Annotated in this window: 54 protein-coding genes (1 of these 54 cut by a window edge); 41 read left to right on the plus strand and 13 right to left on the minus strand. The window is 68.1% G+C overall.

Going from position 1 to position 57297, the window contains the following annotated elements; translation table 11 throughout:
* The first annotated feature begins 209 nt into the window (after positions 1-209).
* Both F8O03_RS16340 and F8O03_RS16345 read left to right on the plus strand, forming a co-directional pair.
* Positions 210-1139, plus strand: coding sequence for an AEC family transporter (locus F8O03_RS16340; protein ID WP_104253042.1), 930 nt, complete (start codon positions 210-212; stop codon positions 1137-1139).
* A 53-nt stretch (positions 1140-1192) separates the two neighbouring features.
* Positions 1193-1699: an HtaA domain-containing protein gene (locus F8O03_RS16345; protein ID WP_151424796.1), complete on the plus strand. Its 507-nt coding sequence runs from the start codon at positions 1193-1195 to the stop codon at positions 1697-1699.
* Here F8O03_RS16345 and F8O03_RS16350 read toward each other — a convergent pair.
* Both F8O03_RS16350 and F8O03_RS16355 read right to left on the minus strand, forming a co-directional pair.
* A complete protein-coding gene (locus F8O03_RS16350; protein ID WP_244296342.1) occupies positions 1696-2871 on the minus strand; it encodes an App1 family protein in 1176 nt (391 codons plus the stop codon). The two genes, F8O03_RS16345 and F8O03_RS16350, sit on opposite strands and share 4 nt — an antisense overlap.
* A gap of 4 nt (positions 2872-2875) precedes the next feature.
* Positions 2876-3607 carry a DedA family protein gene (locus F8O03_RS16355; RefSeq protein WP_151424797.1) on the minus strand — a complete coding sequence of 244 codons (732 nt, stop codon included), beginning with the start codon at positions 3605-3607 and terminating at the stop codon, positions 2876-2878.
* A gap of 248 nt (positions 3608-3855) precedes the next feature.
* On the opposite strand from F8O03_RS16355, the gene F8O03_RS16360 reads away from it, so the two are divergent.
* The 8 genes from F8O03_RS16360 (at position 3856) to holA (ending at position 16894) form a co-directional block, all read left to right on the plus strand.
* The gene (locus tag F8O03_RS16360; protein ID WP_104253039.1) at positions 3856-5283 is read left to right on the plus strand and encodes a cytochrome ubiquinol oxidase subunit I; all 1428 of its coding nucleotides are present in this window, start codon (positions 3856-3858) and stop codon (positions 5281-5283) included.
* A complete protein-coding gene (gene cydB, locus F8O03_RS16365; protein ID WP_151424798.1) occupies positions 5283-6311 on the plus strand; it encodes a cytochrome d ubiquinol oxidase subunit II in 1029 nt (342 codons plus the stop codon). Before F8O03_RS16360 ends, cydB begins: the two co-directional genes overlap by 1 nt.
* A 3-nt stretch (positions 6312-6314) precedes the next feature.
* On the plus strand, positions 6315-7985 hold the full coding sequence (gene cydD, locus F8O03_RS16370) for a thiol reductant ABC exporter subunit CydD (protein WP_151424799.1): 1671 nt from the start codon (positions 6315-6317) through the stop codon (positions 7983-7985).
* A complete protein-coding gene (gene cydC, locus F8O03_RS16375) occupies positions 7982-9661 on the plus strand; it encodes a thiol reductant ABC exporter subunit CydC (protein ID WP_151424800.1) in 1680 nt (559 codons plus the stop codon). Before cydD ends, cydC begins: the two co-directional genes overlap by 4 nt.
* A gap of 150 nt (positions 9662-9811) precedes the next feature.
* On the plus strand, positions 9812-12361 hold the full coding sequence (leuS, locus tag F8O03_RS16380; RefSeq protein WP_151424801.1) for a leucine--tRNA ligase: 2550 nt from the start codon (positions 9812-9814) through the stop codon (positions 12359-12361).
* Positions 12362-12641: 280 nt separating this feature from the next.
* Positions 12642-13316, plus strand: coding sequence for a ComEA family DNA-binding protein (locus tag F8O03_RS16385; RefSeq protein ID WP_244296343.1), 675 nt, complete (start codon positions 12642-12644; stop codon positions 13314-13316).
* Positions 13313-15877, plus strand: a complete 2565-nt coding sequence (locus F8O03_RS16390) for a ComEC/Rec2 family competence protein (RefSeq protein ID WP_151424802.1) — start codon at positions 13313-13315, stop codon at positions 15875-15877. Before F8O03_RS16385 ends, F8O03_RS16390 begins: the two co-directional genes overlap by 4 nt.
* 3 nt (positions 15878-15880) lie before the next feature.
* Positions 15881-16894, plus strand: a complete 1014-nt coding sequence (gene holA / locus F8O03_RS16395; protein ID WP_151424803.1) for a DNA polymerase III subunit delta — start codon at positions 15881-15883, stop codon at positions 16892-16894.
* A 105-nt stretch (positions 16895-16999) separates the two neighbouring features.
* Here holA and F8O03_RS16400 read toward each other — a convergent pair whose 3' ends face one another.
* From F8O03_RS16400 to F8O03_RS16410, 3 genes are all read right to left on the minus strand, one after another.
* A complete protein-coding gene (locus F8O03_RS16400; protein WP_151424804.1) occupies positions 17000-17638 on the minus strand; it encodes a DUF1697 domain-containing protein in 639 nt (212 codons plus the stop codon).
* 10 nt (positions 17639-17648) lie between these two features.
* Positions 17649-17909, minus strand: coding sequence for a 30S ribosomal protein S20 (rpsT, locus tag F8O03_RS16405; protein ID WP_068493103.1), 261 nt, complete (start codon positions 17907-17909; stop codon positions 17649-17651).
* Positions 17910-18051: 142 nt separating this feature from the next.
* Positions 18052-19653 carry an ABC-F family ATP-binding cassette domain-containing protein gene (locus tag F8O03_RS16410; RefSeq protein WP_151424805.1) on the minus strand — a complete coding sequence of 534 codons (1602 nt, stop codon included), beginning with the start codon at positions 19651-19653 and terminating at the stop codon, positions 18052-18054.
* Between the two features lie 109 nt (positions 19654-19762).
* Between F8O03_RS16410 and lepA the strand changes: the two genes are divergently transcribed.
* The 10 genes from lepA to F8O03_RS16460 all read left to right on the plus strand — a co-directional run bounded on the left by lepA (position 19763) and on the right by F8O03_RS16460 (position 31468).
* Positions 19763-21607 (plus strand): translation elongation factor 4, encoded by a 1845-nt coding sequence (gene lepA, locus F8O03_RS16415; RefSeq protein ID WP_104253030.1) that lies wholly within the window; start codon positions 19763-19765, stop codon positions 21605-21607.
* Between the two features lie 39 nt (positions 21608-21646).
* Complete coding sequence (dapA, locus tag F8O03_RS16420; RefSeq protein WP_151424866.1) at positions 21647-22621, plus strand: 4-hydroxy-tetrahydrodipicolinate synthase; 975 nt, start codon at positions 21647-21649, stop codon at positions 22619-22621.
* Between the two features lie 45 nt (positions 22622-22666).
* A complete protein-coding gene (locus tag F8O03_RS16425; RefSeq protein ID WP_151424806.1) occupies positions 22667-24340 on the plus strand; it encodes a ribonuclease J in 1674 nt (557 codons plus the stop codon).
* 85 nt (positions 24341-24425) lie between these two features.
* Entirely contained in the window at positions 24426-27281 is a 2856-nt protein-coding gene (locus tag F8O03_RS16430) for an FtsK/SpoIIIE family DNA translocase (protein WP_151424807.1), read from the plus strand.
* A gap of 14 nt (positions 27282-27295) precedes the next feature.
* On the plus strand, positions 27296-27925 hold the full coding sequence (pgsA, locus tag F8O03_RS16435; protein WP_151424808.1) for a CDP-diacylglycerol--glycerol-3-phosphate 3-phosphatidyltransferase: 630 nt from the start codon (positions 27296-27298) through the stop codon (positions 27923-27925).
* On the plus strand, positions 27922-28461 hold the full coding sequence (locus tag F8O03_RS16440; protein WP_151424809.1) for a CinA family protein: 540 nt from the start codon (positions 27922-27924) through the stop codon (positions 28459-28461). The genes pgsA and F8O03_RS16440 overlap by 4 nt, the downstream gene beginning before the upstream one ends.
* A gap of 170 nt (positions 28462-28631) precedes the next feature.
* Positions 28632-28943, plus strand: coding sequence for a helix-turn-helix domain-containing protein (locus tag F8O03_RS16445; protein ID WP_104253024.1), 312 nt, complete (start codon positions 28632-28634; stop codon positions 28941-28943).
* Between the two features lie 93 nt (positions 28944-29036).
* Positions 29037-29267 carry a DUF3046 domain-containing protein gene (locus tag F8O03_RS16450; RefSeq protein ID WP_151424810.1) on the plus strand — a complete coding sequence of 77 codons (231 nt, stop codon included), beginning with the start codon at positions 29037-29039 and terminating at the stop codon, positions 29265-29267.
* 258 nt (positions 29268-29525) lie between these two features.
* Positions 29526-30608 (plus strand): recombinase RecA, encoded by a 1083-nt coding sequence (gene recA / locus F8O03_RS16455; protein WP_151424811.1) that lies wholly within the window; start codon positions 29526-29528, stop codon positions 30606-30608.
* The gene (locus tag F8O03_RS16460) at positions 30605-31468 is read left to right on the plus strand and encodes a regulatory protein RecX (RefSeq protein ID WP_151424812.1); all 864 of its coding nucleotides are present in this window, start codon (positions 30605-30607) and stop codon (positions 31466-31468) included. The genes recA and F8O03_RS16460 overlap by 4 nt, the downstream gene beginning before the upstream one ends.
* Here F8O03_RS16460 and F8O03_RS16465 read toward each other — a convergent pair.
* On the minus strand, positions 31430-32371 hold the full coding sequence (locus F8O03_RS16465; protein ID WP_151424813.1) for a hypothetical protein: 942 nt from the start codon (positions 32369-32371) through the stop codon (positions 31430-31432). The genes F8O03_RS16460 and F8O03_RS16465 overlap by 39 nt on opposite strands.
* 67 nt (positions 32372-32438) lie before the next feature.
* Between F8O03_RS16465 and miaB the strand changes: the two genes are divergently transcribed.
* From miaB to dapF, 3 genes are read left to right on the plus strand one after another with little or no spacing between them, the layout of a single operon-like run.
* Positions 32439-33962, plus strand: coding sequence for a tRNA (N6-isopentenyl adenosine(37)-C2)-methylthiotransferase MiaB (gene miaB / locus F8O03_RS16470; protein ID WP_151424814.1), 1524 nt, complete (start codon positions 32439-32441; stop codon positions 33960-33962).
* Complete coding sequence (gene miaA / locus F8O03_RS16475) at positions 33959-34876, plus strand: tRNA (adenosine(37)-N6)-dimethylallyltransferase MiaA (RefSeq protein ID WP_151424815.1); 918 nt, start codon at positions 33959-33961, stop codon at positions 34874-34876. Before miaB ends, miaA begins: the two co-directional genes overlap by 4 nt.
* A gap of 51 nt (positions 34877-34927) precedes the next feature.
* Positions 34928-35839, plus strand: a complete 912-nt coding sequence (gene dapF, locus F8O03_RS16480) for a diaminopimelate epimerase (RefSeq protein ID WP_151424816.1) — start codon at positions 34928-34930, stop codon at positions 35837-35839.
* Here the strand turns inward: dapF and F8O03_RS16485 are convergent.
* Positions 35808-36419, minus strand: a complete 612-nt coding sequence (locus F8O03_RS16485) for a class I SAM-dependent methyltransferase (protein WP_151424817.1) — start codon at positions 36417-36419, stop codon at positions 35808-35810. The genes dapF and F8O03_RS16485 overlap by 32 nt on opposite strands.
* Before the next feature lie 36 nt (positions 36420-36455).
* Between F8O03_RS16485 and hflX the strand changes: the two genes are divergently transcribed.
* Entirely contained in the window at positions 36456-37979 is a 1524-nt protein-coding gene (gene hflX, locus F8O03_RS16490) for a GTPase HflX (RefSeq protein ID WP_151424818.1), read from the plus strand.
* Between the two features lie 95 nt (positions 37980-38074).
* On the opposite strand, the gene lexA is transcribed toward hflX, so the two are convergent.
* Entirely contained in the window at positions 38075-38728 is a 654-nt protein-coding gene (gene lexA, locus F8O03_RS16495) for a transcriptional repressor LexA (RefSeq protein ID WP_104253014.1), read from the minus strand.
* A gap of 225 nt (positions 38729-38953) precedes the next feature.
* On the opposite strand from lexA, the gene F8O03_RS16500 reads away from it, so the two are divergent.
* The 12 genes from F8O03_RS16500 (at position 38954) to F8O03_RS16555 (ending at position 50234) form a co-directional block, all read left to right on the plus strand.
* Positions 38954-39268, plus strand: coding sequence for a LysM peptidoglycan-binding domain-containing protein (locus tag F8O03_RS16500; protein WP_151424819.1), 315 nt, complete (start codon positions 38954-38956; stop codon positions 39266-39268).
* A gap of 67 nt (positions 39269-39335) precedes the next feature.
* Positions 39336-40424, plus strand: a complete 1089-nt coding sequence (locus F8O03_RS16505; RefSeq protein ID WP_151424820.1) for a histidinol-phosphate transaminase — start codon at positions 39336-39338, stop codon at positions 40422-40424.
* 9 nt (positions 40425-40433) lie between these two features.
* A complete protein-coding gene (gene hisB / locus F8O03_RS16510; protein ID WP_151424821.1) occupies positions 40434-41042 on the plus strand; it encodes an imidazoleglycerol-phosphate dehydratase HisB in 609 nt (202 codons plus the stop codon).
* Positions 41039-41692, plus strand: a complete 654-nt coding sequence (gene hisH / locus F8O03_RS16515; protein ID WP_151424822.1) for an imidazole glycerol phosphate synthase subunit HisH — start codon at positions 41039-41041, stop codon at positions 41690-41692. The genes hisB and hisH overlap by 4 nt, the downstream gene beginning before the upstream one ends.
* 121 nt (positions 41693-41813) lie before the next feature.
* Positions 41814-42557, plus strand: a complete 744-nt coding sequence (gene priA / locus F8O03_RS16520) for a bifunctional 1-(5-phosphoribosyl)-5-((5-phosphoribosylamino)methylideneamino)imidazole-4-carboxamide isomerase/phosphoribosylanthranilate isomerase PriA (RefSeq protein WP_104286150.1) — start codon at positions 41814-41816, stop codon at positions 42555-42557.
* 18 nt (positions 42558-42575) lie between these two features.
* Positions 42576-43433: an SseB family protein gene (locus F8O03_RS16525; protein ID WP_151424823.1), complete on the plus strand. Its 858-nt coding sequence runs from the start codon at positions 42576-42578 to the stop codon at positions 43431-43433.
* A 99-nt stretch (positions 43434-43532) separates the two neighbouring features.
* Positions 43533-44654, plus strand: coding sequence for a polyprenyl synthetase family protein (locus F8O03_RS16530; protein ID WP_167516619.1), 1122 nt, complete (start codon positions 43533-43535; stop codon positions 44652-44654).
* On the plus strand, positions 44651-45520 hold the full coding sequence (locus F8O03_RS16535) for a phytoene/squalene synthase family protein (RefSeq protein WP_151424825.1): 870 nt from the start codon (positions 44651-44653) through the stop codon (positions 45518-45520). The genes F8O03_RS16530 and F8O03_RS16535 overlap by 4 nt, the downstream gene beginning before the upstream one ends.
* Positions 45517-47085: a phytoene desaturase family protein gene (gene crtI / locus F8O03_RS16540; protein ID WP_151424826.1), complete on the plus strand. Its 1569-nt coding sequence runs from the start codon at positions 45517-45519 to the stop codon at positions 47083-47085. The genes F8O03_RS16535 and crtI overlap by 4 nt, the downstream gene beginning before the upstream one ends.
* Positions 47082-47774, plus strand: coding sequence for a monooxygenase (locus F8O03_RS16545; protein ID WP_151424827.1), 693 nt, complete (start codon positions 47082-47084; stop codon positions 47772-47774). The genes crtI and F8O03_RS16545 overlap by 4 nt, the downstream gene beginning before the upstream one ends.
* An 82-nt stretch (positions 47775-47856) precedes the next feature.
* Entirely contained in the window at positions 47857-48696 is an 840-nt protein-coding gene (locus F8O03_RS16550) for a carotenoid biosynthesis protein (protein ID WP_208851889.1), read from the plus strand.
* Positions 48693-50234: a phytoene desaturase family protein gene (locus tag F8O03_RS16555; protein ID WP_151424828.1), complete on the plus strand. Its 1542-nt coding sequence runs from the start codon at positions 48693-48695 to the stop codon at positions 50232-50234. The genes F8O03_RS16550 and F8O03_RS16555 overlap by 4 nt, the downstream gene beginning before the upstream one ends.
* Before the next feature lie 53 nt (positions 50235-50287).
* Here the strand turns inward: F8O03_RS16555 and F8O03_RS16560 are convergent, their stop codons facing one another.
* Positions 50288-50662, minus strand: a complete 375-nt coding sequence (locus F8O03_RS16560; RefSeq protein WP_151424829.1) for a DUF1844 domain-containing protein — start codon at positions 50660-50662, stop codon at positions 50288-50290.
* Between the two features lie 292 nt (positions 50663-50954).
* Between F8O03_RS16560 and infC the strand changes: the two genes are divergently transcribed.
* From infC to F8O03_RS16580, 4 genes are all read left to right on the plus strand, one after another.
* On the plus strand, positions 50955-51626 hold the full coding sequence (gene infC, locus F8O03_RS16565; RefSeq protein ID WP_104253000.1) for a translation initiation factor IF-3: 672 nt from the start codon (positions 50955-50957) through the stop codon (positions 51624-51626).
* A complete protein-coding gene (gene rpmI, locus F8O03_RS16570) occupies positions 51626-51820 on the plus strand; it encodes a 50S ribosomal protein L35 (RefSeq protein WP_068481113.1) in 195 nt (64 codons plus the stop codon). The genes infC and rpmI overlap by 1 nt, the downstream gene beginning before the upstream one ends.
* A gap of 40 nt (positions 51821-51860) precedes the next feature.
* A complete protein-coding gene (gene rplT / locus F8O03_RS16575) occupies positions 51861-52247 on the plus strand; it encodes a 50S ribosomal protein L20 (RefSeq protein WP_104252999.1) in 387 nt (128 codons plus the stop codon).
* A gap of 199 nt (positions 52248-52446) precedes the next feature.
* Positions 52447-53247, plus strand: coding sequence for a TrmH family RNA methyltransferase (locus tag F8O03_RS16580; protein ID WP_151424830.1), 801 nt, complete (start codon positions 52447-52449; stop codon positions 53245-53247).
* 92 nt (positions 53248-53339) lie between these two features.
* Here F8O03_RS16580 and F8O03_RS16585 read toward each other — a convergent pair whose 3' ends face one another.
* The 4 genes from F8O03_RS16585 to F8O03_RS16600 all read right to left on the minus strand — a co-directional run bounded on the left by F8O03_RS16585 (position 53340) and on the right by F8O03_RS16600 (position 56808).
* On the minus strand, positions 53340-54341 hold the full coding sequence (locus tag F8O03_RS16585) for an amino acid ABC transporter permease (RefSeq protein WP_151424831.1): 1002 nt from the start codon (positions 54339-54341) through the stop codon (positions 53340-53342).
* Entirely contained in the window at positions 54338-54991 is a 654-nt protein-coding gene (locus F8O03_RS16590; RefSeq protein ID WP_151424832.1) for an amino acid ABC transporter permease, read from the minus strand. The genes F8O03_RS16585 and F8O03_RS16590 overlap by 4 nt, the downstream gene beginning before the upstream one ends.
* Before the next feature lie 91 nt (positions 54992-55082).
* A complete protein-coding gene (locus F8O03_RS16595) occupies positions 55083-55991 on the minus strand; it encodes a glutamate ABC transporter substrate-binding protein (RefSeq protein ID WP_151424833.1) in 909 nt (302 codons plus the stop codon).
* 67 nt (positions 55992-56058) lie between these two features.
* Positions 56059-56808, minus strand: a complete 750-nt coding sequence (locus F8O03_RS16600; protein ID WP_104252994.1) for an amino acid ABC transporter ATP-binding protein — start codon at positions 56806-56808, stop codon at positions 56059-56061.
* Between the two features lie 274 nt (positions 56809-57082).
* On the opposite strand from F8O03_RS16600, the gene pheS reads away from it, so the two are divergent.
* Positions 57083-57297: the 5' end (the start) of a phenylalanine--tRNA ligase subunit alpha gene (pheS, locus tag F8O03_RS16605; RefSeq protein WP_151424834.1), read on the plus strand. It continues 832 nt past the right edge of the window; 215 of the gene's 1047 nt are visible here — the first part of the coding sequence; the start codon lies at positions 57083-57085; the stop codon falls past the right edge of the window.

The raw sequence follows: 57297 nt of genomic DNA on the forward strand, positions 1-57297 counted from the left end.
ATTATCCGGTGATTTGAATCCAGGTTTCTTCTGGTGGGGAGTTCGCACCCTATGCACTCGGCGCGCTAGGTCGCGACACGATGAGGGAAAACGTCTCCCGAAGTCATTTCGGTTCGCATCCGAGTTCCTCGTGAATTCGTCGGCGGACCCCGCGGTGGCAGCCACCGGCGTCACTCACGAGCGGCGAGCAGGATACGATCGCGGAAGCTATGAATGTTCTTCAGGGATTCGCGGTCATCGCGGTCATCGTGACCGTTGGCGTGTTCCTGGCACGCAGCGGGGTGCTCGGGCAGACCGGGCAGACCGGCCTGTCCAAGCTCGCATTCAACGTCGCGACTCCGGCGCTCCTCTTCACGCTCATGGCCGACGCGCACCTCGAGGTGCTCTACTCCAGGCAGTTCGTCGTCACGGCGATCGCGATGACCGCCGTCGCGCTCATCTACAGCGGTGTCGGCGCCCTGCGCAGGTGGGGACTCGGGACGACGACGTCCGGCGCGATGGCGGCCAGCTACGTCAACGCCGGGAACCTCGGCATCCCCATCGCGGTCTACGTGCTCGGCGACGCAACTCTGGTCGCACCCGTGATGCTCGGGCAGCAGCTCATCATGGGGCCGGTCTTCATGACGCTCCTCGACATCGCATCCAGGGACGACGATGCGCCCCGGCTCCGGTGGTGGCAGATCGTCCTCCGGCCCTTCCGGAATCCCATCGTCATCGGGGCGCTGGCTGGCATCGCGGTGAGCGCATCCGGCGTCACCATCCCGGCGTTCCTGCTCGATCCCATCGAGCTCCTCGGTGGCATGAGCGTCCCCGCCATGCTCCTGGCGTTCGGCATGTCCCTCTGGGGCAACGCCATCCCGTTCCGCGAATCGGACCGTGCGCCCGCGATCGTCGCCACCGTGCTCAAGGTGTTCATCCACCCGGCTCTGGCATGGCTCATCGGAGCGTGGCTCTTCGGTCTCGACGGTGCCGCGCTGCTCATCGTCGTCGTGACTGCGGCGCTCCCGTCCGCACAGAACGTCTTCACCTATGCGAGCAATTACGGGGTCGGGATGCGTGTCGCGCGCGAGACGATCCTGGCCACCACATTCCTCTCGGTTCCCGTCATATTCGTCGTGACCGTGCTGCTGTCGAAGTAGCGCGCGCAGATTGGCGCTGGCGCTTCGAATTCGAGGCGGGCTAGCTTGGTCGCATGGAGCTCTGGCGTGGAGAACTGCGATGGCCGATCAAGTCGTCCTTCGTCGAGTACGTGCGTCGCTCGGGTGGCGACGTGCGCGTGGAGGGCGGGGCGTTCGTCGACGACGAGGAGTTCGCCTACCCGCGAGGCGCGACCGACTCCGCCTGGCTAGCTGGAGAGTCGCCCGTGGGCAGCGCCAGCTTCGTCGGCTCGGTGAGGCTCACGGGGCACGGAGGCATGCTCGACGTGACGTTCCGCAACCCGCAGCTCGTCTTCGACGGCGACGGGGCGAGGCTCGTCGTGCAGGGTGAGGACGGTGCACTGATCGACTTCGCGAGCTGCGAGGTCGGTACGCCGCTCGTCCGCGATGACGTGGCCGAATGGCTGGGCGTGCGCGTGATCCTCACCCCTGCCGGCTCGAGCGTCTTCAACGGCATGTACCGCCCGTACTCGGAGATGGACTCGTTGAACTTCACGCTCGCCCTCGGGCGGACGGAGTCCCCGCGCGAGGAGCGCGCCTAGTCCGAGGGCGTGACGACGGTCTCTTCCGGCGCTTCGTCCGTCGTCATCCCCGGTGCCTGTGTCAGGTCCGGCAGGATGCCCGCTTCCGTGAGCTGCTTCGCAAGGCCAGCGCCGTCGGGCGCGTAGACCCACGGCACCGGCGCGTTCTTGCGCCAGTGCGCGCTCGCCGCGCGGCCGCCAGCGAGGACAGCCTCGCTCGTCGACAGCTGCCGGATGGCGATGGCGAGCACTTGGTCAGGGTGGCGGCTCGTGAACTCGCCGTAGATCTGCTCGTCGTGCTGGCCGTCGTCACCCACGAGGATCCACTTGATGTCGGGGAACTCACGGGCGAGTCGGTCGAGGTTCGACACCTTGTGGTCGAGCCCCGACCGGAAGATGCGCTCGGGGGTCGGGCCCCAGTCGGTGAGCAGCAGCGGGCCAGCGGGGTAGAGGTTGCGTCCGAGGAACCGAGCAAGCGTCGGAGCCACGTTCCACGGCCCGGTCGACAGGTAGACGACGGGTGTCTCGCTGCGCCCGAAGGACGTGAGGATGCGCTCGGAGAGCACGTTCATGCCGGGCGTCGGGGTGCGCGCGTGCACGTCGAGCACGAAGGTGTTCCACGCGGCGAGCATGGGGCGGGGGAGCGCTGTCACCATGACCGTGTCGTCGATGTCCGAGAGGAGTCCGACGCGCTGTTCGTCGGCCACGATGAAGACCGGGGCCGTGCTCGTCTGCCGGTCGAAGCTCTCGAAGGTGATGGTGTTCCAGCCCGGGGGGAGGCTCGCGGGCAGGTTGATGTCGATGATGCCGCCTCGGTCGGCTTTGACCGCGTGCCTGACGCCATCGATGATGACGGTCGCGGGCACGTTCCCGGCGGACACTCGTGCGAAGCTCCGCCAGCCGCGGACGACCGATTCGCGGCGCTTGCGCCGGAGGAGCCTCGAGAGGCTGAAGCGGCGCCTGCTGCCGGGCGGGGCCATGTGGACGCGCGCGAGCGCGCGGACCCACGTCGTGGTCCCGTATCCCGTGTAGGGCTCGAGGACGGTGAGGTAGCCGCGCTTCCGGACGAGCTTGACTCGCACGAGGCGGACGCGGTCCTCGATTCGGAAGGCGTTGTCGATGACGGCCCGCACGGGCCTGAGCCCAAGCAGCCAGCGTTCGAGCGGGGACTGGGCGTCGGAGGTCGGCGTCACCCGCTCATCCTCGCACGCCGGCGGTCTCGGCGTCTGAGTTGTCTGCGTCCGTGTTGCCTGTGCCTGGCTTGCCCTGCTCGTCGGCGGCACGAGCTGCTGCCTCGTCGAGGTCCCGGTTCATGACCTTCCCGATGGATCGCTTCACGAGCCACATGATGACGAGGAACACGACGATCACGCCGACGAAGAGGTACCCGGCCCAGTGCAGGGACGACGAGAGCTCTCGGAACCCGGCTGAGGCCCCGGCCGCGGCGCTCACGTAGGCGGTCGACCAGATGACGCAGGCCGGGATGGTCCAGGCGAGGAATCGTCGGTAGCGCATGCCGCCCATGCCTGCGGTGAGCGGCACGAGGGAGTGCAGGACCGGGAGGAATCGGGAGATGAGGACTGCGGGGCCACCGCGGCGCTGGATGAGGAGCTCCGCGCGCTGCCAGCGGTCGTCTCCGAGCCAGCGGCCCACTCGTGAGGCGCGGATCCGTGGCCCGAAGGTGCGGCCGAGCCAGAACCCGAAGGATTCGCCGAGCAGCGCACCGATGATCGACGCGGCGATCGTCAGGACCCAGGGGAGCGGCGCGTCGATCCCCGTGCTGAGCGCGAGCAGGACCGTCTCGCCTGGCACGATGAGCCCGATCAGCACGCTCGTCTCGAGCAGGATCGCGACGCCCACCAGCACGATCCGCCAGACGGGAGGCACGGATTCGATGTACTCGAGGGCGGTCTCGATCAGCTCGTTCATGCTCTCGTCCCCGCATTCATGTCCGCGACTCTAGGGCCACAAGTTTGGCGTCCCTGGGGATTCGTCACCGTTACCGTTTCGTTACACTCACTACATTATGTAGAAAAGCCTGGTGGGGCTCGCAATGCAACCGAACTTAGGGCCGCCTATTCGACAACATGTAGGAGAACGCGGCGTACCATCGAGATCAGGAATCGCGCTGCGCTTCCAGGGCCTCGCGCCCAACCCCAGACGCATCAGGAGGCCCCGTGGACGCCCTGCTGGATCCACTCATTCTCGCGCGGTGGCAGTTCGGTGTCACGACCATCTACCACTTCCTCTTCGTGCCCGTCACGCTGGGTCTGGTCCTCGCCATCGCGATCTGGCAGACGGCCTGGGTGCGCACGGGCAAGGTCACGTACCTGCGACTCACGAAGCTCTTCGGCAAGATGTTCCTCATCAACTTCGCCATGGGCGTCGTGACCGGCATCGTGCAGGAATTCCAGTTCGGAATGAACTGGTCCGACTACTCCCGCTTCGTCGGCGACGTGTTCGGGGCTCCGCTCGCGTTCGAGGGACTCGTGGCGTTCTTCCTCGAGGCGACCTTCATCGGGCTGTGGATCTTCGGCTGGGACAAGCTGCCGCCGAAGCTGCACCTCGCCACCATCTGGATGACCATGATCGGAACGTGGACCTCGGCCTACTTCATCCTGGCCGCCAACGCGTTCATGCAGAACCCGGTCGGGTACGAGATGAACGAGGCAAACGGTCGAGCTGAACTCGTCGACTTCGGTGCCGTGCTGACCAACCCGGTTGCGCTCGCCGCGCTGCCGCACACGATCTTCGCCTCCCTCATGGTGGGAGCGGCCATCATCATCGCGACCGCCGCATGGCACCTCAAGCGCGACCAGAACCACGACGTCATGTGGCCCGCCCTCAAGTTCGGCCTCTGGTTCATGCTCGTCGGCGGCGTCGGCACCATGCTCAGCGGCGACCAGCTCGGTCTCGCCATGGTCGAGGCGCAGCCCATGAAGATGGCGGCCGCCGAGGCGCTGTACACGACTGCCACCGGCGCAGACGCATCCTTCTCGGTCTTCACGTGGGGAACCCCGGACGGCTCGTCCGAGCTCTTCTCCATCCGCATCCCCTACCTCCTCTCGTTCCTGTCGACGCACACGTTCGACGGAACGGTCGAGGGCATCAACGATCTGCAGGCGCAGTACACGGCGCTCTACGGGCCGGGCGACTACGCGCCGATCATCTGGGTCACGTACTGGTCCTTCCGCTGGATGATGGGCTTCGGCATGGCGTCCATCGCGGTCGCCGTGGCCGGGCTCTGGGTGACGCGCAAGAAGGCGAAGAACCCGCCCAGGAAGTGGATGTTCAACGTCGCGATCCTCACCGTCCTGTTCCCGACGCTGGGCATCACGGTCGGCTGGATCTTCACCGAGATGGGGCGCCAGCCCTGGCTGGTGTTCGGGCTGCTCAAGACCGAGTCCGGTGTCTCCCCGAACGTGAGCGGACTGAGCGTGCTCATCTCTCTCGTCGCATTCACGGTCGTCTACGCGATCCTCGCGATCGTGGAGGTCAAGCTGCTGCTGAAGGCGGCTCAGTCCGAGCCGCCGAGTTTCGATTCGAATGCCGATGGCACCGTCGACGACGTTGCCGATGTCAAGGTGAAAGCGAGCGTCTACTGATGGATCTGCCCGTCCTCTGGTTCTGGATCGTCGCGTTCTTCTTCATCGGGTACTTCGTGCTCGACGGCTTCGACTTCGGCGTCGGCATCGCCCTCCCGTTCATCGGCAAGGACGACACCGACCGGCGAGTGCTCATCAACACGATCGGCCCGATCTGGGACCTCAACGAGACATGGGTGATCGTCGCCGGGGCCGTGCTGTTCGCATCGTTCCCCGAGTGGTACGCGACGATCTTCTCGGGCTTCTACCTGCCGCTGCTGCTCATCCTGCTGGCGCTCATCGTCCGAGGGGTCTCGTTCGAGTACCGGCACCAGGGCAAGGGCGTCGAATGGACGAGATGGTTCGACTGGATGATCTTCGTCGGCTCGGTCGTGCCCGCCTTCCTGTGGGGCGTCGCGTTCGCGAACATCACGCAGGGACTCGCGCTCGATGAGAACTTCAACTACATCGGCTCGTTCTTCGATCTGCTGAACCCCTATGCGCTGCTCGGCGGGCTCACGACGCTCGCGCTGTTCTTCTACCATGGGCTGGTGTTCATCACGAGGAAGACCGAGGGGGAGATCCTCGACCGTGCTCGCGCGCTCGCCCTGAAGGTCGGCGTGCTCGTCGCGGTGCTCGCGATCACATTCCTCGGCTGGACGGTCACCGCGAACTTCTCGACCGCAGGCATGATGCTCGCGATGGTCGCCGTCCTCGCCTTCGTCGGCTCCTACGTCGGCACGATGCTGCGTCGCGACGGCATCGCCTTCGCGCTCGGCGCGCTGACGGTGGCCACGGCCGTGCTGACGCTCTTCGCGTCGCTCTTCCCGAACCTCATCCCGAACACGCTCGACCCGGCCAACCCGCTGACGATCATCAACGGCTCCTCCAGCGACTACACGCTGACGATCATGAGCTGGGCCGCGCTCATCATCGTGCCGTTCGTGCTGGGGTACCAGGCATGGACCTTCTGGGTCTTCCGGAAGCGCATCAGCCGCACCATGATCACGGGAGAAGCGCCCAAGGAGTCAGCGGCCGTGGCCGCCTAGCCTGTGAAACCCCTCGACCCCCGACTCCTGAGCCACGCCGCGTCGGCACGAAGCTTCTTCGTGCTCGGCGCGGCCCTCGGGGTCGTGCAGACCGCATCCGTCATCGGCTTCGCCTGGCTGGTCACCCACCTCATCGTGTCGGCGATCGCGGGTGAGCGCGTCAACGAGCTCCTGCCGTGGTTCGGGGCGCTGCTCGCGGTCATCGTGGTGCGCAGCGCCGCGACCTGGGGGATGGAGGCCGTCTCCGCCCGTGCCGCCGCGAAGGTCAAGAGCGAGCTGCGCTCGAAGCTGCTGGCGTCCATCGCGAGGCTCGGGCCGGCCTGGCTGGCCAGCACGTCGAGCTCCCGGCTCACGACCCTTGCTGGACCGGGGCTCGGCGCTCTCGACACCTACTTCTCGAAGTACCTGCCGCAGCTCATCCTCACGGCCATCGCCGCGCCCGTGCTGATCGTCGTCATGGCGATCTGGGACCTCCCGTCCGCCATCACCGTCATCATCACCCTGCCGCTGATCCCGGTGTTCATGATCCTCATCGGCTGGGCGACGCAGAAGGTGCAGCAGCGGCAGTGGTCGGCGCTCTCGACGCTCGCGACGGGGTTCCTCGAGGTCGTCGAGGGGCTCTCGACACTCAAGATCTTCGGCAGAGCCGAACGGCAGCCCGCGCGCATCCGGCAGGTCACCGACGACTACCGGGTCGCGACGATGAAGGTCCTCCGCCTCTCGTTCATGTCCGGTTTCGCGCTCGAGCTGCTCGCGAGCCTCTCGGTGGCGCTCATCGCCGTCACGATCGGCATCCAGCTCATCAACCGCGAGATGTCGCTCGAAGTGGGACTCTTCGTGCTGCTGCTCGCCCCAGAGGTGTACCTGCCGCTTCGCCAGGTCGGCGCCCAGTTCCACGCCGCGGCCGATGGCGTCGCCGCGTCCGAGGACGTGTTCGCGGTGATCGAGGAGGCCGACGCGGCTCCCGGTGGACCGCAGGTCGGCGCGCGGGGTGCCTTCGACGCGGGACGCGCGCGTCCGGACAGTCCCCGGGGGGATCTCGTGCTCAGCGGTGTCACGGCCGGCTACGAGGGTCGGTCCGTGCTGCGCGATCACAGCCTCGTCGCTGCCGCCGGGCACGTGACGGCGATCGTCGGTCCGTCGGGCGCGGGCAAGTCGACGCTGCTCGCCGTCGTCCGGGGCACGGTCGACGCGGTCGGCTCCGTGACGGTCGGCGGTGAGCGCCTGACCGGCGACGCGCGACGCGCGGCCATCGCGTGGATGGGCCAGTCGCCGTCACTGATCGAAGGAAGCATCGCCGAGAACGTGGCCCTCGGCCAACCGGACGCGAGCCCCGACGAGGTGCGCGCCGCACTCACCCACGCCGGCCTCGCGTTCCTCGACGCCGACCGGATGCTCGGCGTCGCCGGAACGGGCCTGTCCGGCGGGCAGTCGCAGCGCCTCGCCCTCGCCCGCACGCTGCTGCGCGCGCGTCGCCTCGACTGCCCCGTCGTGCTGTTCGACGAGCCGAGCTCCGCGCTCGACGCCGAGACCGAGCGTCGCATCGCGGCGGCCTTCCGGACGCTCGCCGACGAAGGGCGCGTCGTCCTCGTCGTCAGCCACCGGACCGCGCTCGTCGCGTCCGCGGACTGCGTCCATACCGTCGAACGACTCGAGGCGGTGGCCAGCGCATGACTCGTCTCCAGGAGCGCCCGTCCGCAGACGAGCGCCGAATCCTGCGCCTCGCCATGCCGTCCGCGCGTCGACTGTGGCCGTCGATCGCGATCGGGCTGCTCAGCGCCATCTGCGCCGTCGCGCTCCTCGCCACGAGCGCGTACCTGCTCACGCGGGCCTCCGAGATCATCCACATCCTGCTGCTCGGCATCGCCATCGTCGGCGTCCGCGCGTTCGCCATCGGGCGTGCGGTCTTCCGCTACGTCGAACGGCTGCTCGGACACGACGCCTCCTTCCGTCAGCTCGCGGAACTTCGAGTCGGTGTCCTCGAGCGACTGATCCCGCTTGCGCCAGCCGGACTCGCCACGCATCGCCGCGGCGACCTGCTGACCCGCCTCGTGAGCGACGTCGACGAGCTGCAGTTCCTGCCGCTCCGAGTCGCGCAGCCCCTCATCATCGCCGGGCTCACGTCGACGCTCGCCGTCGTCGGCATCTGGCTCGTGAGCGCGCCTGCGGCGATCGTGCTCGCCCTCTGCCTCCTGCTGGCCGGCATCGTCGCGACGGCGACGAACCTGGCCATCTCGGGCCGCGCCGACCGGGAGGCCGCGCCGCTGCGCGCCGCGCTCAACGACCGCATCTACGAGACCGTCTCCACCTTCGAGACGCTCGAGGCATACGGAGCGCTCGACGCGAAGCTCGCGGAGGTCGACGCGGCGGATGCGCGCCTCAGGGACGCGCTCGTCTCCCGGGCTCGGGGCAGCGGCGCGGTCGCCGGCTCCGTGATGCTCTTCTCGGGCCTCGCGACGGCGGGCGCCCTCGCCGTCGGCATCGACCCGACGGTCGACGGCGGCCTGCTCGCGCCCATGCTCACCCTCATCGCGCTGGTGCCGATGGCCCTCTTCGAGATCTTCGCGCAGGTACCCCAGGCGGTGGCCGCCTGGCGTCAGGTCAGAGCGAGCGCGGTTCGCGTCGCCGACGTGGCACCGGGGGACGCGCCGACGAGCCTGCCGGACGCCCAGCCCCTTCCGGAGCCGCGGCAGGGACCGACCCGGCCCGTGACGCTGGCACTCCACGACGTCTCCGCGTCCTGGCCCGGCGCACCAGAGCCCGCCATCCGCGGCATCTCCCTCGAGCTCGCACCGGGCGACCGCCTGCTCGTCGAGGGCGAATCGGGCGCTGGCAAGACGACGCTCGCCAACGTCCTCGTCCGGTTCCTCGACCACGAAGGCTCGTACCGGCTCAACGGGGTCGAGGCAAAGGAGTACGCGCCCGCACAGGTGCGCGCAGTCGTCGGACTCATCGAGCAGCGGCCCCACATCTTCGACGAGACCATCAGACAGAACCTGCTCTTCGCGAAGCCAGATGCCGACGACACCGAACTCGAGGCCGTCCTCGGCCGAGTGGGACTCGGAGAATGGCTCGAAGAGCGGGGCGGACTCGAAGCCAGAGTCGGCGAGCACGGCTCGCTCGTGTCTGGCGGGCAGGCGCAGCGCATCGCCCTCGCGCGCGGCATCCTGGCAGACTTCCCGGTGCTCGTGCTCGACGAGCCGACGGCCAACGTCGACCCCGCGCTCGCCGACCGGCTCGTGGCTGAGCTGCTCGACGCATCCGGTGCCGAACGCTCGGTCGTGATCATCTCGCACACCCCCGTCGACCCATCCCTCGTGACTCGCGCGCTTCGCCTCGGCGGCGAGTAGTCTTGGGCGTTGGTGTGCAACGCGAAGAGCCCCGTGCTTCGCGTGGAATCCCGCCGCTCGCGGCGAGACCCACCCTCCGTGCAGCAACCGGCAACGCGATGAGACCTCCTCACCGCCGAGCGACCTGCAAGAAAATGGAAGAGGAAATCTGTGACCGAAGCGACAGGCGCTGAGCCCCAGGACTACGACTACAAGGCTCTCGAGGCGAAGTGGTCGGCTGAATGGGATCAGCTTCAGCCTTTCGCGACGAACCTCGCGGGCGACGACCGCCCGCGCAAGTACGTCCTCGACATGTTCCCGTACCCCTCCGGTGACCTGCACATGGGCCACGCCGAGCAGTACGCGCTCGGCGACGCCGTCGCGCGCTACTGGCGTCACCAGGGCTTCAACGTCCTGCACCCCATCGGCTGGGACTCCTTCGGCCTCCCCGCCGAGAACGCCGCCATCAAGAACGGCGGCGACCCCAAGGACTGGACGTACGAGAACATCGCCCAGCAGCGCGCCTCCATGAAGCGCTACGCGGCGTCCTTCGACTGGAACCGCGTCATCCACACCTCCGACCCCGAGTACTACCGCTGGAACCAGTGGCTGTTCCTGCAGATGTACGAGCGAGGCCTCGCCTACCGCAAGTACTCCGACGTGAACTGGTGCCCGAACGACCAGACCGTGCTCGCCAACGAGCAGGTCATCGACGGACACTGCGAGCGCTGCGACGCGATCGTCGTGAAGAAGAAGCTCAACCAGTGGTACTTCAAGATCACCGACTACGCCGACCGGCTCATCGACGACCTCAACCAGCTCGAAGGGCACTGGCCGCAGAAGGTCATCACGATGCAGCGCAACTGGATCGGGCGCTCGCTCGGTGCAGACGTCGACTTCGTCGTCGAGGGCAGGGACGAGCCCGTCACGGTCTTCACCACGCGACCGGACACGCTCTACGGCGCGACCTTCATGGTTGTCGCTCCGGACTCCGACCTCGCCGCAGAGCTGGCCGAAGGCGCGAGCGACGACGTGCGCGAGCGCTTCGCCAAGTACCTCGCCGACACGCGCGCGCTCGACTCCATCGACCGCCAGTCGAGCGACCGTCCGAAGACGGGCGTCGACCTCGGCCGCTTCGCCATCAACCCGCTGAGCGGGGAGCGCCTCCCGATCTGGGCAGCCGACTACGTCCTCGCCGACTACGGGACCGGCGCGATCATGGCCGTGCCCGCGCACGACCAGCGCGACCTCGACTTCGCGCGCGCCTTCGACCTGCCGGTCAAGGTGGTCGTCGACGTCACGCAGGCCGTCACGGGCGTCATCCCGATCATCCCCGAAGACGGCTCGATGCCGGAGTTCGAGGACCTGCACCCCGCCAAGACCGGCGAGGCGCTGTCCGGCGACGGCAGACTCACCAACTCGGGACCGCTCGACGGACTCTCGAAGCGCTCGGGCATCCAGGCCGCGATCGAGCTCCTCGACGAGCGCGGCACGGGGCGCGCCGCCAAGAACTACCGACTGCGTGACTGGCTGATCTCCCGCCAGCGCTACTGGGGCACGCCCATCCCGATCCTGCACGGCGAGAACGGCAAGGAGGTGCCCGTGCCGCTCGACCAGCTGCCCGTGCGCCTGCCGGAGGCCGAGGGCCTCGACCTGCGACCCAAGGGCGCCTCGCCGCTGGGCGGTGCGACCGACTGGGTGAACACGGTCGACCCCGAGACGGGCGAGCCCATGCTGCGCGACACGGACACGATGGACACGTTCGTCGACAGCTCCTGGTACTTCCTGCGCTTCCTGTCGCCGAACAACGAGCTCGCCGCGTTCGACGAGAAGACCGCGTCGAGCTGGGCGCCCGTCGACCAGTACGTGGGCGGCGTCGAGCACGCCATCCTGCACCTGCTCTACGCGCGCTTCATCACGAAGGTGCTGTACGACCTCGGGCACGTCGACTTCACGGAGCCGTTCTCCGCGCTGCTCAACCAGGGCATGGTCGTCATGGACGGCAAGAAGATGTCGAAGTCGAAGGGCAACGTCGTGAGCCTCTCGGCGGAGCTCGACCAGTACGGCGTCGACGCCGTCCGCCTGACGATGCTCTTCGCGAGCCCCCCTGAAGACGACGTCGACTGGGCCGATGTGTCCGTCGCGGGCTCTGGCAAGTTCCTGGCGCGCGCCTGGCGCATCTCCGGCGAGGTCACGAGCCCCCTGGGCGTCGACTTCGGCGAGGGCGACCGGGGCCTGCGTCGCGAGACGCACCGCTTCCTCGCCGACGTCCCGCAGCTCGCGAGCGGGTTCAAGTTCAACGTGGTCATCGCGCGGCTCATGGAGCTCACCAACGCGACCCGCAAGGCCATCGACTCGGGCGCAGGCCCCGCTGACCCCGCCGTGCGCGAGGCCGCGGAGGCCATCGCCGTCGTGCTCGACATGTACGCCCCGCACACGGCGGAGGACATGTGGCAGCGCCTCGGCCACGAGGGCAGCATCTCGCACGTCAAGTGGCCGACGGCCGCCCGCTCGCTGCTCACGCAGGACCAGGTGACGGCGGTCGTCCAGGTCAACGGCAAGGTGAAGCACCGCCTCGACGTGCCGCCGACCATCGACGAAGCGTCGCTCGAGCAGCTCGCGATCTCCTCGCCGAAGGTGCAGGCAGCCATCGACGGGCGCGAGATCGTCAAGATCATCGTGCGTGCCCCGAAGCTCGTCAACATCGCCGTCAAGGGCTAGCAAGCCCTCCGCTGACCGGCGCCGGACGCGCCCCCGCTCAGTCGAGCGGGGGCGCGTCTGCGCGTCGGACCGCCTTCGTCACTCCGACTCCCTCTTCCATTTCGGGATGGCTTTCTCGCTTCGGGATGGTTTGTTTCCCATCCCGAAGCGAGAAAGCCATCCCGAGAGTCGGTCACGAGTCGCGCGGCGACTCTGCAGACATGTCCGCTGAGAGGAGTCAGCTCTCCACAGGATGCGACTTCCCAGGCACCAGGATGCCGGGCGGTCGTAGCGTGCGATCGTGTCCGAATCCGAGCTGGCCGACCTCTTCGAGCGTCCGTCCCGACCGCGCCTGCGGATCGGGGTGGGCGCCGCGGTCGTGCTCGTGCTCGTCGTGCTGGCGGGGGCGATCGCGATCGCAGCGTTCCGGCCGACGCCGAGCCTGGGAGCTATCGGGGTGCCGTCGCCGTCGGCCAGCTTCGAGCTCGAATCGACGGAGGCGCCCGCTGGCAGCGAGGGGGCGACCACCGAGACGCTGCTGGTGCATGTCGTCGGGGCGGTCGGGGCCCCTGGCGTCTACGAGGTCCCACCCGGCGCACGCGTGGTCGACGGCATCGCCGCCGCCGGAGGCCTGGCGTCCGATGCCGACCCCTCGCTCCTCAATATGGCTCGCATGCTGGTCGACGGCGAGCAGCTGCACGTTCCCCGCCTCGGTGAGGCCCCGCCTGCGCCGGTCGCGACGGGTGTCGAGCCACCGGCTGCCGGGGGAGGCCCGTCCGCGGGCGGGGTCGTGAACCTGAACACGGCGACGGCGGCCGAGCTCGAGGAACTGCCTCGGATCGGGCCGGCGATGTCGGCCCGCATCATCGACTACCGCGAGCAGAACGACGGCTTCACGGCCGTCGAAGACCTGTTGGAGGTCGCGGGCGTCGGCGACGCGACCTACGAGGGCCTCGTCGATCTGGTCACGGTGTGAAGAGCGGCGGCGGCGGAGTCGCGCGCGATCAGGCGCAGGACGGCGTGCTCCTGCCTTGGCTGCACGCCGAGCGCCTCGGCATCAGGGATGCCCGACTCGTTCCTGCGGCGAGCGCCGTCTGGGGTGTGGCCTGGCTGTGTGTGACGTTCCCCGAGATCGCCTGGCGGATCACGGTCGGTGCGGTGCTCCTCGCCCTGTGCTGTCTGACGGCGGCGCTCGTCTGGCGGTCCAGGTCGCCCTCCGCGAGCGGAGTCCTGGCCACCCTGGCCGTCCTGGCCGCGGCAGTGGCACTCGTGGCGGTGAGCGCTGCCGTCCAGCTCCCGGTCCGAGCGCCTGAGGCGCTGCGGGCAGCCGCTGCCGAGGGGGCGACACTCCGCGCGACGGGGACGCTCACGACCCTCGTGGGTGACAGTGCGGTCGGCGACCGTGAGCAGAGCGGCGACTGGGTCGGGGCGCAGCTTGAGGAGGCACCGCACTTCGAGGTGCTCCTCGACTCGTTCACGGCTGGGGGAAGCTCGGGAGGGGGCGGGGCCGCGCTCCTCGTCTTCGGTCAGCTGAGCATGCCGGAGGACGCGGAGGCGCGCATTCCCGGGATCGGCTCGCGGGTCGTGCTGCAGGGCGAGCTTGGCCCGGCCGAGGCAGGCGACAGCGTGGCGGCCATGGTCTTCCTCGACGCTCCCGCCGAGGTCGTGCGGAGCCCCGGCGGGCTCCTCGAGGTCACCGCGGGCGCGCGGGATGCGTTCGTGGATGCGGCGCGAGGGCTGCCCGGGCCCGGTTCCCAGCTGCTCCCCGGTTTCTCCGTCGGCGACACTCGCCTCGTGACGCACGAGCTCGATGCCCAGATGAAGGCCGCCGCCCTCACGCACCTCACCGCCGTCTCCGGTGCGAACTGCGCCATCGTCGTCGCGGCCGTGCTGGTGGTCGGGCGCCTGCTCGGAGTCCGGCGCGGGGTGAGGCTGGCTCTCGCCTTGGTGGTCCTCGCGGCCTTCGTGGCGCTCGTGACCCCGGAGGGGAGCGTCGTCAGAGCCAGCGTCATGGCAGCCGTCGTGCTGGCGCTCGAGACCACGTCTCGTCGCGTGAGCGGGCTCGCGCTGCTCTCACTCGCGGTCCTCACCGTGCTCACGGCAGATCCGTGGCGCAGCCGCGAGTACGGCTTCGCGCTCTCAGTGCTCGCGACGCTGGGGCTGCTGACGCTCGCGACCCCGATGAGCGACCGCCTCGCGAGGTTCATGCCCCGAGCTCTCGCCATGGTCCTCGCCGTGCCGACAGCGGCGCAGCTCGCCTGTCAGCCCGTCCTCCTGCTCCTCGCGCCACAGCTCCCGCTCTACGGTGTCGTCGCGAACGTGCTCGCTGCCCCGGCAGCGCCAGCCGCGACGCTCATCGGTCTCGTCGGCTGTCTCATCCTCGGTCTCGCTCCTTGGCTTGGTCATGCGCTGCTCTGGGTGGCGTGGGTCCCAGCCCAGTGGATCGGGCTCGTGGCTGGCGCGGTCAGCTCCTGGCCGGGTGCCCTCCTCCCGTGGCCTGGCGGTCTCCTGGGCGCGTTCCTCTGCCTCGTCGCGGTCGTCGTGCTTGTCCTCCTCATCCAGCGCTGGAGAGCGTGGCTCGCGCTGCTGCTCTGCGTCGCGATGGTCGCCTACCTCGGCACAGTCGTGGGCCAGGCCGTCCACCTGAGGCGCAGCATCCCGGGCAACTGGCGGTACGCGGCGTGCGACATCGGCCAAGGGGATGCGCTGCTCGTGCGAACGGAAGCCGGAACGGCGCTTATCGACACCGGTGCGGAGCCCGAGGCGCTGCTGTCCTGCTTCGAGACGCTCGGCGTCCGCGAACTCGCGCTTCTCGTGCTGTCGCACTTCGACCTGGACCACACCGGGGCCGCCATGGCGATGGTCGAGTCTGGAGTCACCATCGCGGTGCTTGTCGTCCCTGACACGAGCGAGGCCCGGGAGGAGCCGCTCGTCGCGGCCCTGAGCGCATCCGGGGCTCAGGTCACGTACGCGGCGAGCGGAGACTCGTGGACGCTCGGCGACCTCACCTGGAGCGCTCTCTGGCCGAAGCGCGGACGAAGCGGAGAGCCGTCGAGCGGGGGTGGCAACGACGGCAGTCTCGTGACGCTGCTCGAGCCGACGGCGTCGTGCGCGTCCGTCTGCCTGTCCCTGGCCGCCCTCGGCGACCTGGGGGAGGATGCGCAGCGCGACGTCCTCCGCGAGCACACGCATCCGCGAGCCGACATCGTCAAGATGGCGCACCACGGCTCGCGCGACCAGAGCGCGCAGCTGTACCAGGAGCTCGGCTCCTCGATCGGGCTCGTCTCGGTCGGTGCCGACAACGGCTACGGGCATCCGACGGATGCCGCACTCGGGATGCTCACCGCAGCTGGCACGCAGCCGCTGCGCACCGACGAGCTCGGCACCATCGTGGTCGGGGGCACGGTCGGGACTCGCGGCAGCGGTCTGGATGAGCCGGTGATCGCCGGGATCGAGACCGTGGCACGGACGAGGGGTCGATCGCGCTGGCGCGGGGGCGCTTGGTCCCGAGCCCAGACCCGTCGTCGCTACCATTGACGCATGGCACAGGCGAAGCGGGCGAGCACCCCCAAGAGGGCGATCCCCGTCCTCACCCACCGCGAGGTGCGGCCGGCCGGCATCGTCCTCGTCAGCGGCCCGGAGGACTACTTCGCCGAGACCGCGATCACGCGTCTGCGCGACGTGCTCCGCGCCGAGTCGCCCGACCTCGAGATCACCGAGATCGAGGCCTCCGGGTACTCGAGCGGCTACCTCACGACGCTCGTGAGCCCATCCCTGTTCTTCGAGCCGCGCCTCGTCATCATCCGCGGAGTGCAGCAGTGCACCGACGCGCTCATCGCCGACGTCGTGGACTACACGAAGATTCCCGTGGATGGCGCAACCCTGGTGCTCAGGCACGGCGGGGGAGTGCGCGGCAAGAAGCTCCTCGACGCGGTCCGGGCGGCCAAGGACGTCGCCGTCGAGATCGACTGCCAGAAGCCGAAGCCGAGCGAGCTCGTCGACGTCGTCGTCGCCGAGGTCCGAGGCGCCGGCCGACGCATCGAGCCGCAGGCCGCCGCGCTGCTTGTCGCCGCCTTCAACACCGACCTCGCCGAGCTCATCGGCGCCGCCCGTCAGCTCCTGACGGTCACGAGCGACACCATCACCGACGAGCACGTCGACAAGTACTTCGGTGGCCGCGTCGAGACGACGGGCTTCAAGATCGCGGATGCGGCGCTCGCCGGGCGAGTCCGCGACGCGCTCGCGCTTGTCCGACACGGGTTCTCCACCGGGCTGCACCCCGTGCCGATCGTCTCCGCCGTCGCCTCGAAGCTGCGCATCATGGCGAAGGTGCAGGGCCTCAGCGGGTCGGACGCGCAGATCGCGAGCCGTGCCGGGGCGTCCCCCTGGCAGGTCGGCCAGGCCCGTCGTGAGCTGCGCGACTGGGATGACTCGTCGCTCGGACGCGCCATCACGCTCGTCGCCGAGACCGACCACGCCGTCAAAGGCGGAGGCAAGGACCCGCAGTTCGCCGTGGAGCGGATGCTCCGCTGCATCGCACTTCGCGACGTCTGACCGCATTCGCCCCCCCGGGCCACCTTCAGCTGACCGGCTTCGGTGATGGAACGGCGCCCGCGTGTCCTCGGCACTCGCCGGAGAGCCCTTGATCACGCACGTTGGTCACGAGGTCCGACCGTCGCCCGGGGTCAGGCCTGAGACGTTCCGACCCGAGAGCTTCGCGGCGACCCGCAGCACGGTGCCCCACGTGCGGACGGTCGCCGGTCCGCTCGACGTGTCCGAGCTCTTCGGCCTGCCGAGGCGCTGCAGCACGGGCGACTGGATCTGCCCGTTGGGGCAGGAAACGTAGATCTCGCGGCCGCGCACGGCCCAGCGGTCCTCCTCGAGGTCGACGCCCTCAAGCGCGGCCACCGCGCGCTCCTGGGGTGGCTCCGCGCAGAACACGACGACGTAGCGGCTCGGATGCGGGTCGAGGGCCCTGAACGGGTCCAGCTCGACAACCGCTCGCCATTCGTCCGCGTCGCGCACGAGCGTGGGGACGTCGAGGTCGAAGGCGGCCGCCATCTCGGCGCGGAGCCTCGTCTCGAGTTCGCTGTTCGCGACCTCGGCGGGGGCGTCGAGCAGCACGTTGCCCGTCTGCAGCACCGTCGCGATGCTGGTGTGCCCGGCAGCCTCGAGCGCGGCCTTGAGGTCCGCCATCGGGAGCTTCCGGTGCTGACCCAGGTTGATGCTCTGCAGGAGGGCGACACGACGAATCGACCCCCGCGCCTCGGACGAGGCTGCGGGGGTCGATGTCGGCATGACGGGAGGCTTAGAGCGCTGCGACCGTCTTGGCGATGGCCGACTTGCGGTTCGCTGCCTGGTTCTTGTGGATGACGCCCTTGGAGACGGCCTTGTCGAGCTTCTTGGCAGCGAAGGTGAGCGCGAGCTCAGCCTGCTCCTTGTTGCCCTCGGAGACAGCCGAACGCACGCGACGGATAGCCGTGCGGAGTTCGCTCTTGTAGGCGCGGTTGCGCTCGGTCGCCTTGCGGTTGGTGCCGATGCGCTTGATCTGCGACTTGATATTTGCCACGTTGCTTCTTTCTTACAGGAAGGTGTACTGGAACGGTGCCGCACGGAAGAGGGCCGTGCCGCCAATCCGCGCCGAGTGGGCGACGCGTAAGCCAAACAGAAACTCTACCAGGCTTCAGGCGACGTCGGTACCCGGCAGCGTTCTAGGCCGAATCCGCGATGGTGATCGCGAGCTCGGCCGGCGCATCCGTCTTCGTGCCGAACACGACCGTACCGGTCGCGACCTTGTCGATGAAGAACCGGTCGTGGCTGACGACGATGACGGCGCCGGGGAAGTGCACGAGCGCGCGCTCCATGACCTGCGTGCTCGGCAGGTCGAGGTGGTTGGTCGGCTCGTCGAGCACGAGCACGGAGGCGCCGGAGAGCAGGCACTGGGCCATCGCGACCCTGGCGCGCTGCCCGCCCGAGAGGGTCCCGATGCGTGACTTCAGCTCCGCCTCGCTGAAGCGGAACATGCTGAGGAAGCGTGCGACGGACTTCTTCGTGGCCCGGAGCGCGATGCTGTCCGGCATGGCGTTGACCGAGTGCGAGACGGTGTCCGACTCGTCGAGCTCGGCGAGCACCTGGTTGTAGGAGACGACCTTGACGCCGTTCGGCCAGTCGACCCGCCCGGTGTCGGCCTTCTCCTCGCTCGTGAGCACGCGCAGGAGCGTCGACTTGCCGCTGCCGTTCGGGCCGATGACGGCGATGCGGTCGCCGCGGTGCACCTCGAAGGTGACGTCGTCGAAGAGCGTGCGCTCCCCGTAGCTCTTGCCGAGGCCGGAGACGCGCGCGAGCACATCCTTGACGTGCAGCGAGCCGTAGATCTCGGTGACGATCTCGTCGACCGGCCGCGGCGCGCGCTTCTTCTTGATGCTCGAGAGGCGCTTGCCGAGCCCGGAGCCGCCGGCCTTCGCGGCCTCGCGCCGGTCGGAGATGCCCTCGGCCTCGAAGGCGAGCAGCTCCGCCTCGTGCACGAACTGCGCCTGGAGGGTCTTGAGTCGGAACTGCTTCTGGATGACGTACTCGCCGAAGTCGCCCGGGTACTCGTGCAGGTGGAGGTTCTCGACCTCGAGGATGCGCGTGACCACGGCATCGAGGAACGTGCGGTCGTGCGACACGATGATCGCGGCGCCGCGGAACGAGCGGAACCACGTCTCGAGCCATTCGACACCCGCGACGTCGAGGAAGTTCGTGGGCTCGTCGAGCAGCAGCACGTCCGGCTGCTCGAGCAGCAGCTTCGCGAGGGCGGCTCGGTTGCGCCAACCGCCGGAGAGCTTCTCGATGGGGCTCGTCCGGTGGTCCTCGTCGAAGCCGAGCTTCGTGAGGGCGGTGTCGATGTGCCGCTTGTAGTCCCAGCCGTCAGCCCGGTCCATCTGCTCGAAGAGCTCGGACTGGCGAAGGATGAGGCGGTCGAGCGCGTCGGCGTCCGGTTCGGCGGCGATGGCGGCGTCGATCTGGGCGAGCTCGGCTTCCATCTCGTGGACGTGCGAGAACAGCGTCTCGAGCGTCTCCAGGATCGTCGAGGATCCGTCGAGCTCGGAGAACTGCGAGAAGTAGCCGATGCGCACGCCGTCGTCGATCGAGACGGTGCCGGTGTCGGGCGACACCTGCTCGAGGATGAGCTTGAGCAGCGTCGACTTGCCCGAGCCGTTCTGGCCGATGAGCCCGATGCGGTCGCCCCGGTCGAGCGTGAGGAAGACCTCCTTGAGCACGGGGGAGGGGCCGAAGCCGACCTCGACGTCGTTGAGGCGGATGAGACTCATGCAGTGGTGCCTTCCTTGGCGTTCTCGGGCGGTGCGTGCCGCTGGCAGCGCGCTTGATCGCCGGGCGATGAGCGGCGGACTCGCGGCTCATGGGAGGATAGGCGACACCATGTCACCACGCGCCTCCACTCCGCTCGAGCCGGCTCAGACCGACCCCGCCCGGATCCGCAATTTCTGCATCATCGCCCACATCGACCACGGCAAGTCCACCCTGGCCGACCGGATGCTGCAGCTCACGGGCTCCGTCGATGAGCGCGCCATGCGTGCACAGTACCTCGACCGCATGGACATCGAGCGCGAGCGCGGCATCACGATCAAGAGCCAGGCCGTGCGCATGCCGTGGGCTGTCGAGGGCGACACCTTCGCGCTCAACATGATCGACACGCCCGGACACGTCGACTTCTCGTACGAGGTGTCACGTTCCCTTGCCGCCTGCGAGGGCGCCATCCTCCTCGTGGACGCAGCGCAGGGCATCGAGGCCCAGACGCTCGCGAACCTGTACCTGGCCATGGAGAACGACCTGGAGATCATCCCGGTCCTCAACAAGATCGACCTGCCGGCCGCCGACCCCGACCGCTTCGCGGCCGAGATCGCGAACCTCATCGGCGGCGACCCCGACGACGTGCTGCGCGTGAGCGGCAAGACGGGCATGGGCGTCGAGGAGCTTCTCGACCGCGTCGTCGAGCGCATCCCGGCCCCGGTTGGTGTCGCGGATGCTCCGGCGCGCGCGATGATCTTCGACTCGGTCTACGACGCCTACCGTGGCGTCGTCACCTACGTCCGCGTCGTCGACGGCGAGCTCAAGGCCCGCGACAAGATCAAGATGATGTCGACCGGCTCCACGCACGAGATGCTCGAGATCGGCGTCTCGTCGCCCGAGCCCACCGTCGCCAAGGGCCTCGGCGTCGGCGAGGTCGGCTACCTCATCACGGGTGTCAAGGATGTCCGCCTCTCGAAGGTGGGTGACACCGTCACGGGAAGCACCCGGCCGTCGGAGGACCCGCTGCCCGGCTACACCGAGCCGAAGCCCATGGTCTTCTCCGGCCTCTACCCGATCGACGCCGGAGACTACCCGGAGCTGCGTGAGGCGCTCGACAAGCTCAAGCTCTCCGACGCTGCCCTCAACTACGAGCCGGAGACGTCCGTTGCGCTCGGCTTCGGCTTCCGCGTCGGCTTCCTCGGCCTCCTCCACCTCGAGATCGTCACCGAGCGTCTCATGCGCGAGTTCGATCTCGACCTCATCACGACCGCGCCGTCGGTCGTCTACGAGGTCAAGACGGAGGACAAGCAGCTCCACACGGTCACGAACCCGAGCGAGTACCCCGAGGGCAAGATCCTCGAGGTGCGCGAGCCGATGATGCGCGCCGCGATCCTCGCGCCGAAGGACTACGTCGGCAAGATCATGGAGCTCTGCGAGGGCAAGCGTGGAACGCTCATCAGCATGGACTACCTCAGCGAGGAGCGCGTCGAGCTGCGCTACTCGATGCCGCTCGGCGAGATCGTGTTCGACTTCTTCGACCAGCTCAAGAGCCGAACGCAGGGGTACGCCTCCCTCGACTACGAGCCCATGGGCGACCAGGTCGCTGACCTCGTGAAGGTCGACATCCTGCTGCAGGGCGAGCGCGTCGACGCGTTCAGCGCCGTCATCCACAAGGACAAGGCGTACGCCTACGGGCTCCTCATGACCGAGCGTCTGCGCAAGCTCATCCCGCGCCAGCAGTTCGAGGTGCCGATCCAGGCAGCCATCGGTGCCCGCATCATCGCCCGCGAGACCATCCGCGCCATCCGCAAGGACGTGCTGGCCAAGTGCTACGGCGGCGATATCTCGCGAAAGCGCAAGCTGCTCGAGAAGCAGAAGGCCGGCAAGAAGCGCATGAAGATGGTCGGACGCGTGGAAGTGCCGCAGGAAGCATTCATCGCCGCCCTCAGCGGTGATGTCGAGAAGAAGAAGTAGCAGCAGTCTTTACCTAGTGGAAGTAGCCTGAGAGACGTGATGGAACAGGACAACCCTTTCGGCCAGGTGCTCGTCGCACTCGTGACCCCGATGACGCACGACGGAGAAGTCGATTGGGCGGGCGTCGAGAAGCACATCGACGACGTCATCTCGGCTGGCGCTGACGGCATCGTCGTCACCGGGACGACCGGTGAGACGTCGACGCTCACCGACGCCGAGAAGCTCAAGCTCGTCGTCGTCGGCAAGGAAGTTTCGGCAGGGCGCGCGAAGATCATCACCGGTGGCCCGTCGAACGAGACGGCGCACGCCATCCAGCTCGCCAAGCAGTCGGCGGATGCGGGCGCCGACGGCGTCATGGCCGTCACGCCCTACTACAACAAGCCAACCCAGGCTGGCGTGCTCACGCACTTCCGCATGATCGCGGACGCGACCGATCTGCCGCTCATCCTCTACGACATCCCGGGCCGCACCGGCATCCCGATCACGTACGAGACGATCCTGCGCCTCGCCAAGCACCCGAACATCATCGCGGTGAAGGACGCCAAGGGCGACCTCGCGCAGGTGTCGCGTGTGCTCAACCAGACGGAGCTGCTCTACTTCTCGGGTGACGACGCCAACACGCTGCCGCTCCTCTCGATCGGTGCGACCGGCCTCATCGGCGTGACCGCGAACATCGCGTCGCAGCCGTACCGCACGATGGTCGACGCCGTCAACGCGGGCGACCTCCGGACCGCGACGGATGCGCATCAGCGCCTCGAGCCGCTCGTCCGGGCCACCATGACCCACGTGCCGGGCACCGTGGCGACCAAGTACATCCTGCACGGCCTCGGCCGCATCAAGTCCCCGCGAGTCCGGTTGCCGCTTGTCGGTCCGGAGGAGTGGGAAGCCGCCCTCATCGAGGACGAGCTCGACCTGGTTCGCGACGTCGAAGGCGCGAGCTTCACGAACTTCCGGCCTGACCGCAACGCGGCCGCGGGTGGTGCGCTCCCGCGCATCCCAGGCACAACCCGCTGATTCGACCATTCCACCAGCGGCAACGCTGACTTCTCTAAGGCTCATATGACAAAGACCGAACACCTTCCCAAGCTCGCTGCAGGCTCCATGCGGATCATCCCGCTCGGAGGCCTGGGCGAGGTCGGCCGCAACATGGCGACGTTCGAGATCGACGGGAAGATCCTCATCGTCGACTGCGGCGTCCTCTTCCCCGAAGAGACCCAGCCAGGGGTCGACCTGATCCTGCCCGACTTCGACTCGATCCGCGCTCGTCTGGACGACGTCGTCGGCATCGTGCTGACCCACGGCCACGAGGACCACATCGGAGCGGTGCCGTACATCCTCCGACTCAAGCCGGACATCCCGCTCATCGGCTCCACGCTGACGCTCGCGCTCGTCGAGGCGAAGCTCAAGGAGCACCGCATCAAGCCGTACACGCTCACGGTGGCGGAGGGCCAGGTCGAGGAGCTCGGCCCGTTCTCGCTCGAGTTCGTGGCCGTCAACCACTCGATCCCGGATGCGCTCGCCGTGCACATCACGACGGACGCGGGCACCGTGCTCCACACGGGTGACTTCAAGATGGACCAGCTGCCGCTCGACGGCCGCCTCACGGACCTCCGCGCGTTCGCGCGTCTCGGCGAGGAGGGCATCGACCTCTTCATGGCCGACTCCACCAACGCCGAGGTTCCGGGCTTCACCCCGACGGAGCGCAATATCGGCCCGGTCATCGAGGACGTCATCTCGCGCACGAAGGGCAAGGTCGTCGTCGCGAGCTTCTCGAGCCACGTGCACCGCGTGCAGCAGGTCATCGACGCCGCAGCGGCCAATGGCCGTCGCGTCGCGCTCATGGGTCGCTCCATGGTGCGCAACATGGGCATCGCGTCCGAGCTCGGCTACCTGAACGTGCCGCAGGGCGTGCTCATCGACCACAAGAAGGCGCTCAAGCTGCCCGACAACGAGATCGTCTTCATGTCGACGGGGTCGCAGGGTGAGCCGATGGCTGTCCTCAGCCGCATCGCGTCGAAGACGCACGCCATCGAGGTTGGGGAGGACGACACCGTCATCCTCGCGTCGAGCCTCATCCCTGGCAACGAGAACTCGGTGTTCCGCGTCATCAACGCGCTCATCAAGCTCGGCGCGAACGTCGTGCACAAGGCGAACGCCAACGTCCACGTCTCGGGCCACGCCGCCGCGGGCGAGCTGCTCTACTGCTACAACATCCTGCAGCCGCGCCAGGTCATGCCCGTGCACGGCGAGATCCGTCACCTCGTCGCCAACGCCGAGATCGCGAAGAAGTCCGGCATCGCCGACGCGGACGTGCTGGTCGTCGAGAACGGCGCCGTCATCGACATGAAGGACGGCGTCGCACGCCAGGTCGCGCAGCTCGACATCGGCTTCATCTACGTCGACGGCTCGACGGTCGGCACGATCACCGACGCCGACCTCAAGGACCGGCGCATCCTCGCTGAGGAGGGATTCATCTCGATCTTCACGGTGGTCGAAGCGGCGACGGGCAACATCCTCGTCGGCCCCGAGATCCACGCACGAGGCTTCGCGCCGGATGAGGCCGTCTTCGACGACATCATTCCCGGCATCCAGAAGGCCCTCAAGGAGGCCGTCGAGGCGGGCAACTCGAATTCGTACCAGCTCTCGCAGGTCGTGCGTCGCACGATCGGCCGCTGGGTCAACACGAAGCACCGCCGTCACCCGATGATCATCCCGGTGGTCATCGAAGCCTGACGTCGTGCTCCGGGGGCCGCCGATCTCGGCGGCTCTCGGGGCGTCATCCTCGATCCTGTCGGTGGCCGCAGGTACCTTGGGCACCATGGCCACAACCTCGTCCAACACGAAGCGAACCCCCGCGCCCAAGAAGCGGGCGAGCGCGGCAGCTGCGAAGGCTCCGGTGGAGACCGAGAAGCCCGGCATCGCGACCCGAGCCTGGATGGCAGCGGCGAACGTCGCAGGCCAGACGGCTCGTGCGTTGGGGCCCGAAACGCTCGAGAAGGATCAGCGGCGCGACGGATTCCCGTTCCTGCTCTTCCTGCTCGCGGTCATCGGCGGCGTGGTCGTCTGGTTCTTCCCGGGCAACGGCGTTGCGATGGCCCTCAACGACTTCACCTTCGGCGGGCTCTTCGGCCGCATCTCCTACGCCCTGCCGGTGGTGCTCGCCTTCTTCGCCCTCTGGCTCTTTCGTCACCCTTCATCAGTGAGTGACAACGGCCGGATCGGCGTCGGCCTGTTCCTCGGCCTGGTGTCGAGCTCAGCGATCTGCCACGTCATCGCGGACAACCCGGACCCGGCGAACGGCATGCCCGCCCTTGCGCTCGGCGGCGGAGTGTTCGGCTGGCTCCTCGGCGGCACCCTCGGGGTCATCATCACCCCCATCGGCGCGGCCATCGTCGCCGGCCTGCTCGTCCTGCTCTCTGTCTTCATCATCACGAAGACCCCACCGCACAAGGTCGTCTCTCGACTGCGCGAGCTCTGGGAGTGGATGTTCGGCATCGACGAGGAGTCCGCAGCCCACGCACGCTCCGCGAAACCCGGCAAGGCAGCGGGCGGCGACGAGGAGAGCCTGCTCGGCGACGATGACCGCTCGCGTTCCGCCGACGCCGAGCGACTTCCCTGGTGGCGCCGGAACGAGTCCGGCCGTGAAGACGACGTCGACTACGAGGAGCAGCCATACGAGACGGCGGTCGCCGACACCAAGAAGCACGAGCACCACCGCATCGATCCCGAGGCGACGACGACCGTGCTGCGAGGGCTCACCTCCGAAGACCCAGACAACGCCGTCACCGGGCCGCAGCCCACCGCGGTGCTCCCAGGCCTGCGCATGGACGACGCGACCGATGTCATTGACGTCGCAGAACCGACCCTCTTCTCCGCGACCGGTATCCAGGACGACTCGGCGCCGACCGACCCGGACGAGTTCGCTGACCTCTTCGGCGCGCCTCCGGCTTCCGCAGCGGCCGTCGTGACGACCCCGTCCCCTGAGGCTGCTCCCGAAGCCGCCGAGGAGGACGGCGAGCAGTGGGACTCCCGCGACGCCGACTCGTCCGGCCAGGGGTACAGCCTCCCAGTGCAGTCGATGCTGTCCAGGGGCGCGCCCGCGCTGGCCCGCACCGAGGCGAACGACCTCATCGTGGAGGCGCTGAACTCCACATTCGCTCAGTTCAAGGTCGACGCCAAGGTGACCGGCTTCTCGAGGGGCCCGACGGTGACGCGCTACGAGGTCGAGGTGGCCCCCGGCGTCAAGGTCGAACGAGTCACGCAGCTCTCGAACAACATCGCGTACGCGGTCAAGAGCAACCAGGTGCGTATCCTGTCGCCGATCCCCGGCAAGAGCGCGATCGGCGTCGAGATCCCCAACTCAGACCGCGAGGTCGTGTCCCTCGGCGACGTCCTCCAGTCGCCGGAGTCGATCGCGGCCAGGCACCCCATGACGATCGGTGTCGGCAAGGACGTCGAGGGTGGCTTCGTGCTCGCCAACCTCGCGAAGATGCCGCACCTTCTCGTCGCCGGTGCAACGGGTGCCGGAAAGTCGAGCTTCGTCAACTCGATGATCGTGTCGCTCCTGATGCGCGCGACGCCAGCCGAGGTGCGCATGGTGCTCGTCGACCCGAAGCGCGTCGAGCTGACGCCGTACAGCGGAGTTCCTCACCTGATCACGCCCATCATCACGAACCCCAAGAAGGCAGCGGAGGCGCTGCAGTGGGTCGTGAAGGAGATGGAGATGCGCTACGACGACCTGGAGAGCTTCGGCTACCGGCACGTCGACGACTTCAACGCCGCGATCAGGTCGGGTGGCATCGTCCTGCCCGAGGGGTCGAAGCGCAAGCTCAAGCCGTACCCGTACCTGCTCGTCGTGGTCGACGAGCTCGCCGAGCTCATGATGGTCGCGCCCCGCGACGTCGAGGACTCCATCGTCCGCATCACCCAGCTGGCTCGCGCCGCGGGAATCCACCTCGTGCTCGCGACGCAGCGTCCAAGCGTCGATGTCGTCACAGGACTCATCAAGGCGAACGTCCCGAGTCGTCTCGCGTTCGCCGTGACGAGCTCCACCGACTCACGCGTCATCCTCGACCAGGTCGGTGCCGAGTCGCTCATCGGGCAGGGTGACGCGCTCTTCCTGCCGTCCGGAGCGAACAAGGCCGCCCGAGTGCAGGGCGCGTGGGTCAACGACAAAGAGATCATGGAGATCGTCGCGCACGTCAAGCGCCAGGCGCAGCCCGAGTACCGGGCCGACGTCGCGCAGGTCGTGGAGAAGAAGGAGATCGACGCCGATATCGGGGACGACCTCGAGCTCCTGCTCGCGGCTGCGGAGCTCGTCGTGAACTCGCAGTTCGGCTCGACCTCGATGCTGCAGCGCAAGCTGCGCGTCGGCTTCGCCAAGGCCGGGCGCCTCATGGACCTCATGGAGTCCCGCGAGATCGTCGGGCCCTCCGAGGGGTCCAAGGCCCGCGACGTGCTCGTCACGGCCGAAGAGCTGCCAGGCGTTCTGGCCCGGATCCGGGGACAGGAACCCGCTGCGGGCGCCTCAGCGCCGGCCGCCGCCGCGATACCGGCTGAGTCTGACGGCATGGCCGCGTCGTTCGATGCAGTCGCCGCCCAATACGATGGGCTTGAAGAAGTCGAAGGCGAGAGCGGCGACGAAGACGCCTGGGGTCTGACGGGGCGCGACTAGCGAGAGGCAGCACCATGACCGGTCGAATACTCCGTGGAGGCGACGGGCCGGTGAGCAACTGGTGCGTGCCGAACCTCATCACGATCGCGCGCATCCTGCTGGTGCCCGTCTTCGTGTGGTTCCTCCTGCTGGACGGCAACACCGATGGTGCCTGGCGCTGGGCGGCCGCCGTGCTGTTCATCGTGGCCATCGCGACCGACAGCCTTGACGGGCACATCGCCCGCAGCCGGAACCTCATCACGGACCTCGGCAAGCTCCTCGACCCCATCGCCGACAAGGCGCTCACCGGCACCGCGCTCGTGATGCTCTCCGTGCTCGGCGAGCTCCCGTGGTGGGTGACGATCATCATCCTCGTGCGCGAGCTGGGCATCACCTTCTGGCGACTGGCGGTCGCCAAGAAGCGCGTCCTGCCTGCCGGGCGGGGCGGCAAGCTCAAGACCCTTGTCCAGGCCTTCGCCATCTCCCTCGCGCTGCTTCCGCTCTGGGTCGTCTTCGGGGACTGGGTGCACTGGCTCAACGTCGTCTTCATGTCGGCGGCCTTCATCCTCACCGTGTGGTCCGGGATCGACTACCTCTGGCAGGCCTACCGACCGCAGAACAAGAAAACGCCCGAGCTTCGGGCCGACGACGGGAACCAGCGATGACCGGCGGAATCACCCCAGCACTCCCGCAGACGATCGAGCTGGGGCGCGTGCTGCTCGAGGCTGGCCTCAGCATCGGTGTCGCCGAGTCCCTCACCGGTGGCGCACTCGTCGCAGAGCTCGTCAAGATCCCCGGCATGTCCGCATCGCTCGCGGGCGGCATCGTCGCCTACCGCACCGAACTCAAGCACTCGCTGCTCGGGGTCGACGAGGACCTGCTGGCCGAGCGGGGGCCGGTCGACCCGGACGTCGCCGCCGCCATGGCCCTCGGCGCGCGGACCGCTCTTGCCGCTGGACGTGGCGAGCGCCTCGACATCGGACTCTCGACCACGGGCGTCGCAGGCCCGCAGCCGCAGGCGGGCCGAGCTCCCGGTGTGGTCTTCGTCGGCATCTCCTCACTCTTCGGCGACAAGGTCGTCGAGCTCGACTTCTCTTCGCTCGTCCGCCTCGACGACCCAGCCGGCAGTCGGCAGCGGGTCCGCGGTGCCACGGTCGAGGCGGCCGTTCACAACGTGCTCGAAATGCTCGTGGAACACTGACGCGGTATCGTGAGCGGAGCTTCCTCGAAGGTTGAGTCGAATCGCCTCAACATTCGGCTTTCTTTCAGGAATACCATCGATGTTTGCTTGGTTGTTCTCAGCGTGACGAAGTCTCCACGAAGTCTCGTAAGTTACAGTTCTTGGCATACGGCAGTAAGGAGGACCCCGCTATGGTCCTAGCGCGTCAAGAGATCGGTGAAGTGCTGCGCGATGTGCGCCTGCGCAAGGGGCACACGCTCCGGCAGGTCGCAGGTCGCGCCTCGGTTGCACTCGGCTACCTGAGTGAGGTCGAGCGCGGGCAGAAGGAAGCCTCGAGCGAGATCCTCGCTTCGGTGGCGGAAGCCCTCGAGACCCCCCTCTCAACCATCTATCGCGAAGTGGGCGACCGCCTGGCCGTTCACGAACGCTTTGACACGAGCATCCCGGACACGGTTCCGGACGACCTCCTGCTCGGAGTTCGCAAGCCGCTCGTCACGCGTTAGCGAGACGAGCCGCAGGCTTGCCCTTCGCCTGGAGAAGTGGCCGACGACGGCGCCGCAGCATCAGCTGCGGCGCCGTCGGCGTAGGCTTGGGGGATGCGCAAGAGCGAGTTCGACAGGGCCGTGGTCGACGAATTCGGTGACGCCTACGGGCGCTCCTTGATGCGAGACCTGGTGCTCGGGGCCGTCGGAGACCGCACGGCCCAGCAGGCGCTTGATGACGGAGTCGAGCCCCGCGACATCTGGCTCGCGCTCTGCGCTGACACAGGGGTGCCAGAGTCCAGACGCCACGGCGTCGGCACGATAGATCCCCGAGCTCGGGACTGATCTCGACCTCCGGAGTCACTGCCTTCCGTCCGACACGCCTGTCGGGTGTTCGAAGTAATGTTCTAAGCGCGTAGGGTGTTCACGTCGGACTCCTCGGAGACTTGTCCACAGATGAGGGACCTCGATCACAGAATGTCGGTGGTCGCCTCTAGCGTGAGTGTCGAGTAGCCAAGGAACCCGATCCGCCTTGTCGTCAGCGCTCTCCATCAGCGCGCGACAGCCGAGAGGCGACCGCCACATTCCGAGAGGACCATCACCATGCCAAACCCAGCAGACCGCGAAAAGGCACTTGACGCCGCACTCGCCCAGATCGACCGCCAGTTCGGCAAGGGGTCGGTCATGCGCCTCGGAAGCGACGAGCGCGCACCCGTTGAGACCATCCCGACCGGATCCGTCGCGCTCGACGTCGCGCTCGGCATCGGGGGGCTCCCTCGCGGCCGCATCGTCGAGATCTACGGCCCGGAGTCCTCGGGTAAGACGACGCTGACGCTCCACGCCATCGCGAACGCGCAGCGTGCCGGCGGCATCGCGGCGTTCATCGACGCCGAGCACGCGCTCGACCCCGAGTACGCGAAGAAGCTCGGCGTCGACATCGATGCACTCCTCGTCGCTCAGCCAGACACCGGCGAGCAGGCGCTTGAGATCACGGACATGCTGATCCGCTCTGGCTCCGTCGACCTCGTCGTCATCGACTCCGTGGCGGCCCTCGTGCCGAAGGCGGAGATCGAAGGAGAGATGGGCGACAGCCACGTTGGCCTCCAGGCGCGCCTCATGTCGCAGGCGCTCCGCAAGCTCACCGGTGGGCTCAGCCAGACGAAGACCACCGCCATCTTCATCAACCAGCTCCGCGAGAAGATCGGTGTCTTCTTCGGCAGCCCCGAGACCACCGCCGGTGGAAAGGCTTTGAAGTTCTACGCCTCGGTCCGCCTCGACATCCGTCGCATCGAGACCCTCAAGGACGGCACCGACGCCGTCGGCAACCGCACCCGTGTGAAGGTCGTCAAGAACAAGATGGCACCGCCCTTCAAGCAGGCGGAGTTCGACATCCTCTACGGTGTCGGCATCTCCCGCGAGGGCTCGCTCATCGACTTCGGGGTCGAGCACGGCCTCGTGCGCAAGTCGGGCGCCTGGTACACCTACGAAGGCGACCAGCTGGGGCAAGGCAAAGAGAACGCCCGCAACTTCCTCATCCAGCACCCCGAGATCGCCGAGGAGATCGAGCGCAAGATCCTGGCGAAGCTCGGTGTGGGCCAGCCAGCCGACGCGCCCGCCGAGGCTGTCGAGGCACCGCTCGCGCCTGTCGCCGCCGAGGCGAAGGTCGCTCAGCGGCGCGGCGCATGACCGACGAGCTCGCTCCGGTGACGCCCCTCTTCGGGGCGTCGCCCGCGGGCCGTCAGCCAGCCTCGAAGGCTGACCCGGTCGAGCCGACCACGGAGTCGGCCCCGTCGAGTCCGACGATGCGAGACGCTGCCAGCTCTGCGGCACAGTCCCGCCCCTCGACCGGCGGAACTCCGAGACTCGTTTCCATCCCAGGCGGGCAAGGCGAGACACAGGCTTTCACGGCCGTCGTGCCCGCTGGGATGGACTCGGAATCTCGGCTGCGGCTTGTCGAAGAAGCGCAGGAGACGCTGGTCCGTGCGCTCGCACGCAGCGACCGGTCGACCGAGGAGGCGCGGCGACTGCTCCGAGACTGGCGAGGCGAGGACCCGAGGGGGGCGCAGGCTCCCGAGGACGGCTCCGACGAAGCCGCCGAGTACGAGGCATCCCTTCGGCTCGACGACGACGAGACCGAGCGGATCATCGAACGCTGCACTGAGCTCGGCTACCTCGACGACTTCAGACTCGCCGAGCTGCTCGTGCACAAGGCCAGAGACAAGAAGCGGTCGGGCATCCAGGGCGTCGAGCGCGCCCTTCGCGACCGGCACCTCTCCACGGAAGCGATCCAGGAGGCGCTCGCCGAGATCGATCGCGACGACGAGCTCGAGCGCGCCACCGAACTCGCCACCGAGCGCGCCAGGCGAGTGACCGGGGTCGAGCCAGACGCGGCGATCCGTCGCATCGCCGGGTTCCTCTCCAGGCGCGGATACTCCGCAGGCGTCGCGTTCGCCGCTGCCAGGGAAGCCGTCCAGGGAGGTGCCAGGACACACCGCCCCACGAGCGGCTCAGCCGGCGTGTTCTTCGGCGTCACTCCCGTCGAGTAGCGCCAGCGCAACGCGCTGCCCCTCAGCGTCGCGGGCGACCTCGAGGCGGACCAGAGCCTCCTCGAGGGCTCGCCGAGCCGCGGCTGGAGCACCAGCCCGATCGTGTGCCTCAGCCAACACGAAGCCCACGCGACCTGCCGCGCGCAGGTCCCGTTCCGCTTCGAGGGCCGAGATGGCAGCCATCGCCTGCGTCGCCGCACGCGACGGCTCGCCGTCCCGCAAGGCCGCGCGAGCGCGGCGAACCGCCACGATCGCGGCCTCCTGCTCCCGCTCGGCGACGGGCGACAGGTGCAGGGCCGCGATCTGCAGGTTGGCGTCGAAACCCGCGAACACCGCGGCACCCGACGGGAACGACGTCGCCCCGAGGGCCAGGAGCACCTCGCTCCGCCCGGCGAACTCCACGGCCGTCACGGGCAGCCCCCGCGACGCCGCTGCCGGAGCAACCACCTCATCCACCCACCGATCCCAAGCGAACTCGCTCTGTCGGTACTGATCGCGCAGCCCCGCGTCGCAGACGATCAGCAGCCCATGGCGCGGCTCGACAACCGGCACCTCGCCCTGGAGCTCGCTCGGCAGAGAATGCCAGTACGCCTCATCGCGAGGCGCGTCCCTCCAGCGCTCAGGCTCATCGTGCATCGAGATCGTCAGAGCCTCGAGGCTCGAGGCCCCCGACTCATCGGTGACCACCGTGGTCACCGTCTGCAGCGGACCCCCACCCACCTTCAGCACGAGACCGTCGACTCCGTTCTCACCGCCCGCCGGTCCGACATACAGGGCCCCGCTCGGCGCCGAGATGACAGCCGAACGCTCCCCGCGCGCCTCAACGCGGCCAGCATCGGTCTGCAGCAGCCCCCTCTGGAGAGCAAGAGAAGTCGCCGGTGTGACGCCGTCATCAGTGGTCATGGCTCGCATCCCGCCAGCGTAGCGGTGGCAGTGCGCCATCGTGAAGCGAACGTAGAATTGGCGGATCATGAGCGAGACAGCCACACCCATCGCACCCTCCCCAGCTGCACGCAGACCAGACGGGTCGCCGAGGAGCTACGAAGTGCGCACGCTCGGCTGTCAGATGAACGTGCACGACTCCGAGCGCATGTCCGGTTCGCTGCGCGCTGCTGGGTACGTCGAAGCCGAGGGCCTCGAACCAGACGTCGTCGTCATCAACACGTGCGCCGTCCGCGAGAACGCGGACAACCGTCTCTACGGCAACCTCGGGCAGCTGGCTGCCATCAAGCGCGAACACGAAGGCATGCAGATCGCCGTCGGCGGGTGCCTGGCCCAGAAGGATCGCGGAACGATCCTGGAAAAGGCCCCGTGGGTCGACGTGGTCTTCGGAACACACAACATGGGGGCGCTGCCGAGCCTCCTCGAGCGGGCACGGCACAACGACGAGGCCCAGCTCGAGATCCTCGAATCCCTCGACGTCTTCCCGTCGACGCTGCCGACCAAGCGCGACTCGACCTACTCCGGGTGGGTGTCCATCTCAGTGGGATGCAACAACACCTGCACCTTCTGCATCGTGCCGTCGCTCCGAGGCAAGGAGAAGGACCGCAGGCCAGGAGACGTCCTCGGCGAGATGCGTGCGCTCGTCGACGACGGCGCGATCGAGGTCACGCTGCTCGGGCAGAACGTCAACTCCTACGGGGTCGAGTTCGGCGACCGCCAGGCATTCAGCAAGCTCCTCCGCGCGGCCGGCCAGATCGAAGGCCTCGAACGCGTGCGCTTCACGAGCCCGCACCCCGCCGCCTTCACGCAGGACGTCATCGATGCCATGGCGGAGACCCCCAACGTCATGCCGCAGCTCCACATGCCACTGCAGTCCGGCTCGGAGCGCATCCTCAAAGCCATGCGGCGCTCGTACCGCAGCACGAAGTTCCTCGGCATCCTCGACAAGGTGAGAGAGCAGATGCCGCACGCTGCCATCACCACCGACATCATCGTCGGCTTCCCGGGTGAGACCGAAGAGGACTTCGCCGAGACCATGCGCGTCGTCGAGGCCTCGAGATTCGCGAGTGCCTTCACCTTCCAGTACTCGATCCGGCCGGGCACGCCCGCCGCGACGATGCCGGATCAGGTGCCGAAGGCGGTCGTGCAGGAGCGCTACGAGCGGCTCATGGCGCTGCAGGACCGCATCAGCCGCGAGGAGAACGAGAAGCTCGTCGGCTCGGTGCAGCGGATCCTGGTCAGCGCAGGCGAGGGGAAGAAAGACGGCGAGACCCATCGCATGTCCGGGCGAGCTGAAGACAACAGGCTCGTGCACTTCTCTGTGCCGACGGATGCGGAGCGTCCGCGACCCGGGGACGTCGTGACCGCCGAGATCACGACCGCGGCGTCGTTCCACCTCGTGGCCGATGCCCGCTCGCCCCACCTCGATGTCCGCCGGACGACGGCGGGGGACGCCTGGGATCGGTCGCTCGCGGAGAGCTGCGCGGTACCGACGCCGGGAGGAGCCCAGAGCCGCGTCTCGCTCGGTCTTCCGACGCTCCGGCGAGCCTGACCGTGTTCATCACGATCGGGGGAGCGACCGGCACGGGCAAGTCGCGGCTCTCGCTCGAGGTGGCCGCCCGGCTTCGCGCCGCAGGTCGAGGAGCTCAGATCATCAACGCCGACGCCATGCAGCTGTACCGCGGCATGGACATCGGCACCGCGAAGCTCAGCGTCGAGGAACGCGAGGGAGTGCAGCACCACCTCCTCGACGTCCTGGAGGTCACAGAGGACGCGAGCGTCGCCTGGTACCAGGAACGCGCGAGAGCTCTCATCGCGCAGATCGAAGACGAGGGAGACGTGCCTATCCTCGTCGGCGGATCCGGGCTCTACATCGCCGGCGTGTGCTTCGACCTGCGATTCCCCGGAACCGACCCGCAGATCCGCGCGCGGCTCGACGCCGAGTTGGAGAGCGACGGACCTGGCCCGCTCTTCGCACGGCTGCGTGAGCTGGACCCGACCGCCGCAGCCACGATGGACGCGCGGAACGGTCGTCGTCTCGTCCGTGCGCTCGAGGTGATCGAGGTCACCGGCGAGCCGTTCAGCGCGCAGCTGCCCGACCAGGAGGCGACCTGGCGTGACGTGACCTTCGCCGTCGTCGAGGAGCACCGCGAAGTGCTCACGCCGCGGCTGGACGCCAGGGTGGAGCGGATGTGGGACAGCGGACTCCTGGAAGAGACGGAGACGCTGGCGGAAGCCGGCCTGGAACGCGGTACGACCGCGAGACGAGCCATCGGCTACCAGCAGGCGCTCGCGCAACTTCGAGGTCAGGTGACTCGCGCTGAGGCGATCGCGGAGGCGCAGCTGCTCACTCGGAAGTACGCGAGGCGACAGGTCTCGTGGTTCCGTCGCTACCGCACGGCCGTCCGCGCGCACGGCGGCGAGGGCTTCGCCGCCCAGCGCATCATCGAAGCAGCTGGACTCTGATGCGTCGTTCGCTGCGCACGGGCCGGGTCAGATGTCCGTAGCATTGACGCCATGACACAACTCGCGTTCACCAAGGCGCAGGCCACCGGCAACGACTTCGTCCTCGTCTCCGACCCGGATGGCGAACTCGAGCTGGGACCTCAGCGCGTGGCGCGGCTGTGCGACCGCAACTTCGGCGTCGGCGGCGATGGGCTCATCCGCGCCGTTCGCTCCGCGCACCTCGCGGAGGGCCGTGAGCTGCAGGCGGCGAACCCCGGCGCAGAGTGGTTCATGGACTACCGCAATGGCGACGGATCCATCGCCGAGATGTGTGGCAACGGGGTCCGCGCCTTCGCTAGATTCCTCACCGAGACCGGTCTGGCGACGCTGGCTGCGGGGGAGCGTCTCGAGATCGGGACGCGCGCTGGGCTCCGGATCGTCGAGCGCGAGGGCGACGGCTTCCGCGTCGACATGGGTCCGTGGCGTCTTGAGGGCGGAGAGCCGCTGGTGACCGTGCCGCACATCGGTGTGTCCCGCCCGGGCCTCGGCATCGACGTCGGGAACCCTCACGTGGTCGTGGCCCTCTCGAGCGAGGAGGAGCTGGATCGTCTCGAGCTCTTCCACGCCCCGCTCATCGAGCCTGCGCCCGAGCTCGGCGCGAACGTCGAGTTCGTGGTGCCGCACGACCAGCTCGTCCAGGACGGGGTCGGGCACATCCGGATGCGCGTTCACGAGCGAGGTGTCGGCGAGACGCTCTCCTGCGGCACCGGCGCGGTCGCGTCAGCGCTTGCGGTCCGCTCCTGGGCTGGTGCAGGAGCGCCGGACGTGTGGTCGGTACGAGTGCCGGGTGGTGTCCTCGAGGTCACCGTCGCGCCGGTCGACGGCGTCGAGCACGTGTTCCTGTCCGGGCCGGCCGAGATCGCCTTCACCGGCGTTGTCGAGGACGACCTCGCTACTGAGCTCGCCGCACCCGCAGCACTCTGAATCCGGCGTCCGTCGAGTGGCGCTCGACGGACAGCTCCGGACCGAACTGCTTCGCGATCCACGCCTGCAGCGAGTCGCCGCCGAGCTTCTTCGCGACGACGAGCCATGCCTCGCCGTTCGCGTTGAGGCGGGGGAGCCAGTCGATGAGCAGCTGATGCAGCGCGTCCTTCCCGATCCTGATGGGCGGGTTGGACCAGATGAGGTCGAAGCGGGCGTCCGATGGGACATCTGACGGCAGGAATGCCCTGATCCGATCGAGGCCGAGGTTCTCTGCATTCTCACGGGTCAGGAGGAGTGCTCGCTCGTTCACATCGACGGCCCACACGTCGAGCTCCGGCGACTCGAGCGCCAGGGCCAGGCTGATCGCGCCCCAGCCGCAGCCGAGATCCACCGCCGTGCCAGTGCTTGGAGGCTTCGGGGCGGCGGCGAGCAGCGCCTGGGTTCCTCGATCGAGATGCTCCGGGCTGAAGGTGCCGCCCGCCGTGGTCACGGTCGCTGCGCGCCCCCGGAGCCTGACCTGGATGCTTCGCCGCTCGAGCGGGCCGTCTGGGGTTGCTGAGAAGTAATGCTGAGCGGTCACCCCTAGACGCTAGCACCGGCGTAGAATCGTACGAATATGCGAGATTCTGAAACTCCTCCAGGCGAGAGCAACGACGCGATCGACCGAATCCTTCGAGCGGCGAAAGAGCCGGGCGCGACCATGACCCTGTTCTCGTCCGGGCGTGCGCAGGCACTGCAGGACGGTGCGAGCACGGGGTACGACGGCGAATCCGATGGCGACCAGCTCGAGCGTGAGGCGCGCCAGTCACTGAGGCGCGTCGAGAGCCTGCGCACGGAACTCGAGGACGTCACCGAGGTCGAGTACCGCAAGGTGCGTCTTGAGCGGGTCGTCCTCGTCGGCGTCTACCGCCGAAACTCCCTCGAGGAGGCCGAGAACTCCATGCAGGAGCTGGCGGCCCTCGCGGAGACAGCGGGCGCCGTCGTCCTCGACGGCGTACTCCAGCGGCGCCCGAACCCAGACCCGGCCACGTACCTGGGCCGAGGCAAGGTCGCGGAGCTGAAGGAGATCGTCGCGGCCCTTGAGGCCGACACGGTGGTCGCGGACACGGAGCTCGCACCAAGCCAGCGGCGTGCGCTCGAGGACGAGATCAAGGTCAAGGTCATCGACCGCACTGCCGTGATCCTCGACATCTTCTCCCAGCACGCGAAGAGCCGAGAGGGCAAGGCTCAAGTCGAGCTGGCGCAGATGGAGTACATGCTCCCGCGCCTCCGAGGCTGGGGTGAGTCGATGTCTCGCCAGGCTGGTGGGCAGGTCGGCGGCGGAGCTGGCATGGGGTCGAGGGGTCCCGGTGAGACGAAGATCGAGCTCGATCGTCGGCGCATTCGCACGAAGATGGCCAAGCTCCGGCACCAGATCGCGGACATGAAGGACGCCCGCGACGTGAAGCGCGCGACTCGGGAGCGCAACCAGGTGCCGGCAGTCGCCATCGTCGGCTACACCAACGCCGGCAAGTCGAGCCTGCTCAACCGCATCACTCATGCGGGAGTTCTGGTCGAGAACGTGCTCTTCGCAACGCTGGACGCGACGGTGCGCAAGGCATCCACCGAGGACGGCCGTCCGTACACGATCGCCGACACCGTCGGTTTCGTGCGCAACCTGCCCCACCAGCTGGTCGAGGCCTTCCGTTCGACGCTCGAGGAGCTGCAGGCGGCCGACGTCATCGTGCACGCCGTCGACGCCTCGCACCCGGATCCGGCCGCTCAGCTGGCGACGGTCCGCGATGTCATCGGTGAGGTCGAGGCGCACGACGTCCCGGAGATCGTCGTCTTCACCAAGGCCGACCTCGTCGACAGCGACCGGCGCCTTGAGCTGCAGGGCCTCGCGAACGACGGCATCTTCGTATCTGCGCACACCGGCGAGGGCATCGACCTGCTGCTCGCGCGAATCGCGGAGCTGCTCCCGACGCCGGAGGTCACGATCGACGTGCTGCTGCCGTTCGAACGAGGTGACCTCGTCTCCTACCTCCACGAGCGCGGCGCCGTCCTCGAGTTGGGCCACGAGGAGGGGGGCACTCGCCTCAAGGCGCGAGTGAACCCCGACCAGCTCGGCCTGTTCGAGCAGTTCACCGTCGCGGGCTGAGTCGCCTCAGCGCGACTGAGCGCCACACGCAGAAGAGCGGCAAGCCCAATGGGCTTGCCGCTCTTCTGCGTTGAGGTGGGACTTCTCCGGCAGGATCAGATGGAGCGGAGCACTGCGACGACCTTGCCCAGGATCTCCGCCTCGTCACCGAGGATCGGCTCGAAGTCGCTGTTGCGGGGGAGCAGCCAGATGTGTCCGTCCCGCTTGCGGAAGGTCTTGACGGTGGCCTCGCCGTCGAGCATGGCAGCGACGATGTCACCGTTCTCCGCAGTGCGCTGCGACCGCACCACCACCCAGTCGCCGTCGCAGATGGCGGCGTCGATCATCGACTCGCCGACCACGCGGAGCAGGAAGAGCTCACCCTTGCCGACGATCTGGCGGGGGAGCGCGAAGACGTCCTCGACCTGCTGCTCCGCCGTGATCGGGATGCCGGCCGCGATGCGACCGACGACAGGCACGAAGGCGGCCTCCGCCGTGTCGTTCGAGTCTCCGTCGTCCGCGTGGTCGAAATGCACGAGCACCTCGAGGGCTCGTGGCATGCCCGGGTTCCGCTTGATGTAGCCGAACTTCTCAAGCTGCCCGAGCTGATGGGTCACGCTCGAGAGCGAGACCAGCCCGACCGTGTCGCCGATCTCGCGCATGCTCGGCGGGTACCCGCGAGTGCGAACCGACTCGATGATGCAGGTCAGGATCCGCTCCTGCTTCTCGGTCAGCTTCCTGTAGATGTCACTCGCTGGCTTCTTGGCCATGTCGTCTCCGTCCGCTCTCCGACACGGAATGTCGGTGGCAGATGATGCACTGCCTGATAGCGCCAACCCTACCGAGGGTGCACGCAGCTACGAAACATTTCTTCGAGTGTTGTGGAGGAATGTTCGGCAGATTCGAACGTTCGACCTTGACTTGACACTTTGTTCGTAGCTATATTCAGTACATACATTCGACCACTCGAAGATGTGGACGAATCAGGAGGAATCATGAACAACACTGTCGCACCGCTCCGCCTCACCGTTCGAGGCCGCCGGGTCGTCCTGGCGCTTGCCGCGCTGCCCGTCGCTGCCGCCATCGCGCTCGGCGCCACGCACATGACGGCCGCAGCGGCGTCGAGCGAGGCAGCCGATGTCGAGTTCGAGTACGTCACGGTCGGCGCAGGCGACACCCTCTGGGGTATCGCCGAGGAGATCGCAGGCGACGCCGACGTCCGTGACGTCATCGTCGAGATCTCCAAGCTCAACGCGCTCGAGAACGGCACGGTTCAGGCCGGCCAGCGTCTCGCCCTGCCGCTCGACTGACGTCACACATGTCCTCGACGGACACCTCGGCCGCGGGGCGGCGGGGGCGTCGTCGTAGGCTTATCCGGTGACCTCGTTCGAAGACCTGCCAATCCGCGACGATCTTCGCGGACTCACCCCATATGGAGCGCCTCAGCAACCAGTGCGCGTCGCCATCAACGTCAATGAGAACCCGCACCAGGTTCCAGAGGTCGTCGCACGACGCATCATCGAGGCGATCGCCCGCGAGCTCCCGGGCCTCAACCGGTATCCGGACCGCGAGTTCACAGCGCTCCGCGAACAGTTGAGCGTCTACCTCGGCCACGACATCTCACCCGAGCAGGTGTGGGCGGCAAACGGCTCCAACGAGATCATGCAGCAGCTCTTGCAGGTCTTCGGGGGGCCAGGTCGGAGCGTGCTCAGCTTCACGCCCAGCTACTCGATGTACCCGCTGCTCACGCAAGGGGTGGGGTCCACCTGGGTGCCCGTGCCGCGGGCCGATGACTTCACGCTCACCGCAGAGCTCGTCACCGAGGCCATCGAGCGGGAGCAGCCCGACATCACGATCATCTGCTCGCCCAACAACCCGACGGGCACCGCGACCGACCTCAGCGTGATCGCCGCTGCCTACGAGGCGACCGACGGCATCCTCATCGTCGACGAGGCCTACGCGGAGTTCCTCCCGGACGGCGAGGAGACCGCGCTCTCGCTGCTTCCCGGACGCGAGCGGCTCGTCGTCTCGAGGACCATGAGCAAGGCATTCGCGTTCGCGGGCGCTCGCGTCGGGTACTTCGCGGCTGACCCCGCCGTCGTGGATGCCGTGCGGCTCGTCCGCCTTCCCTATCACCTGTCCGCGATCACGCAGGCCGCGGCAACCGCCGCACTCGAGTGCTCCCAGATCATGCTGCAGCAGGTCGACGCCATCCGCGAGCAGCGTGACCGCCTTGTCCGAGAGCTCCCGGCGCTCGGCTTCACGCCGTGGGAGTCCGGGGCGAACTTCGTGCTCTTCGGGGGCGTCGACGACCCGGCAGGCACCTTCTCCCGGCTGCTGGAACGCGACATCCTGGTCCGCGACGTCGGGATCCCGAACACGCTCAGGGTGACGGCGGGAACGCGGGCGGAGACGACCACCTTCCTGGACGCTCTCGCCGAGATCACGAACGCCGGGAAGGCCTAGGCTGGAGGGATGACCACGACGCCACGCACTGCGACGCTCTCGCGAGCGACGAGCGAGTCCTCCATCGAGCTGAGCCTGAACCTGGACGGCACCGGCACCGCCGACATCCAGACGTCCGTGCCGTTCTATGACCACATGCTCACGGCCTTCGCGAAGCACTCGCTCACCGACCTCACGGTCCGCGCCACCGGTGACACGGAGATCGATGTCCACCACACGGTGGAGGACACCGCGATCGTCCTCGGCCAGGCGATCCGGCAGGCCCTCGGCGACAAGTCCGGCATCGCCAGGTACGGCGACGCCCGGGTTCCTCTCGACGAGTCGCTGGCTGAGGCAGTCGTCGACATCTCAGGGCGGCCGTTCCTCGTGCACACGGGGGAGCCTGAGGCGTTCGTCTACCACCTCATCGGCGGTCACTTCACTGGCGCGATGGTGCGCCACGTCTTCGAGGCGATCACCTTCCACGCGGGTCTGACCGTGCACGTCGAACTCATCCGAGGGCGCGACCCCCACCACATCGCCGAGGCGGAGTTCAAGGCCTTCGCCAGAGCCTTCCGTGCTGCGAAGCGCCTCGACCCCGAGGTCGTCGGCATCCCCTCGACGAAGGGCGCCCTGTGACCGGGGTCGCTCGCCCGCGCGTCGTCGTCGCCGACTACGGGTCCGGCAACGTGCACTCGGCGGTCAAGGCGCTCGAGGCCGCGGGAGCCGACGTCGAGCTCACCGCCGACCGTGCTGCGGCCTACGACGCCGACGGCTACGTCGTTCCGGGCGTGGGCAGCTTCGCGCACGTCATGGAGGCTATCAACCGGCAGCGTATCGGCGAGATCGTCGGCAGGCGGCTCGCCGGCGGTCGCCCGGTCCTCGGTATCTGCGTCGGCATGCAGATCTTCTTCGATGGCGGCATCGAGGGCGGGGAGCGTGCCGAGGGCCTTGGCGAGTGGCCGGGGGAAGTGACCGAGCTCCACGCGGACGTGCTTCCGCACATGGGCTGGAACCTCGTCGAGCCGCCGACCGACTCCAAGCTCTTCGCGGGCATCGCCGACGAGCGCTTCTACTTCGTGCACTCGTACGCGGCGCACGAGCTGCCGCTCGAGCCTCATCCCAAGGCGCGCCCGGTGCTCGTCACGTACGCGGAGCACGGCGAGCGCTTCATCGCGGCCGTCGAGAACGGCCCGCTCTCGGCCACGCAGTTCCACCCCGAGAAGTCCGGCGAGGCTGGCGTCCGCCTGCTCCGCAACTGGATAGAGACGCTCCCGACGAGCGCCTAGGCCGCTCGGCTCGGCGCGCGGCGCGACCGCCTGCCGATACGCTATTGCCCGGACGGCCAGGGCCTGCCCTTCCGGCGTCGACGTCCAGGCGCCTCTGAACGAGAACAAGGAACCAACGCTCGTGAGCGAATTCAACACGTCACCGGAGCTCGTGCTCTTCCCCGCAATCGACCTCGCGGGTGGCAAGGCCGTCCGCCTGGTTCAGGGGGAAGCCGACTCGGCCACGAACTACGGCGACCCCGTCGATGCGGCTGAGGACTGGATCGAGCAGGGCGCCGAGTGGATCCACCTCGTCGACCTCGACGCCGCTTTCGGGCGCGGTGAGAACCGCGGCGTCATCAAGCGCGTCATCCGGGCCGCCAAGCACGTCAACGTCGAGCTCTCCGGCGGGATCCGCGACGACGAGTCCCTCGAGCGCGCGGTGGAAGCCGGTGCGAGCCGCATCAACCTCGGCACGGCGGCGCTGGAGAACCCGGAGTGGGCCGCCAGCGTCATCGCCCGCTATGGCGAGCTGATCGCCGTGGGCCTCGACGTGCGGGGCACGACGCTCGCGGCCCGTGGCTGGACGCGTGATGCCGGCGACCTCTGGACGGTGCTCGAGCGCCTCGAGGAAGCCGGTTGCGCTCGCTACGTCGTGACCGACGTGACCAAGGACGGCACGCTTCAGGGCCCGAACCTGCAGCTCCTGAGCGACATCCTCGACCGTACCGATCGACCTGTCGTCGCCTCCGGTGGCGTCTCGAGTCTCGATGACCTCGTCGCTCTTCGTGGGCTGGTCCCGCAGGGGCTCGAGGGCGCGATCATCGGCAAGGCCCTCTACTCCGGGGCCTTCACGCTGGTCGAAGCGCTCGACGTCTCGTCCTGAGTCGAGAGGCGCTGACCCATGCCGTCCCTGCCTGAGCACTTCCATCCGAGCGAAGCTGACTCGGCCGGCCAGAGCTGGTCGGGACGGAGCTTCAGCGATAGCCCCTTCCGTGACGACGACGGCACTGCTCCCGCGGCGTTCGTCGCTGCGATGCAGCGCTTTCGTGCCCGCGAGGCGGGACCCGACGCGGTGGTCGACGCTCTCCGCGAAGCGAGGGTGCTCATCCCTCTCGTCGCGAAGCTCGGTGAGGCTGGTGTCAACGAGCGAGGCTCCACCGTAGACAAGAGCGCCGATCTGTCGATCGTGACCGTCGCCGGCCCGGATGGCCGCACCGTGCTTCCCGTGTTCACCTCGGCCGAGGCGATGAAGCGGTGGAACCCGGCCGCCCGCCCGGTCCCCGCGCTCATGCAGCGTGCAGCGATCTCCGCTGCCGCCGAGGGCAGTGACCTGATCGTCGTCGATGCGACGAGCGACACAGAATTCGTCGTCCGTCGACCCGCGGTGTGGGCGATCGCGCAGGAGCGGGCGTGGCTCGCCCCGTGGGTCAACCCCGTGGTCGCCGATGAGCTCTCCCGGGTCATGGCCGAGCTGGCCGACGTGGCCGGCGTCGACCTGGTGCCGGGCGATCCGGAGGCCAGGCTGACGGGGCCGGAGCTGCGCGTGGTGCTCCATGTGGGGTCAGCGCTCGGCCGCGATGAGCTCGCAGATCTGTCGCGGCGGGCCAGTGAGCTGCTGCAGGAGAGCGAAGCGTTCCGCACAGCGGTCGATTCTCTCGGCATCTCCTTCTCCCGCGCCGCCAGTCCTCATCGACGGGAGGCCCAGGGCCCTGCGGGCCCCGATCCTAGACGCTCCTGGTGGCGTCGCAGAGGGGATTGACCGGGCTCAGCATGTCGGGCAAAGCTTGCCTGTAGGCTCACCGAGAAGTACTTAGATACTCTTATAGCTAGCCAACCGAACTACAGGGAGTGGTGCCGAGTGATTCGTGAGCCTCTGGCGAGCCCCCGTGGCCAGGGTTCGGGCTTCGAGCTCGCAGCGCAGCAACTGCTCGAGGTGCGACGGCGCATCGAGAAGTTCCTCGATGAGCGCGTCCAAGCGGCCAGCGTCATCGACGAAGGGCTCGCGACCCTCTGGCGCATCACGGCCAGAAGCGCGGAGGGCGGCAAGCTCTTCCGGCCGGCCCTGGTCGTGCAGAGCTACCTCGCCTACACGGGCGCGGAAGAGGTACCGGACGCGGTGATCGAGCTGGCGACGGCGACGGAGCTCCTCCATCTCGCGTTCCTGACGCACGACGACGTCATCGACAACGACACCATGCGACGTGGTGTCCGGAACCTGCTCGGCAGCGTCGAGGAGATCGTCGGCGGTTCGACGTTCGATGACGAACGCGGGAACCGACTCGGCCAGGCCGCCGCGATCCTGGTCGGTGACCTCCTGCTCTCGGAAGCGCACCTGCGCGTCGCGCGCATCGACCTGCCGCATGCTGTGCGCCTCCGCGTGCTCGATGCCATCGAGCGTGCGCTCTCGGTGTCGGTGGCCGGCGAGTTCAGCGATGTCAGCCTGTCGGTCCGGGCCGACCATCCTGCGCTCGCCGAGGTGCTGTCGATGAGCTCGAACAAGACGTCGGCCTACACCGTGCTGCTTCCGCTGGAGCTCGGCCTGATCGCGGCGGGTGGCGAGGAGCTCGTGGATGCGCGGCTCATCGCGCAGTTCTCCGACGCTGCTGGTCTGGCGTTCCAGCTGCAGGATGACCTCTTCGGCGTCTTCGGGGATCAGCACAAACTCGGGAAGGCGCCGTACTCGGATATTCGCGAGGGCAAGTTCACGGCCCTGATCGCGCTGGCGTGCGGGACCCCTGTCTGGAACGAGCTCGAGTCGCTGCTCGGCGACCCGCACCTCAGCGAGGTCGATGGGGCGAAAGCGCGCGACCTCATCGACGCGTCCGGTTCACGTGCGGCCGTCGAGCAGGAGCTCGCGGCGCAGTTCGCGAGGGCGAGCGCCGCGGCCCGTGCCGTGGGCGCCTCGGGCCACGAGGGCGACAGGAAGCTCGCGGAGATGATGGAGCGGCTGCTCATGCTGCTGGAGCGGCGCACCTCATGATCTCTCCGCTCGAGCAGTACACGCGCACGGCTGAGAAATCCGCCGCGGAGGTCATCTTCGCCTACTCGAGTTCCTTCGGCGCGGCCACGCGCCTCCTCGGGCGCCGCACGGTCAAGCCCGTGCGGAGCATCTATGCGCTCGTCCGCGTGGCCGACGAGATCGTCGACGGTGTCGGAGCGCTTGCCGGACTCTCGCTCGAGCAGCAGCACGCGGCGCTCGACGGACTCGAGGCGCAGACGCTGGAGGCGATCGAATCCGGTTTCAGCACCAACCTGGTCGTCCATGCGTTCGCGGTCACGGCGCGACGTTGCGGGTTCGGTGCCGAACTGGTCGTCCCCTTCTTCGCGTCGATGCGCATGGATCTGGAGCCGAAGTCCCTCGACGTGGAGGAGCAGCGTCGGTACGTCTACGGCTCTGCCGAAGTCGTCGGCCTGATGTGCGTCCGGGTGTTCCTCACGGGCGTCTCCCGCACGGACGAGGAACGCGAACGAATCGATGCGGCCGCGTGCGCGCTCGGCGCCGCCTTCCAGAACGTGAACTTCCTGCGCGACGTCGGCGATGACTCCGACCGGCTCGGCCGGGACTACCTCCCGGTGGAGGGTCTCGAGTCGGCGCCGCTCGACGAGCGCCGGAAGCTCATCTGGCTCGACCGCATCCGCACGGATATCGAGACGGCGGATGCGGGCATCCCGCTGCTTCCGCGAGACTGCAGGAGGGGCGTCGCGCTCGCGAGCGCCCTCTTCGCCGCGCTGGCTGACCGCATCGCGGCGACGCCGGCAGAGCAGCTGCGCACGACGCGAGTCAGGGTTCCCGGCGCCGAGAAGGCGCGTATCGCAGCACGAGTCCTTCTGGAGACACGATCATGAGCACTCGCGCAGTTGTCGTCGGCGCTGGAATGGCTGGGCTCGCCACGGCGATCCTCCTCGCGCGGGACGGTTTCGCCGTGACCGTGCTCGAGAAGAACGACAGGGTGGGAGGCCGAGCGGGTCTTCTCGAGGTCGATGGGTTCCGCTTCGACACCGGCCCGAGCTGGTACCTGATGCCGAGCGTCTTCGACCACTTCTTCGAGCTGGCAGGCACGAGCACCGAGCAGCAGCTCGACCTCCGGATGCTCGACCCCGGCTACCGGGTCTTCCCCGAGCCGACCGTCGCCGGCGCACCCAGCGAGCCCATTTCCATCCCGTACGGCCAGGACGCCGTGCGTGAGCTGGTCGCCGAGCTTGAGCCTGGCGCGCTCTCCGCGTTCGATGACTACCTCGAGACCGCCAGACGCGCGATGGACATGGCTGAGGACGTCTTCCTCTACAACACGTTCGCGAACCCGTTGTCGCTGGTCGGCGAGCGGGTCCGTCGCGAGCTGCCTGATCTCCTCACGTGGCTCACCACGCCGCTCGAGAAGTTCGTCGAGGCGTCCTTCACGCATCCGCTGCTCCGGCAGATCCTCGCGTATCAGGCCGTGTTCCTCGGAACCGATCCGCGCCGCGCGCCGGCGATCTACCACCTCATGAGCCGCATGGACCTCGTCGAGGGCGTGCAGTACCCGATGGGTGGCTTCACGGCGGTGGTGGATGCGCTGCACGGCCTCGCGGTCGAGGCCGGGGTCGAGTTCAGGCTGGAGGCCGAGGTGACGGGCATCGCCGTCTCGCACGGGTGGAGCCGTGGTGTGCACTGGCGGGACTCCGCGGGCGACCGGCACTTCGAGGACGTCGAGGTGGTCGTCTCGGCGGCCGACCTGCACCATACGGAGACGCAGCTCCTGCCGGAGCGCTCCCGCAGCTACCCGGAGCGGGTGTGGAAGAAGACCGACTCCGGGCCGGGCGCCGTGCTCGTCATGCTCGGTGTCGAGGGCGAGCTGCCGACGCTCCCGCACCATTCGCTGCTCCTCACGAAGGAGTGGGGCGAGAACTTCGACGCCATCTTCGGGCAGGGCGTCGCGCTCCCGGACCCGGTCTCCGTGTACGTGTGCAAGCCGAGCGCGACCGACCCCGACGTCGCGCCGGAGGGGCACGAGAACCTGTTCATGCTCATCCCGGTGAAGGGGGATCCCGCCATCGGCGGGGGAGGAGCGGACGGCAGGGGAGACGCCGAGGTGGAGCGCATCGCCGACCTCGCGATCGCCCAGCTCGCCGAGTGGACCGGGGCTGCCGATCTGGCCAGCCGCATCGTCGTTCGGAGCACGCTCGGGCCCGCGGACTTCGTGAACGACTACAACTCGTGGCGCGGCGGAATCCTCGGCCCGTCGCACGAGCTCGCCCAGTCGGCCATGCTCCGAGCGGGCAACGCTTCTCCCAAGGTCAAGGGGCTGTACTACGCGGGCGCGACGGTCAACCCCGGTGTCGGTGTGCCCATGTGCCTGATCAGCGCGGAGCTCGTCCTCAAGCATGTGCGCGGCGACCGCAGCGCCGGGCCCCTCGAGGTCGAGAGCCGGTGACGGTCGCCACCGTCCACCTCTGGGGAACCGGCAGCGCGAGCACCGGCCTCGGGTTGACGGCGAAGACGACGCTGCAGCTGCTCGGGCGCCGCAGGCCGGAGGGGCTGCGCTTCGCCCGCATCCTCGGCACGGCGAAGGGGACGAGCTTCTCGTCGCGAGACGCCGACCTCGGGCACTGGGCGCTGGTCGCGTCCTGGGAGTCGCGGGAGGCGGCTGACGCCTTCGACCGTGGGCCACTGGTCGCCGCCTGGGATGCGAGCGCGCGGGAGCGGGTCAGGGTTCGCATGCGCGCCATCCGCTCCGTCGGACTGTGGGGAGGCCGCGAGCCATTCGGTCCGGCGGTGGCTGAGGCGGACGAGGGGCAGCGGGTCGCCGTGATCACTCGGGCCCGCATCCGCCCTTCGGCTGCGCACCGCTTCTCCGGCACCGTGCCGCCGATCGCCGCCGAGCTCATGGAGGCGAGGTCGCGAGGCCTGCGGCTCGGATTCGGGATGGGCGAGCTGCCGGCCGGCCTGCTCGGCACCTTCACGCTGTGGGAGTCTGCGCCGGCGCTTCGGGAGTTCATCTCCGGTGCGCCGTCGCATCGCGCGGCGATGCTGGACAGCAGGGCTGGTGGGTGGTTCGCGGAAGAGCTCTTCGCCAGATTCGCAGTGGATGCGGTCGAAGGGTGGGCGGGCGAGACGGGATGAGCTCCGCGCGGCGAGACGGACCACGAGCCACGAGACCACACGACGAAGATCCAGAGCCACGACCGAGAGGAACGGACTCAAGATGACCGCCATCACACGACGACTCATGTGGGTGACCCTTGCCGCCGGCATGTTCGTGCAGAGCCTCTTCGCCTTCACCGGCGGCGGCACTGTGCCGCTGACGATCGCGAGCGTCGCACTCCTCGCCGCCACCGGGGTGCTGCACGCGTGGGCGACCAGAGGCCCCAAGTTCGCCTCCGTCCTCCTCGCTGCGGCCGCGATCGGCTTCTTCGCCGAGGTCGTGGGCGTCGCGACGAGCTTCCCGTTCGGGCAGTACATCTACACCCCGTCGTTGGGCTTCTCGCTGTTCGAGGTTCCCCTCATCGTGCCGCTCGCCTGGGTGACGATCGCCTACCCTGCGGTGATCATCGCGCGGCGTCTCGTCGGCACGGCTCCCGGGGTCCTCCGCCGCATCGCTCGCGTCGCGGTCGCCGCGTGGGCGCTGACCGCCTGGGATGTCTTCCTCGACCCGCAGATGGTCGACTCGGGGCACTGGGGCTGGAAGCACCCGGATCCCGGCATCCCTGGCGTCGACGGCATCCCGCTCACGAACTTCCTCGGCTGGTACCTCGTCTCCCTCATCATCTGCGGGCTCATCGATGCCGTGGCCGCGAGGTCGAAGCGGGTCGAGGGCGCACCGAGTGACGCGGTCCCGTTCACCGTCTACCTGTGGACCTACGCGACCTGCGTCCTCGGCAACCTGACCTTCTTCGAGCGCCCGAGTGTGGCTCTCGTCGGCGGCATCATCATGGGTGCCATCGCGGTGCCGCTGATCGTCGTGCTGCTGAGAGACTGGCGCGCGCGCAGGTCTGCCGGAGATCTGGCCACGGCCGGTGCGCGGGGTGCGGACTCGTCGCGATGAGCTCGATCGTGGTCATCGGCGCGGGCGTCGGCGGGCTCGCCTCGGCGGCGCGCCTCGCGTCGCTGGGGCACGACGTGACGGTGCTCGAGCAGTCCGACGTCATCGGCGGCAAGCTCGGCACCATCGAGCACGACGGCTTCCTCTTCGACACCGGGCCGTCGCTCGTGACGATGCCGTATGTCTTCGCCGAGCTGTTCGATCAGACGGGTGCGCCGCTCGAGTCCGTGCTCGAGCTCCGGCGCCTCGAGGTCGCGTGCAGGTACCGATTCGCGGACGGCACCGAGCTCGACATGCCCGGTCGCGTCGAGGAGATCCCCGGCGCGCTGGATGCGGCACTCGGGTCAGGAACCGGGCGGCAGTGGTCGAGCTTCCTCGAGCGCTCCAGGAGCGTTTGGGACATCGCCCGTGGGCCGTTCCTCGAGTCGCCCATCACCGCGGCAGGCATCGCGATGCTCGCCGCGAATCCGCGGTCGCTCGCGAAGGTCGCCCCGTGGCGGAGCCTCCGTGGCTTCGGCGAGCAGGACCTCGCCGACCCGCGCCTGCGTGCCCTGCTCGACCGCTACGCGACCTACACCGGCTCGGACCCGCGGCGCGCGCCATCGGCGCTCGCGACCGTCCCGTACGCGGAGCAGGCGTACGGGTCCTGGTACGTGCCTGGCGGTCTCTGGCGCCTGGGTGCGGCCATCGCCGATCGGGCCCGCGAGTGCGGCGCGCGCATCCGCACCGGCGTGGATGTGACCCGCATCCTGCAGGACGGTGCGCGGGTGTCGGGCGTCGAGACGGCGGACGGCGAGCGCATCACCGCCGACGTCGTCGTCTCGAACGCGGATGCGGAGACGGTCTACGGGAAGCTGCTGCGGAGCGAGGGTGCCCGGCGGGCGGCGAGAAGCCACGCGAAGCTCGATCCGTCGCTTTCCGGATTCGTCCTGCTGCTCGCGCTCGACGGGCTGGACGATGCCGCCTTCGAGCACGGCGGGGCCACGCACCACCGTGTGCTCTTCGCCGAGGACTACGACGCAGAGTTCGACTCGATCTTCGGCGTCGGGGGGCAGGCGCAGTGGGGGCCGAAGCCCGTCGAGCGGCCGACGATCTACATCGCCGCACCCGATGATCCGGCGATCGTTCCCGGTCCGGGCAGCGGTGCCTGGTTCGTGCTCGTCAACGCGCCTCGTCACGACCCCGAGCACGGCGTCGACTGGAACGAGCCCGGTCTCGCCGAGCGGTATGCGGCGTCGCTCCTCGACCTCATGGCCGAACGCGGCGTGGACGTGCGCGACCACGTTCGGTGGATGCGCATCCGCACGCCCGCCGACATCGAGCGGGATACGCGCTCACCTGGGGGGTCGATCTACGGCACCGCGTCGAACGGGGCGAAGGCGTCGTTCCTGCGGCCCGCGAACCGCCAGCCGGTCGAGGGGCTCTACCTGGTCGGGGGATCATCGCACCCCGGCGGCGGTCTGCCGCTCGTGACCCTCTCCGCGGCCATCGTGGCGGAGATGATCGGCCCGGCCGAGCGGCGAGGCTCGACCGCTCCCTGAGCCGCCTACCCGCCGCGATATGCGGCAATCTGGCAGGCGGCTGCGAACGACTCCTAGCCGTAGACGGGGCCCGTGAGGTCCTCGCCCGGCCCCTTGCCGACGGCGTCGGGGTGATCCGACGCTTCGCGGAATGCGAGCTGCAGCGAGCGAAGGCCGTCGCGGAGCGGTCGCGCGTGGTGGTCTCCGAGGTAGGGGAGGCTCGCGGTGAGGAGGCCTGCAAGCGCCGAGATGAGCTTGCGGGCCTCGTCGAGGTCGAGCTCGTCCTCACCGCTCTCCTCGTCGAGTCCGCACGCGACAGCTGCGGCGCTCATGAGGTGGACTGCAGTGGTCGTGATGAGCTCCACCGCGGGCACTTCGCCGATGTCGCGACGCAGGTCGCCGTACTCGGGATCGCTGGCGGAGGGGTTTTCGAGTGAGGCGTCGGTCACGCTGGTCCTTTGTGCGAAGTTCTGGTAATGTAGCGATCGGTTTCTGCTGTGCAGAGACCGCGAAAGAGGATTCGTCCCACCCGCGCAAACCGCTCTACGTAGGTTACCGGGTTGCTCCACTCCCTTCCTCAGCTCGGCCTCACGGCTGGACGGGAAGAGGTCACAGAGCCTGCAGGACGTGCACGAGATGCACGACCTACGGACTCCATGACGTCGGGTGGAAACACACTGCGAGCGCAGTGGTGTTGGTGTGACGCCTCCTTTCCACATTCAGTGAAGTCAGGAGCCTTCCATCAGCGAACCACGTACCAATGACCGCATCCGTGCCAGTGAAGTCCGCCTTGTCGGCCCGGGCGGTGAGCAGGTCGGAGTAGTCAAGCTCGAGATGGCCCTGCGCCTCGCGCAGGAGTCTGAGCTCGACCTCGTCGAGGTCGCCCCTAACTCGAAGCCACCCGTCGCCAAGATCATGGATTACGGGAAGTTCAAGTACGAGGCCGCCCAGAAGGCCAAAGAAGCCCGCCGCAACCAGGCCAACACGGTCCTGAAAGAGGTCCGCTTCCGCCTGAAGATCGACGCACACGACTACGAGACCAAGCGCAAGCGCGCTATCGGCTTCCTCGAAGACGGCGACAAGGTCAAGGCCATGATCCAGTTCCGCGGTCGCGAGCAGTCGCGCCCGGAGATGGGCGTGCGTCTTCTTCAGCGTTTCGCTGAAGAGGTCTCGGAGTACGGCACCGTCGAGTCCAACCCCATGATCGATGGCCGCAACATGGTCATGATCATCGGCCCGTTCCGGAACAAGTCCGACGTGAAGGCCGATGCCTCCGCAAAGCGGAACGCAGCTCGCGAGGCGTCGCGGGCGGCCAAGCACGGGCAGCCGTCACCAGACGAAGCTGCACAACCAGCTGTAAATGAAGCTGCGACAGAGTCTGCAGCAGAGTCTGCACCAACAGAGGAGAAGTAATGCCGAAGCAGAAGACCCACTCGGGCGCCAAGAAGCGCTTCAAGGTCACCGGAAGCGGCAAGATCATGAAGCAGCAGGCTGGCCTCCGCCACAACCTCGAGGTCAAGTCCCCCGGTCGCAAGGCTCGCCTGAACCAGGACCAGCTCCTGTCCCCGGCAGACGCCAAGGTCGCCAAGAAGCTGCTCGGCCACTAAGCCGCCCCGCACACGAACTTACTGAGGAGAATCAACACACATGGCACGTGTAAAGCGGGCGGTTAACGCCCAGAAGAAGCGTCGCGTCATCCTTGAGCGCGCATCCGGCTACCGCGGACAGCGTTCGCGCCTGTACCGGAAGGCCAAGGAGCAGGTCATCCACTCGATGGTCTACTCGTACCGCGACCGTCGCGCCAAGAAGGGCGAGTTCCGTCGCCTCTGGATCCAGCGCATCAACGCCGGGTCCCGCGCGAACGGCCTCACGTACAACCGCTTCATCCAGGGCCTCGGCCTTGCCGGCATCGAGGTCGACCGCCGTATCCTCGCCGAGCTCGCCGTGAACGAGCCTGCGACGTTCGCGGGTCTCGTCGAGGCCGCCAAGCAGGCCCTCCCGGCCGACACGTCGGCCCCGCGCGCAGCAGCGTAGCGACCTCCGCGGCCCGACTCGATATGCAGTCAGTGGCCGTCTGAACATGCGGCCGAGAGTCCAGCTCTCGGCCGCATTTTCTTTTGCCTCGAGCTCCGCAGCCGCCCGCATCGGGACGGTGCCGCACCCGCATGAGGTCGGCCCCCTGAACCACCACTCCAGCCAAGCAGCGCCCCGTGCGCAGGAAGAAGTCGACACCATGATCGAGAGTCCGCGGAACGCGCGAGTCAAGGAAGTCAGGAAGCTCTCGCAGAAGTCCGAGCGCCAGGAGACTGGCCTGTTCGTCATCGAGGGCCCGCAGGCCGTCCGTGAGGCGCTCGTCTCGCGTCCCGAGCTCATCGAGGAGCTGTTCGTCACTCCCACGGCGCTCGAACGCCACTCCGAGCTGCGTGGCCTTGCAGAGGAGGCGCAGCTCGAGGTCGACTTCGCGAGCGAGGAAGCCATCGACGCGATGGCGGACACCCGCACGCCGCAGGGCGTCATCGCGGTCTGCCGACAGTTCCCCGCCTCCATCCGCGATGCGCTGAGCGGTTCGCCGAAGCTCGTCGCCATCCTCGAGGAGGTGCGTGACCCGGGCAACCTGGGCACGATCATCCGGGCAGCCGATGCTGCGGGTGCTGACGCCGTGATCCTCACGGGTCGCACGGTCGACCTCTACAACTCGAAGGTCGTCCGCTCGAGCACCGGTTCGATCTTCCACCTCCCGATCGCTGTCGAGGTGACGCTCGACGTCGCGACCTCGCGCGCTCGTGACGCGGGGCTGCGCGTCGTGGCCGCCGACATCGACGGTTCCGACCTGCTCTCCGCGCGCGAGTCCGGCGAGCTGGCGCAGCCGACCGCGTGGCTGTTCGGCAACGAGGCCCGCGGCCTCGACGCTGAGCAGCTCGCGTACGCCGACGCGACGATGAGCGTGCCGATCTACGGTCAGGCGGAGTCGATGAACCTCGCGACCGCCGCATCCGTGTGCCTGTACGAGAGCGCCTTCGCGCAGCGCGCGTAGCGCCCGCGAGCCGCAGCAACGAAACGCTCCCCGCGGGCAGGACCGAGAATCTCGGTACCTGCCGGCGGGGAGCGTTTCGTCGCTGGTGGCGTCTACACGCGATCGCCGTCGTCGCGCTTGCGGAGATCGCTCTGCCGCTGCGCTTCGGCCAGATCGTGCTTGGCTTTCTGCCGCTCGTCCTCTTCGAGTTCGAGGACGTCCGACTGCTGGACCAGGATGAGCTCCGTGTCGGTCACGTTGCCCGCGTTGGTGAGCGGCTCCGGCGCCGCACCCGCGATGACCTTCGGGTTCTGCGAGATGCGCTTCTGCACGATGGTCGCGAGCCACGAGAGCAGCACGCAGGTTGCGATGTAGATGGCACCGATCACGATCGTCACCGGGATGTACGGGCGGCCGTAGTCTGCCTGGCCGCCGATGAGCTTCGCCATGTAGAGGAGCTCGTTGTAGGTGATGATCGAGCCGAGGGCCGTGTCCTTGAGCGTCACGACCAGCTGCGCGATGATGACGGGCAGCATCGCGCGGATGGCCTGCGGGAGCAGGATGATCTGCATGACGCCGCTCTTGCGGAGGCCGATGGCGTAGCCGGCTTCAGCCTGTCCGCTCGGCAGCGACTGGACGCCGCTTCGGATGACCTCGGAGAGCACTGAGCCGTTGTACGCGATGAGCGCGATGACGACGGCCCAGAACGGCTCCATCTTGATGCCGATGGCGGGCAGGCCGTAGTACATGAGCATCATGAGGATGAGGACGGGGATCGCGCGGAGCCCCTCGACGACAACCGTGAACGGGATGCGGACCCACGCGTGGTCCGACAGGCGGCCGATGGCGAGGACGAATCCGAGCGCCAGCGCGCCGACGGCCGCGACCAGGAAGGCGCTGAGCGTGGCCCAGAGCGCCTGCGCGATCTGCGTCCAGATGGCCGCGTAGCCGAAGATCTGCCACTTGCTGGCGCTCAGGTTGCCCGTCGCACCGAGGCGGTAGATCAGGAACGCCACGAGGCCGACGATGACGACGACCGTGATGATCCCGAGGAGCTTGTTGCGGGCGAGCGCGCGAGGTCCCGGGACGTCGTAGAGAACAGAGGTCTGGCTCATCGGGCAACCTTCCAGTGGCGTTCGAGCGCGTTCTGCACCCACGAGAGCAGGAGCACGAGGACGATGAAGACGATGGCGACCCAGATGAGCACCTCCATCGCGTTCTCACCCCGCTCGCTCATGTTGGCGCGGATGATGCCGAGGTTGACGGCCGAGAACCCAGCAGCGACGGTGGTGTTCTTCAGCAGTGCGATGAGGACGCTCATCATGGGCGGGACCACGGCACGTGCTGCCTGGGGGAGCACGATGAGGGTCATGACCTGCCCGAAGGGAAGGCCGATGGCCCGTGCGGCCTCTGCCTGTCCGACAGGGACGGTGTTGATGCCGCTTCGGAGCACCTCGGCGACGTACGTGGCGGTGTAGACGCCCAGCGCGAGGACGCCGAGGAGCAGGTAGTCGGTGCGGCCCATCGGGATGAGGACGGGCACCGCGAAGACGAAGATGAAGAACACCAGGGTGAGCGGGGTGTTGCGCACGATGTTGACGTAGGCGGCGCCGACGGCCCGCGCGATCGGGACCGGCGAGACCCGCATGGCACCCACGATGAAGCCGAGGACGAGCGCGAGGAGCGCGCCCCCGAAGAAGAGGATGAGCGTCCCGACAAGGGCCTCACTCCACAGGTCGAGGTGGTTCGTGAAGATATCGAACACGCTCGCCTTCCTTTCTGAGACAGGGCGCGAGGCGCCCTAGGTGCGAACGAGCGGCGGCGAGAGTGAGTCTCGCCGCCGCTCGCCTGTGGGATTAGTAGCGGTCGACCGCTGGCTGCGAGACCGTGGTTCCGGAGGAGCCGAGGTTGTAGTCGAAGATCGACTGCCACATGTCGCCACCCTCTTCGAGGGTCGTGTTGAAGTGGTCGCGGAGCGCGTCGTCGCCCTTGGCGAGGCCGATGCCGTAGAGCTCTTCGCTGAAGGGCTCGCCGACGACCTTGAGCTGCTCCGGGTCCTGAGCCGCGTAGCCGATGAGGATGGCCTCGTCGGTCGTCACTGCGTCGACCTGGCCGTTGAGGAGCTGGTCAACACACTGCGAGTAGGTGTCGAACTCGGTAGTCGTGACCTCCGGGTAGTTGTCCTTGATGTTCTGGATCGGAGTGGAACCCGTGGCCGAGCAGACCGTGACGCCGGCGACGAGGTCGTCGACACCGGTGATCTCGGAGTCGGCGCCGACGAGGAGGCCCTGGCCGGTCTCGAAGTACGGACCGGCGAAGTCGATCTGGTCCTTGCGCTTGTCGGTGATCGAGTACGTGCCGACGTAGTAGTCGATGTCGCCGTTGGAGATCGCCTGCTCGCGGTTGGCGGAGGCGATCGGCTTGAACTCGATGTTCTCCTCGGAGACGCCGAGCGATGCCGCCATCCAGCGGGCGACGTCGACGTCGAAGCCGGTGCGCTCACCGGTGACCGCGTCGAGGTAGCCGAGGTTCGGCTGGTCTTCCTTGACGCCGACGACGACCTTGTCGCCGCGTGCCTTGATGGCGTCGAACGTGGGCGAGCCCTCGATCGCGACGTCGGTCGCGACCTCGAAGACGGGTGCTTCACCGGTCGTGGTGCCTTCGCCGCCGCCTGCAGCGGGCGGGGCGCCCTCGGCGCAGCCGGTCAGTACGAGCGAGGCCAGGATGCCTGCGCCGAGAATGGCGCTGAGCTTGGTCTTTCGCATTTCTTCTCCTTCTGTTGGAAGTCTGTCTGGTCCTGCGGGACGGTCGGGGCGCGGTCCGCGCCTGCCGTCAGTGGGTGATGAGCTTGGAGAGGAAGTCCTTGGCCCGGTCGGTCTTCGGGTGCGTGAAGAAGTCCTCTGGCGCCTGGTCCTCGAGGATCTGGCCGTCGGCCATGAACACGACCCGGTCGGCCGCCTTGCGCGCGAAGCCCATCTCGTGCGTCACGACGATCATCGTCATGCCCTCCTTGGCGAGATCGACCATGACATCGAGGACCTCGTTGATCATCTCCGGGTCGAGGGCGCTCGTGGGCTCGTCGAAGAGCATGACCTTCGGCTTCATGGCCAGTGCACGGGCGATCGCGACACGCTGCTGCTGGCCACCCGAGAGCTGGGCTGGGAACTTCGCCGCCTGGTGGCCGATGCCGACGCGGTCGAGAAGCGCCTTTGCCTCTTTTTCGGCGTCAGCCCTCGAGAGCTTGCGGACCTTGATGGGGCCGAGAGCCACGTTCTCGAGGATGGTCTTGTGGGCGAAGAGGTTGAAGGACTGGAAGACCATTCCGACGTCGGCGCGGAGCGCGGCGAGTGCCTTCCCTTCTTTGGGCAGCACCTTCCCGTCGATCCTGATTTCCCCCGAGGTGATCGTCTCGAGTCGATTGATCGTGCGGCACAGGGTCGACTTGCCGGAACCGGAAGGTCCGATGACGACGACGACCTGACCGCGCTCGACGTTGAGATTGATGTCCTTCAGGGCGTGGAATTCACCGTAGTGCTTCTCGACGTGATCGACGACGACGAGGGGCTCGCTCTGATTTTGCATGGAGCGATTCCACCACAGCGTCAGACTGCGCGGTTGCCTATTTCTCGCTTTCGCAACGAGATGGTTACCTGATTGGTGCACGCCGGCCACAATTTCGGTGCTCATGGATACACCGCGACCCTGGAAGATCGCCGGATTCATGGGGATCTCGGCCACGCGCCGAGATGAAGCGCCGTTCTCCTGCCGACCCCGACAGAGCCCGTCTCACAGCGTGAGAAATAGTCTTCCGCGGTTCTGGAGCCGTTGTCCACGCGGTTCGCTAAACTCGACCCTTGTGTCTGACGCCTCATCGAACCCCATCACGCAGGAAGCCGTCGGCTCCGCGGTCGACGCGGCGCTCGCCGCCATCGCCGCGGCGCCTGACCTGACCGCCCTCAAGCGCGTGCGCGCCGAGCACTTGGCGGAGGGATCGGCGATCGCGTCGCTGAACGCCGCCATGCGCTCCGTCCCCAAGGAGAGCAAGAAGGAGGCCGGCCAGCTCATCGGGCA

The organism is Pseudoclavibacter terrae (assembly GCF_008831075.1).
GTDB lineage: Bacteria > Actinomycetota > Actinomycetes > Actinomycetales > Microbacteriaceae > Pseudoclavibacter > Pseudoclavibacter terrae.

Coding starts and splice junctions, on each gene's coding strand:
- F8O03_RS16340 (WP_104253042.1), top strand. CDS start 210: ATGAATGTTCTTCAGGGATTCGCGGTCATCGCGGTCATCGTGACCGTT.
- F8O03_RS16345 (WP_151424796.1), top strand. CDS start 1,193: ATGGAGCTCTGGCGTGGAGAACTGCGATGGCCGATCAAGTCGTCCTTC.
- F8O03_RS16355 (WP_151424797.1), bottom strand. CDS start 3,607: ATGAACGAGCTGATCGAGACCGCCCTCGAGTACATCGAATCCGTGCCT.
- cydB (WP_151424798.1), top strand. CDS start 5,283: ATGGATCTGCCCGTCCTCTGGTTCTGGATCGTCGCGTTCTTCTTCATC.
- cydC (WP_151424800.1), top strand. CDS start 7,982: ATGACTCGTCTCCAGGAGCGCCCGTCCGCAGACGAGCGCCGAATCCTG.
- holA (WP_151424803.1), top strand. CDS start 15,881: ATGGCACAGGCGAAGCGGGCGAGCACCCCCAAGAGGGCGATCCCCGTC.
- F8O03_RS16400 (WP_151424804.1), bottom strand. CDS start 17,638: ATGCCGACATCGACCCCCGCAGCCTCGTCCGAGGCGCGGGGGTCGATT.
- F8O03_RS16410 (WP_151424805.1), bottom strand. CDS start 19,653: ATGAGTCTCATCCGCCTCAACGACGTCGAGGTCGGCTTCGGCCCCTCC.
- lepA (WP_104253030.1), top strand. CDS start 19,763: ATGTCACCACGCGCCTCCACTCCGCTCGAGCCGGCTCAGACCGACCCC.
- dapA (WP_151424866.1), top strand. CDS start 21,647: ATGGAACAGGACAACCCTTTCGGCCAGGTGCTCGTCGCACTCGTGACC.
- F8O03_RS16425 (WP_151424806.1), top strand. CDS start 22,667: ATGACAAAGACCGAACACCTTCCCAAGCTCGCTGCAGGCTCCATGCGG.
- F8O03_RS16430 (WP_151424807.1), top strand. CDS start 24,426: ATGGCCACAACCTCGTCCAACACGAAGCGAACCCCCGCGCCCAAGAAG.
- pgsA (WP_151424808.1), top strand. CDS start 27,296: ATGACCGGTCGAATACTCCGTGGAGGCGACGGGCCGGTGAGCAACTGG.
- F8O03_RS16440 (WP_151424809.1), top strand. CDS start 27,922: ATGACCGGCGGAATCACCCCAGCACTCCCGCAGACGATCGAGCTGGGG.
- F8O03_RS16445 (WP_104253024.1), top strand. CDS start 28,632: ATGGTCCTAGCGCGTCAAGAGATCGGTGAAGTGCTGCGCGATGTGCGC.
- F8O03_RS16450 (WP_151424810.1), top strand. CDS start 29,037: ATGCGCAAGAGCGAGTTCGACAGGGCCGTGGTCGACGAATTCGGTGAC.
- recA (WP_151424811.1), top strand. CDS start 29,526: ATGCCAAACCCAGCAGACCGCGAAAAGGCACTTGACGCCGCACTCGCC.
- F8O03_RS16460 (WP_151424812.1), top strand. CDS start 30,605: ATGACCGACGAGCTCGCTCCGGTGACGCCCCTCTTCGGGGCGTCGCCC.
- F8O03_RS16465 (WP_151424813.1), bottom strand. CDS start 32,371: ATGACCACTGATGACGGCGTCACACCGGCGACTTCTCTTGCTCTCCAG.
- miaB (WP_151424814.1), top strand. CDS start 32,439: ATGAGCGAGACAGCCACACCCATCGCACCCTCCCCAGCTGCACGCAGA.
- dapF (WP_151424816.1), top strand. CDS start 34,928: ATGACACAACTCGCGTTCACCAAGGCGCAGGCCACCGGCAACGACTTC.
- hflX (WP_151424818.1), top strand. CDS start 36,456: ATGCGAGATTCTGAAACTCCTCCAGGCGAGAGCAACGACGCGATCGAC.
- lexA (WP_104253014.1), bottom strand. CDS start 38,728: ATGGCCAAGAAGCCAGCGAGTGACATCTACAGGAAGCTGACCGAGAAG.
- F8O03_RS16500 (WP_151424819.1), top strand. CDS start 38,954: ATGAACAACACTGTCGCACCGCTCCGCCTCACCGTTCGAGGCCGCCGG.
- hisB (WP_151424821.1), top strand. CDS start 40,434: ATGACCACGACGCCACGCACTGCGACGCTCTCGCGAGCGACGAGCGAG.
- F8O03_RS16525 (WP_151424823.1), top strand. CDS start 42,576: ATGCCGTCCCTGCCTGAGCACTTCCATCCGAGCGAAGCTGACTCGGCC.
- F8O03_RS16535 (WP_151424825.1), top strand. CDS start 44,651: ATGATCTCTCCGCTCGAGCAGTACACGCGCACGGCTGAGAAATCCGCC.
- crtI (WP_151424826.1), top strand. CDS start 45,517: ATGAGCACTCGCGCAGTTGTCGTCGGCGCTGGAATGGCTGGGCTCGCC.
- F8O03_RS16550 (WP_208851889.1), top strand. CDS start 47,857: ATGACCGCCATCACACGACGACTCATGTGGGTGACCCTTGCCGCCGGC.
- F8O03_RS16555 (WP_151424828.1), top strand. CDS start 48,693: ATGAGCTCGATCGTGGTCATCGGCGCGGGCGTCGGCGGGCTCGCCTCG.
- rpmI (WP_068481113.1), top strand. CDS start 51,626: ATGCCGAAGCAGAAGACCCACTCGGGCGCCAAGAAGCGCTTCAAGGTC.
- rplT (WP_104252999.1), top strand. CDS start 51,861: ATGGCACGTGTAAAGCGGGCGGTTAACGCCCAGAAGAAGCGTCGCGTC.
- F8O03_RS16580 (WP_151424830.1), top strand. CDS start 52,447: ATGATCGAGAGTCCGCGGAACGCGCGAGTCAAGGAAGTCAGGAAGCTC.
- F8O03_RS16585 (WP_151424831.1), bottom strand. CDS start 54,341: ATGAGCCAGACCTCTGTTCTCTACGACGTCCCGGGACCTCGCGCGCTC.
- F8O03_RS16595 (WP_151424833.1), bottom strand. CDS start 55,991: ATGCGAAAGACCAAGCTCAGCGCCATTCTCGGCGCAGGCATCCTGGCC.
- F8O03_RS16600 (WP_104252994.1), bottom strand. CDS start 56,808: ATGCAAAATCAGAGCGAGCCCCTCGTCGTCGTCGATCACGTCGAGAAG.